Source organism: Streptomyces spororaveus, assembly GCF_016755875.1.
Lineage (GTDB): Bacteria > Actinomycetota > Actinomycetes > Streptomycetales > Streptomycetaceae > Streptomyces > Streptomyces spororaveus.
Genome location: NZ_BNED01000005.1, coordinates 4,485,809 through 4,542,781 on the forward strand (window position 1 = coordinate 4,485,809; position 56,973 = coordinate 4,542,781).

48 protein-coding genes, 1 tRNA gene and 1 pseudogene (2 of these 50 only partly in view) are annotated in these 56,973 nt (G+C 71.2%); 22 read left to right on the forward strand and 28 right to left on the reverse strand.

All coding sequences use genetic code 11. The features are described from left to right. Window positions 1-873 carry the 3' portion of a histidinol-phosphate transaminase gene (hisC, locus tag Sspor_RS22540; RefSeq protein ID WP_202200753.1) on the forward strand. It extends 207 nt beyond the left edge of the window, so the window shows 873 of its 1,080 coding nt (coding positions 208-1,080); the start codon falls outside the window, past its left edge; the stop codon is at window positions 871-873. A 39-nt stretch (window positions 874-912) separates the two neighbouring features. Here hisC and Sspor_RS22545 read toward each other — a convergent pair whose 3' ends face one another. After that, a complete protein-coding gene (locus Sspor_RS22545) occupies window positions 913-1,281 on the reverse strand; it encodes a cyclophilin-like fold protein (RefSeq protein WP_202200754.1) in 369 nt (122 codons plus the stop codon). Between the two features lie 191 nt (window positions 1,282-1,472). Here Sspor_RS22545 and Sspor_RS22550 point away from each other — a divergent pair, with 191 nt between their 5' ends. The 4 genes from Sspor_RS22550 to Sspor_RS22565 are packed head-to-tail and all read left to right on the forward strand — an operon-like array spanning window position 1,473 to window position 9,481. Further along, window positions 1,473-2,978: a cytochrome ubiquinol oxidase subunit I gene (locus Sspor_RS22550; RefSeq protein WP_202200755.1), complete on the forward strand. Its 1,506-nt coding sequence runs from the start codon at window positions 1,473-1,475 to the stop codon at window positions 2,976-2,978. An 18-nt stretch (window positions 2,979-2,996) separates the two neighbouring features. Beyond that, the gene (cydB, locus tag Sspor_RS22555) at window positions 2,997-3,998 is read left to right on the forward strand and encodes a cytochrome d ubiquinol oxidase subunit II (RefSeq protein ID WP_202200756.1); all 1,002 of its coding nucleotides are present in this window, start codon (window positions 2,997-2,999) and stop codon (window positions 3,996-3,998) included. 59 nt (window positions 3,999-4,057) lie between these two features. Next, on the forward strand, window positions 4,058-7,651 hold the full coding sequence (gene cydD, locus Sspor_RS22560; RefSeq protein WP_202200757.1) for a thiol reductant ABC exporter subunit CydD: 3,594 nt from the start codon (window positions 4,058-4,060) through the stop codon (window positions 7,649-7,651). 21 nt (window positions 7,652-7,672) lie between these two features. Next, window positions 7,673-9,481, forward strand: coding sequence for a sensor histidine kinase (locus Sspor_RS22565; protein ID WP_308445548.1), 1,809 nt, complete (start codon window positions 7,673-7,675; stop codon window positions 9,479-9,481). On the opposite strand, the gene Sspor_RS22570 is transcribed toward Sspor_RS22565, so the two are convergent. Further along, entirely contained in the window at window positions 9,478-10,380 is a 903-nt protein-coding gene (locus Sspor_RS22570; protein WP_202200758.1) for a Cof-type HAD-IIB family hydrolase, read from the reverse strand. The genes Sspor_RS22565 and Sspor_RS22570 overlap by 4 nt on opposite strands. 107 nt (window positions 10,381-10,487) lie before the next feature. Here Sspor_RS22570 and Sspor_RS22575 point away from each other — a divergent pair, with 107 nt between their 5' ends. Beyond that, entirely contained in the window at window positions 10,488-11,393 is a 906-nt protein-coding gene (locus Sspor_RS22575) for an LLM class flavin-dependent oxidoreductase (protein ID WP_202200759.1), read from the forward strand. A gap of 56 nt (window positions 11,394-11,449) precedes the next feature. Here the strand turns inward: Sspor_RS22575 and Sspor_RS22580 are convergent, their stop codons facing one another. From Sspor_RS22580 to Sspor_RS22590, 3 genes are all read right to left on the reverse strand, one after another. Next, complete coding sequence (locus Sspor_RS22580; protein ID WP_202200760.1) at window positions 11,450-14,494, reverse strand: tetratricopeptide repeat protein; 3,045 nt, start codon at window positions 14,492-14,494, stop codon at window positions 11,450-11,452. Continuing rightward, on the reverse strand, window positions 14,491-16,386 hold the full coding sequence (locus tag Sspor_RS22585; protein ID WP_202200761.1) for an HSP90 family protein: 1,896 nt from the start codon (window positions 16,384-16,386) through the stop codon (window positions 14,491-14,493). Before Sspor_RS22585 ends, Sspor_RS22580 begins: the two co-directional genes overlap by 4 nt. Window positions 16,387-16,603: 217 nt before the next feature. Then, window positions 16,604-17,143: an RNA 2'-phosphotransferase gene (locus tag Sspor_RS22590; protein ID WP_202200762.1), complete on the reverse strand. Its 540-nt coding sequence runs from the start codon at window positions 17,141-17,143 to the stop codon at window positions 16,604-16,606. 143 nt (window positions 17,144-17,286) lie between these two features. Here Sspor_RS22590 and Sspor_RS22595 point away from each other — a divergent pair, with 143 nt between their 5' ends. Then, complete coding sequence (locus Sspor_RS22595; RefSeq protein WP_202200763.1) at window positions 17,287-18,084, forward strand: aquaporin; 798 nt, start codon at window positions 17,287-17,289, stop codon at window positions 18,082-18,084. Window positions 18,085-18,252: 168 nt separating this feature from the next. Here the strand turns inward: Sspor_RS22595 and Sspor_RS22600 are convergent, their stop codons facing one another. Genes Sspor_RS22600 through Sspor_RS22615 form a run of 4 tightly spaced genes read right to left on the reverse strand, consistent with a single transcriptional unit; the run spans window position 18,253 to window position 22,754 of the window. Continuing rightward, window positions 18,253-19,170: a MerR family transcriptional regulator gene (locus Sspor_RS22600; RefSeq protein ID WP_202200764.1), complete on the reverse strand. Its 918-nt coding sequence runs from the start codon at window positions 19,168-19,170 to the stop codon at window positions 18,253-18,255. A gap of 10 nt (window positions 19,171-19,180) precedes the next feature. After that, complete coding sequence (locus tag Sspor_RS22605; RefSeq protein WP_202200765.1) at window positions 19,181-20,101, reverse strand: metal-dependent hydrolase; 921 nt, start codon at window positions 20,099-20,101, stop codon at window positions 19,181-19,183. Continuing rightward, the gene (locus tag Sspor_RS22610; RefSeq protein ID WP_237403978.1) at window positions 20,098-21,888 is read right to left on the reverse strand and encodes an SDR family oxidoreductase; all 1,791 of its coding nucleotides are present in this window, start codon (window positions 21,886-21,888) and stop codon (window positions 20,098-20,100) included. The genes Sspor_RS22605 and Sspor_RS22610 overlap by 4 nt, the downstream gene beginning before the upstream one ends. Continuing rightward, window positions 21,885-22,754, reverse strand: coding sequence for a M24 family metallopeptidase (locus tag Sspor_RS22615; protein ID WP_202200766.1), 870 nt, complete (start codon window positions 22,752-22,754; stop codon window positions 21,885-21,887). The genes Sspor_RS22610 and Sspor_RS22615 overlap by 4 nt, the downstream gene beginning before the upstream one ends. Window positions 22,755-22,971: 217 nt before the next feature. Between Sspor_RS22615 and Sspor_RS22620 the strand changes: the two genes are divergently transcribed. From Sspor_RS22620 to Sspor_RS22640, 5 genes are all read left to right on the forward strand, one after another. Then, window positions 22,972-23,961, forward strand: a complete 990-nt coding sequence (locus Sspor_RS22620; protein WP_202200767.1) for an ABC transporter ATP-binding protein — start codon at window positions 22,972-22,974, stop codon at window positions 23,959-23,961. Continuing rightward, entirely contained in the window at window positions 23,951-24,838 is an 888-nt protein-coding gene (locus Sspor_RS22625) for an ABC transporter permease (RefSeq protein WP_202200768.1), read from the forward strand. Before Sspor_RS22620 ends, Sspor_RS22625 begins: the two co-directional genes overlap by 11 nt. Next, the gene (locus Sspor_RS22630; RefSeq protein WP_202200769.1) at window positions 24,835-25,746 is read left to right on the forward strand and encodes an ABC transporter ATP-binding protein; all 912 of its coding nucleotides are present in this window, start codon (window positions 24,835-24,837) and stop codon (window positions 25,744-25,746) included. Before Sspor_RS22625 ends, Sspor_RS22630 begins: the two co-directional genes overlap by 4 nt. 15 nt (window positions 25,747-25,761) lie before the next feature. Beyond that, complete coding sequence (locus tag Sspor_RS22635; protein WP_202200770.1) at window positions 25,762-26,481, forward strand: ABC transporter permease; 720 nt, start codon at window positions 25,762-25,764, stop codon at window positions 26,479-26,481. 86 nt (window positions 26,482-26,567) lie between these two features. Then, a complete protein-coding gene (locus Sspor_RS22640; protein WP_202200771.1) occupies window positions 26,568-27,203 on the forward strand; it encodes a rhomboid-like protein in 636 nt (211 codons plus the stop codon). Window positions 27,204-27,210: 7 nt separating this feature from the next. Here the strand turns inward: Sspor_RS22640 and Sspor_RS22645 are convergent, their stop codons facing one another. Beyond that, complete coding sequence (locus Sspor_RS22645; protein WP_202200772.1) at window positions 27,211-27,867, reverse strand: response regulator; 657 nt, start codon at window positions 27,865-27,867, stop codon at window positions 27,211-27,213. Between the two features lie 10 nt (window positions 27,868-27,877). Further along, window positions 27,878-28,876: a sensor histidine kinase gene (locus Sspor_RS22650; RefSeq protein WP_202200773.1), complete on the reverse strand. Its 999-nt coding sequence runs from the start codon at window positions 28,874-28,876 to the stop codon at window positions 27,878-27,880. 164 nt (window positions 28,877-29,040) lie between these two features. On the opposite strand from Sspor_RS22650, the gene Sspor_RS22655 reads away from it, so the two are divergent. Then, window positions 29,041-29,583: a hypothetical protein gene (locus Sspor_RS22655; RefSeq protein ID WP_202200774.1), complete on the forward strand. Its 543-nt coding sequence runs from the start codon at window positions 29,041-29,043 to the stop codon at window positions 29,581-29,583. 161 nt (window positions 29,584-29,744) lie between these two features. Here Sspor_RS22655 and Sspor_RS22660 read toward each other — a convergent pair whose 3' ends face one another. The 9 genes from Sspor_RS22660 to Sspor_RS22700 form a co-directional block, all read right to left on the reverse strand. Beyond that, window positions 29,745-30,557, reverse strand: a complete 813-nt coding sequence (locus Sspor_RS22660; RefSeq protein ID WP_202200775.1) for an HAD family hydrolase — start codon at window positions 30,555-30,557, stop codon at window positions 29,745-29,747. Continuing rightward, on the reverse strand, window positions 30,554-31,831 hold the full coding sequence (gene serS / locus Sspor_RS22665) for a serine--tRNA ligase (RefSeq protein WP_202200776.1): 1,278 nt from the start codon (window positions 31,829-31,831) through the stop codon (window positions 30,554-30,556). The genes Sspor_RS22660 and serS overlap by 4 nt, the downstream gene beginning before the upstream one ends. 526 nt (window positions 31,832-32,357) lie before the next feature. Continuing rightward, window positions 32,358-33,293: a prephenate dehydratase gene (gene pheA, locus Sspor_RS22670; RefSeq protein WP_030713748.1), complete on the reverse strand. Its 936-nt coding sequence runs from the start codon at window positions 33,291-33,293 to the stop codon at window positions 32,358-32,360. Between the two features lie 42 nt (window positions 33,294-33,335). Next, window positions 33,336-34,694 (reverse strand): iron uptake transporter deferrochelatase/peroxidase subunit, encoded by a 1,359-nt coding sequence (gene efeB, locus Sspor_RS22675; RefSeq protein ID WP_202200777.1) that lies wholly within the window; start codon window positions 34,692-34,694, stop codon window positions 33,336-33,338. Then, window positions 34,619-36,658 carry a copper resistance CopC/CopD family protein gene (locus Sspor_RS22680; protein ID WP_202200778.1) on the reverse strand — a complete coding sequence of 680 codons (2,040 nt, stop codon included), beginning with the start codon at window positions 36,656-36,658 and terminating at the stop codon, window positions 34,619-34,621. Before Sspor_RS22680 ends, efeB begins: the two co-directional genes overlap by 76 nt. Before the next feature lie 22 nt (window positions 36,659-36,680). Next, window positions 36,681-37,160, reverse strand: coding sequence for a copper chaperone PCu(A)C (locus Sspor_RS22685; protein WP_202200779.1), 480 nt, complete (start codon window positions 37,158-37,160; stop codon window positions 36,681-36,683). Beyond that, entirely contained in the window at window positions 37,157-37,810 is a 654-nt protein-coding gene (locus Sspor_RS22690; RefSeq protein WP_202200780.1) for an SCO family protein, read from the reverse strand. The genes Sspor_RS22685 and Sspor_RS22690 overlap by 4 nt, the downstream gene beginning before the upstream one ends. A 69-nt stretch (window positions 37,811-37,879) precedes the next feature. Further along, a complete protein-coding gene (locus tag Sspor_RS22695; RefSeq protein ID WP_202200781.1) occupies window positions 37,880-38,611 on the reverse strand; it encodes a YcnI family copper-binding membrane protein in 732 nt (243 codons plus the stop codon). Window positions 38,612-38,717: 106 nt separating this feature from the next. Continuing rightward, window positions 38,718-39,551: a hypothetical protein gene (locus tag Sspor_RS22700; protein WP_202200782.1), complete on the reverse strand. Its 834-nt coding sequence runs from the start codon at window positions 39,549-39,551 to the stop codon at window positions 38,718-38,720. Window positions 39,552-39,761: 210 nt separating this feature from the next. On the opposite strand from Sspor_RS22700, the gene Sspor_RS22705 reads away from it, so the two are divergent. Further along, the gene (locus Sspor_RS22705) at window positions 39,762-40,205 is read left to right on the forward strand and encodes an ATP-binding protein (RefSeq protein WP_202200783.1); all 444 of its coding nucleotides are present in this window, start codon (window positions 39,762-39,764) and stop codon (window positions 40,203-40,205) included. Between the two features lie 92 nt (window positions 40,206-40,297). Here Sspor_RS22705 and Sspor_RS22710 read toward each other — a convergent pair whose 3' ends face one another. Next, window positions 40,298-41,764, reverse strand: a complete 1,467-nt coding sequence (locus Sspor_RS22710) for an aminopeptidase P family protein (RefSeq protein WP_202200784.1) — start codon at window positions 41,762-41,764, stop codon at window positions 40,298-40,300. A gap of 120 nt (window positions 41,765-41,884) precedes the next feature. Beyond that, entirely contained in the window at window positions 41,885-43,435 is a 1,551-nt protein-coding gene (locus tag Sspor_RS22715; RefSeq protein ID WP_202200785.1) for a PP2C family protein-serine/threonine phosphatase, read from the reverse strand. Window positions 43,436-43,830: 395 nt separating this feature from the next. On the opposite strand from Sspor_RS22715, the gene Sspor_RS22720 reads away from it, so the two are divergent. Further along, window positions 43,831-44,592: a bifunctional DNA primase/polymerase gene (locus Sspor_RS22720; protein WP_202200786.1), complete on the forward strand. Its 762-nt coding sequence runs from the start codon at window positions 43,831-43,833 to the stop codon at window positions 44,590-44,592. Between the two features lie 155 nt (window positions 44,593-44,747). Then, complete coding sequence (locus tag Sspor_RS22725; RefSeq protein ID WP_202200787.1) at window positions 44,748-45,320, forward strand: hypothetical protein; 573 nt, start codon at window positions 44,748-44,750, stop codon at window positions 45,318-45,320. Window positions 45,321-45,501: 181 nt separating this feature from the next. Here Sspor_RS22725 and Sspor_RS22730 read toward each other — a convergent pair whose 3' ends face one another. The 3 genes and pseudogenes from Sspor_RS22730 to Sspor_RS22740 all read right to left on the reverse strand — a co-directional run bounded on the left by Sspor_RS22730 (window position 45,502) and on the right by Sspor_RS22740 (window position 48,140). Next, window positions 45,502-46,476, reverse strand: a complete 975-nt coding sequence (locus Sspor_RS22730; RefSeq protein ID WP_202200788.1) for a DUF5926 family protein — start codon at window positions 46,474-46,476, stop codon at window positions 45,502-45,504. A gap of 178 nt (window positions 46,477-46,654) precedes the next feature. Further along, window positions 46,655-47,292: pseudogene (locus tag Sspor_RS22735) on the reverse strand (ATP-binding protein). A gap of 59 nt (window positions 47,293-47,351) precedes the next feature. After that, the gene (locus Sspor_RS22740; RefSeq protein WP_202203800.1) at window positions 47,352-48,140 is read right to left on the reverse strand and encodes a glycerophosphodiester phosphodiesterase; all 789 of its coding nucleotides are present in this window, start codon (window positions 48,138-48,140) and stop codon (window positions 47,352-47,354) included. A 242-nt stretch (window positions 48,141-48,382) separates the two neighbouring features. On the opposite strand from Sspor_RS22740, the gene Sspor_RS22745 reads away from it, so the two are divergent. The 6 genes from Sspor_RS22745 to Sspor_RS22770 all read left to right on the forward strand — a co-directional run bounded on the left by Sspor_RS22745 (window position 48,383) and on the right by Sspor_RS22770 (window position 53,915). Beyond that, window positions 48,383-49,891, forward strand: a complete 1,509-nt coding sequence (locus Sspor_RS22745) for a S1C family serine protease (protein ID WP_202200789.1) — start codon at window positions 48,383-48,385, stop codon at window positions 49,889-49,891. Between the two features lie 100 nt (window positions 49,892-49,991). Next, window positions 49,992-50,897, forward strand: a complete 906-nt coding sequence (locus tag Sspor_RS22750) for a LysR family transcriptional regulator (protein WP_202200790.1) — start codon at window positions 49,992-49,994, stop codon at window positions 50,895-50,897. A gap of 79 nt (window positions 50,898-50,976) precedes the next feature. Next, the gene (locus Sspor_RS22755; RefSeq protein WP_202200791.1) at window positions 50,977-51,525 is read left to right on the forward strand and encodes a cysteine dioxygenase family protein; all 549 of its coding nucleotides are present in this window, start codon (window positions 50,977-50,979) and stop codon (window positions 51,523-51,525) included. Continuing rightward, window positions 51,525-52,571 (forward strand): YeiH family protein, encoded by a 1,047-nt coding sequence (locus tag Sspor_RS22760; RefSeq protein ID WP_202200792.1) that lies wholly within the window; start codon window positions 51,525-51,527, stop codon window positions 52,569-52,571. The genes Sspor_RS22755 and Sspor_RS22760 overlap by 1 nt, the downstream gene beginning before the upstream one ends. Window positions 52,572-52,818: 247 nt before the next feature. Continuing rightward, window positions 52,819-53,775 carry a trypsin-like serine peptidase gene (locus Sspor_RS22765; RefSeq protein WP_202200793.1) on the forward strand — a complete coding sequence of 319 codons (957 nt, stop codon included), beginning with the start codon at window positions 52,819-52,821 and terminating at the stop codon, window positions 53,773-53,775. A gap of 52 nt (window positions 53,776-53,827) precedes the next feature. Then, window positions 53,828-53,915: transfer RNA gene (locus tag Sspor_RS22770), tRNA-Ser, on the forward strand. Window positions 53,916-54,058: 143 nt separating this feature from the next. Here the strand turns inward: Sspor_RS22770 and Sspor_RS22775 are convergent. The 3 genes from Sspor_RS22775 to Sspor_RS22785 all read right to left on the reverse strand — a co-directional run. Then, a complete protein-coding gene (locus Sspor_RS22775) occupies window positions 54,059-55,438 on the reverse strand; it encodes a tyrosine-type recombinase/integrase (RefSeq protein ID WP_202200794.1) in 1,380 nt (459 codons plus the stop codon). Between the two features lie 64 nt (window positions 55,439-55,502). Next, window positions 55,503-55,688 carry a helix-turn-helix transcriptional regulator gene (locus Sspor_RS22780; protein WP_191870298.1) on the reverse strand — a complete coding sequence of 62 codons (186 nt, stop codon included), beginning with the start codon at window positions 55,686-55,688 and terminating at the stop codon, window positions 55,503-55,505. Between the two features lie 236 nt (window positions 55,689-55,924). Further along, window positions 55,925-56,973, reverse strand: partial view of a DNA primase family protein gene (locus Sspor_RS22785; RefSeq protein WP_237403980.1) — the 3' portion only. Its footprint extends 337 nt past the window's final position; only the last 1,049 of its 1,386 coding nucleotides appear in the window; its start codon lies beyond the right edge, outside the window; it ends in the stop codon at window positions 55,925-55,927.

The following is a 56,973-nucleotide window of genomic DNA, read 5'->3' on the forward strand; positions in this document are numbered from 1 at the left end:
GTGAACGAGCTCGCCGAGCGCTTCGGCGTGCCGGTCGAGCACATCGCCACGGGCACCGGCTCCGTCGGCGTGGCCCAGTCGCTGATCCAGTCGACCGCCGGCCCGGGCGACGAGGTGATGTACGCCTGGCGCTCCTTCGAGGCGTACCCGATCATCACGCAGATCTCGGGCGCGACCTCGGTGCGGGTCCCGCTGACCGACGGGGACGTGCACGACCTGGACGCCATGGCCGCGGCGATCACCGAGCGGACCCGGCTGATCTTCGTCTGCAACCCGAACAACCCCACCGGCACGGCCGTGCGCCGCGCCGAGCTGGAGCGCTTCCTGGACCAGGTGCCCTCGGACATCCTGGTGGTCCTCGACGAGGCGTACCGCGAGTTCGTACGGGACGCGGACGTTCCGGACGGCATCGAGCTCTACCGCGACCGCCCGAACGTCGCCGTGCTGCGTACGTTCTCCAAGGCGTACGGGCTGGCGGGCCTGCGCGTCGGCTTCGCGGTCGCGCACGAGCCGGTGGCGGCGGCGCTGCGCAAGACGGCGGTGCCCTTCGGCGTCAGCCAGCTCGCGCAGGACGCGGCGGTGGCTTCGCTGCGCGCCGAGGACGAGCTGATGGGCCGCGTCGGGGCGCTGGTGGGCGAGCGCACGCGGGTGCGCGAGACGCTGGTCGCCCAGGGCTGGACCGTGCCGGACACGCAGGCGAACTTCGTGTGGATGCGGCTGGGGGAGCGGACCGCCGAGTTCGCGGAGGCCTGCGAGAAGGCCGGTGTGGTGGTCCGGCCCTTCGCGGGCGAGGGCCTGCGGGTCACGATCGGTGAGACCGAGGCGAACGATCTCTTCCTGCACACGGCGGAGGCCTTCCGCAAGGAGCTCTAGCCGGTGAGGCGCCCCTGGCGGTGAGGGGCCCGGTACGGCTCAGGCGAGCTCCACGCGGACGGGATCACCCTCGCGCACGGTGGACAGCAGGCGGGGGTCGCCGTCGAAGGAGCCGAGCACGTTGCACGGGCTCGCCAGGCGGCTCTCGCCTCCGCGGGAGATGGGCGTGGGGCCGTAGGGCAGCGCGAGAGCGTCGCCCTCGGTCCAGAAGGCGACCGTGCCGGGGGCGACGACCTGCTGTGCGTCGTGCTCCAGGGCGACGGAGACTCCGGTGTCGAAGTAGACCTCCTCGCCCCAGGTGTTGGCGGAGGCGGAAATCGGAAGGGCCTCGGCCAGCGCCTTGCTGGTCGGGGTCTCGTCGAGGGTTGCGGTGAGCTGGCCCGCGGGCCAGGAGATTCGTATCTGCATGCGCCGCATTCAACAATCTGTTGAATCGATTGGCTAGAGGGGTACCCCGCTCGAAGGTGGCTGAGGGCGGTGCGACATAATGCTTGTGAATGTGAACGCGTTCACAAGCGTGTCCTGCTTCCTCCCGGTATGGAAGGAACCCGCCAGGCAGACTGCGGCTGTGACCACGGCGACGACAAGGAGAAGACGACGTGGACCTAGCTTTGGCGCCGGAGACATTGGCGCGATGGCAGTTCGGCATTACGACCGTCTACCACTTCCTCTTCGTACCCCTGACGATCTCGCTCGCCGCCCTTACGGCGGGCTTGCAGACGGCGTGGGTGCGCACCGAGAAGCAGAAGTACCTCAGAGCCACAAAGTTCTGGGGAAAGCTCTTCTTGATCAATATCGCGATGGGTGTCGTCACCGGCATCGTCCAGGAGTTCCAGTTCGGCATGAACTGGTCCGACTACTCGCGATTCGTCGGCGACATCTTCGGGGCTCCCCTGGCCTTCGAGGCGCTGATCGCCTTCTTCTTCGAGTCGACCTTCATAGGTCTGTGGATCTTCGGCTGGGACAAGCTGCCCAAGAAGATCCACCTCGCCTGCATCTGGATGGTGTCCATGGGCACCATCCTGTCCGCCTATTTCATCCTGGCGGCCAATTCCTGGATGCAGCACCCGGTCGGGTACCGCATCAACGAGGAGCGGGGCCGGGCGGAGCTGACCGACTTCTGGCTCGTGCTGACCCAGAACACCGCGCTCACCCAGTTCTTCCACACCATCACGGCCGCCTTCCTGGTCGGCGGCGCGTTCATGGCCGGAATCGCGGCCTTCCACCTGGCGCGCAAGAAGCACATCCCCGTCATGCGGAGCTCGCTGCGCCTCGGCCTGATCGTCATGATCATCGCCGGTATGGGCACGGCGATCAGCGGTGACCTGCTCGGCAAGGTCATGTACAAGCAGCAGCCCATGAAGATGGCCGCCGCGGAAGCGCTGTGGGACGGCGAGGCGCCCGCGCCCTTCTCCGTCTTCGCCTACGGAGACGTGGACAAGGGCCACAACAAGGTGGCGATAGAGGTCCCCGGCCTGCTGTCCTTCCTGGCCAACGACGACTTCACCTCCTTCGTCCCGGGCATCAACGACGTCAACAAGGCGGAGCAGGAGAAGTTCGGTTCCGGCGACTACCGGCCCAACATTCCCGTCGCCTACTGGGGCTTCCGCTGGATGATCGGCTTCGGAATGGCCTCCCTCGGTGTCGGGGTGCTGGGCCTGTGGCTGACCCGCAAGCGCTTCATGCTGCCGGCGGGCCTGCGTACCGGGGAGGACGAGGTCCCCCACCTGGTGCTCTTCAAGAAGCCGCTGAGCCCGAAGTTCGCCAACCTGTACTGGATCGTCGCGCTCTGGACGATGGGCTTCCCGCTCATCGCCAACTCCTGGGGCTGGATCTTCACCGAGATGGGCCGCCAGCCCTGGGTGGTCTACGGGGTCCTGCGCACCAGGGACGCGGTCTCGCCGAACGTGTCCCAGGCCGAGGTGCTCACCTCGATGATCGGCTTCACGCTCCTCTACGCCGTGCTGGCCGTGATCGAGGTCAGGCTCATGGTCAAGTACGTCAAGGCCGGACCGCCCGAACTCACCGAGGCAGACCTCAATCCGCCCACCAAGATCGGCGGGGACGACAAGAACCCCGACCGGCCGATGGCCTTCTCGTACTGAGGCCGAGGAGCGCACACCATGGAACTCCACGATGTCTGGTTCGTACTCATCGCCGTCCTGTGGACCGGCTACTTCTTCCTGGAGGGCTTCGACTTCGGCGTCGGGGTCCTGACCAAGCTGCTCGCCCGTGACCGCACGGAGAAGAGGGTCCTGATCAACACGATCGGGCCCGTGTGGGACGGGAACGAGGTCTGGCTGCTCACCGCGGGCGGTGCCACCTTCGCCGCCTTCCCCGACTGGTACGCCACCCTCTTCTCGGGCTTCTACCTGCCGCTGCTGCTCATCCTGATCTGCCTCATCATCCGTGGCGTCGCCTTCGAGTACCGGCACAAGCGCCCCGAGGAGCGGTGGCAGACCAACTGGGAACACGCGATCTTCTGGACCTCGCTGATCCCCGCGTTCCTGTGGGGCGTCGCCTTCGCCAACATCGTGCGCGGCGTCAAGATCGACGAGAACAAGGAGTACGTCGGCAGCCTCCTCGATCTGCTGAACGTCTACTCGATCCTCGGCGGACTGGTCACCCTCACCCTGTTCACCTTCCACGGCACGGTCTTCACCTCGCTCAAGACCGTCGGTGAGATCCGCGACCGCTCGCGGAAGCTGGCCACCCGGCTGGGTGTCGTCACCGCCGTCCTGGCGCTGGTCTTCCTGATCTGGACCCAGGTCTCGCGCGGCGACGGTACGAGCCTGATCGCCATGATCGTCGCGGTGCTGGCGCTGGTCGGGGCCCTCGGCCTCAACCTGGCCGGCCGCGAGGGCTGGTCGTTCGCGCTCTCCGGGGTCACCATCGCGGCGGCCGTCGCGATGCTCTTCCTCACGCTCTTCCCGAACGTCATGCCGTCCTCGCTGAACGAGGCCTGGAGCCTCACGGTCACCAACTCCTCGTCCAGCGCCTACACCTTGAAGATCATGACCTGGTGTGCGGCCGTGGCCACCCCGCTCGTGCTGCTCTACCAGGGCTGGACGTACTGGGTGTTCCGCAAGCGGATCGGGACGCAGCACATCGTCGATGTGCACTGAGTTCCCGCGACGCATGACCTGCCCGTCCGGCTGACGACCTCCCCGAGGGGATGTTTCACGTGAAACCGATCGACCCGCGCCTGCTCCGGTACGCCCGTTCCACCCGCCTCTTCCTGGGGGCGATGGTGGCCCTGGGCCTTGCCGGGGCGGGGCTGGTCGTCGGTCAGGCGATGCTGATCGCCGAGATCGTGGTCGGAGCCTTCCAGGAGGGGCTCGACGGCCAGGCGCTCCGGACGCCGCTGCTGCTGCTCGCGGCGGTGGCGCTCGGGCGCGGGCTGATCGCCTGGCTCACGGAGCTGGCCGCGCACCGGGCCGGCGCGGCGGTCAAGTCGGAGCTGCGGGGCAGGCTGCTGGACCGGGCCGCGGAGCTCGGGCCCGGCTGGCTGGCCGGGCAGCGGACCGGCTCCCTGGTGTCACTGGCCACCCGGGGTGTGGACGCGCTCGACGACTACTTCTCCCGCTACCTGCCCCAGCTGGGGCTCGCGGTGGTCGTGCCGGTGGCGGTGCTCGCCCGTATCGTCACCGAGGACTGGGTGTCGGCGGCCATCATCGTGGTGACGCTGCCCCTGATACCCGTGTTCATGATCCTCATCGGTATGGCCACCCAGTCCCGGATGGACCGCCAGTGGCAGGTCCTCTCCCGGCTCTCGGGGCACTTCCTCGACGTGGTGGCGGGGCTTCCCACCCTGAAGGTCTTCGGCCGGGCCAAGGCGCAGGCGGAGTCGATCCGCAGGATCACCGATGACTACCGGCGCGCGACGATGCGGACCCTGCGCATCGCCTTTCTCTCCTCCTTCGCCCTGGAACTGTTGGCGACCCTGTCGGTGGCCCTGGTGGCCGTCACCATCGGCATGCGGCTGGTCCACGGCGAACTGGACCTCTACACCGGGCTGGTCATCCTGATCCTCGCGCCCGAGGCGTACCTGCCGCTGCGGCAGGTGGGAGCCCAGTACCACGCGGCCGCCGAAGGGCTGGCGGCCGCCGAGGAGATCTTCCGGGTACTGGAGACCCCCACCACCGGTACGGCCGGTACGGCCGAGCTGCCGGTCGGCGCTCCCCTGCGGATCGAGATCGAGGGGATCGCCGTCCGCCACGAGGGCCGGGGCGAGGACTCGCCCCGGCCGGTCTCGCTGACGGTGGGGCCCGGGGAGTGCGTGGCCCTGACCGGCCCGAGCGGAGCGGGGAAGTCCACCCTGTTCCAGGTGCTGCTGGGGTTCGTGACGCCCACCGCGGGGCGGGTCCGGGTCGCGGGCGTGGACCTGGCCGAGCTGTCGCCGGCCCACTGGCACCAGCAGATCGCCTGGGTGCCGCAGCGGCCGCACCTGTTCGCCGGGACGATCGGCGAGAACGTACGGCTGGCCCGCGCGGGGGCCTCCGACGCCGATGTGGCCGAGGCACTGCAGAATGCCGGCGCCTGGGAGTTCGTGACCGCGCTGCCGCGCGGGGTGGAGACACCGCTGGGCGAGGGCGGCGTCGGACTGTCCGCCGGACAGCGGCAGCGGCTGGCCCTGGCGCGCGCGTTCCTGGCGGACCGGCCCGTACTGCTGCTGGACGAGCCGACGGCGGCGCTGGACGGCGAGACCGAGGCGGGCATCGTGGACGCGGTCCGGCGGCTCTCCGCCGGGCGGACCGTCCTGCTGGTCGTGCACCGGCCGGCGCTGCTCGCCGTCGCGGACCGGGTGGTGGAGATGGCGGCGGGCGCCGGCCTGGAGGGGCAGCCCGCCGAGGGGACGCCCGCCCACCGCGCCGCTTCCCCGGCCGGCGCCGGGTCTCCCATCCCGGCTGCGGCCGGTGACCGAGGTGCGCACGTCCCGGACGCCGGGGAGTGGATCCTCGGTGCGGCGCACGACCGGGCGCCGCTGCCCGCCGGTGGCGGGACCGGATCGAATGCGGCCGGTGGTCCGCTGCGCCGGGTACGGGGGGTCGCCAGGGCGTGGCAAGGACGGTTCAGGCTCGGGCTGTTGCTCGGGGCGCTGGCCGTCGGATGCAGCGTCGGCCTGATGGCCGTGTCGGGCTGGCTGATCTCCCGGGCCTCGGAACAGCCGCCCGTGCTCTATCTGATGGTGGCCGTCACGGCCACCCGGGCCTTCGGAATGGGCCGCGCCGTCTTCCGGTACGCCGAGCGGCTCGTCTCGCACGATGCCGTGCTGCGGATGCTCGCGGACCTGCGGGTCTCCGTGTACCGCCGACTGGAACGCATCGCGCCCGCCGGACTGCGCGAGCACCGGCGCGGGGACCTGCTGGCGCGGCTCGTGGCCGACGCCGACGCACTGCAGGACTACTGGCTGCGCTGGCTGCTGCCCGCCGGCACCGCCGTGCTCGTCGGAACGGGCTCGGTCGCCTTCACCGCGTGGCTGCTGCCCGAGGCCGGAGCCGTGCTCGCCGCCGGACTGCTCACCGCCGGTATCGCGGTACCGCTGGTCAGTGGGGCCTGCGCCCGCCGTGCGGAGCGAAGGCTCGCTCCCGCCCGGGGCGAACTCGCCACCCGGGTGGCCGACCTGCTCACCGGGACCGCGGAGCTGACCGTGGCCGGAGCGCTGGAGGACCGCAAGGGCCGGGCACGGGAGAGCGACGGCCTGCTGACGCGCATCGCCGCACGCGGCTCGGCCGCGGCCGGGCTGGGCGGCGGCCTGTCGGCCCTGGTGTGCGGGCTCACCGTCGTGGCCGCCGCGGCCGTCGCCGCGAACGCCGTCCACGACGGACGGCTGTCCGGGGTGGCCATGGCCGTCGCCGTCCTGACACCTCTGGCCGCCTTCGAGGCGGTGAACGGCCTTCCGCTCGCCGTCCAGTACCGCCAGCGGGTGCGCCGTAGCGCCGAGCGGGTCTACGAGGTCATCGACGCGCCGGTTCCGGTCACCGAGCCCGAGCAGCCCGCCGCCGCTCCCGCTTCGCCGTTCCCGCTGCGGCTGACGGGCCTGTCCGCCCGCCACCCCGGACAGGAGCGCACCGCGCTGCGGGACCTGGACCTGACCCTGGAGGCCGGCCAGCGCATCGCCGTCGTCGGTCCCTCGGGATCCGGCAAGACCACCCTGGCCCAGGTCCTCCTCCGGTTCCTCGACCCGGCCGAAGGCGCGTACAGCCTGGGCGGGAGCGACGCGCGCACGCTCGACGGCGACGACGTACGCGCCCTCGTGGGCCTGTGCGCCCAGGACGCGCACATCTTCGACAGCTCGGTCCGGGAGAACCTGCGCCTGGCCCGGACCGGGGCCGACGAGGAGCAGCTGCGGCAGGCGCTGGCCGCGGCCCGGCTGCTGGAGTGGGCCGACGGCCTCCCGGACGGGCTGGACACGCTGGTCGGCGAGCACGGCGAGCGGATCTCGGGTGGTCAGCGCCAGAGGCTGGCCCTGGCCCGGGCGCTGCTCGCGGACTTCCCCGTACTGGTCCTGGACGAGCCGGCCGAGCATCTGGACCTGGCCACGGCGGACGCCCTGACGGCGGATCTGCTGGCCGCGACCGAGGGCCGGACCACCGTACTGATCACGCACCGGCTGGCGGGCCTGGAAGCGGTCGACGAGGTGCTCGTGCTGGACCGTGGCGAGGTCGTACAGCGCGGCCCGTACGCGGAGCTGGCCGCCGCCGAGGGACCGTTGCGGCGGCTGCTGGAGCGCGAAAGGGCAACGGACGGGACTTTGGCCAACTTTCCCCGCCAATAGGGACTAACTACTCTCAGGACCATGTCAGCGCAGGAGTCACCGGATCCCTCACCGGATCCCTCACCAGATCCGTTGCCGGGGCCGCCTGTATTTCCGGGACCGGCTGGAATCCCGGGAAGCGCGGGGGCTTCGGACCCGCTGGTGGCCGCCACCCGGGCCGCCAGGAGTCTGCACGGTCTGTCCACCGAGCTCACGGCCCGTGTGCCGCAACTGCTGGAGGCCATGAGGTCGGTCGGGACCGGGCTTGAGCTGCACTCCACGCTGGACCGCATCTGCGAGACCGCCGCCGAGCTCGCGGACGCCCGCTACGCGGCGATCGGTGTCGTCGACACGGAGGGCCGCGGGCTCTCGGACTTCGTCACCCACGGGATCAGCGCCGACCAGGCCCGGCAGATCGGGCACCGTCCCGACGGGAAGCGGGGCCTGCTCGGAGCGCTGATCTCGCACTCCGACACGGTGCGGCTCGCCGATCTGACGAAGGACCCGCGCTCGGCGGGCTTCCCGCCGCACCACCCGCCCATGAAGACCTTCCTCGGAGTGCCGATCCGGGTGCAAGGAGAGATCTTCGGCAATCTCTACCTCGCCGAGAAGAACGGCGGCGGCGAGTTCAGCGACTACGACGTCCACATGGTCCGGGTCCTGGCCACCGAGGCGGGCATCGCGATCGGCAACGCCCGGCTGTACGAGGCCGCCACCCAGCGCGAGCGCTGGATCGACGGCTCGGTGGCCGTCACCACCGCCCTCCTGTCCGGCGGGGACGCGGACGACGCCCTCGCGGTCGTCGCCGAACAGGCCCGCAGGCTGGCCGACTCCGCCGCCGGGATCGTCATGCTGCCGGCCGAGGAGGGCGGGATGGAGATCGTCGCGGTCTCGTCCGAGAACCCGGCCACCTCGCTCGGTCTGGTGATCCCGGCCGGGAGCCCGGTGGTGGACAGGCTGCTGGAGGGCGAACCGGTCTTCGTGGACGACGCCGCGTCCGACCCCCGCATGGTGAGTGAGCTCACCAGCCGGTACGGCCCGTGCATGCTGCTGCCGCTGCAGAGCGGCGGGCGGGTGCTGGGTGCGCTGGTCACCCCCCGGGCCCGCGGCGCCGGCCCCTTCACCGAAGCCGAGCGGACACTGGCCACCCAGTTCGCCTCGCAGGCGGCGCTCGCCCTGATGATGGCCGAGGCACAGCGCGACCGCGAGCGGCTGGCGGTGTTCGAGGACCGTGACCGGATCGCCCGCGACCTGCACGACCTGGTCATCCAGCGGCTCTTCGCCACCGGGATGATGCTGGAGGTCGCCCAGCGCCGGTCCATGGTCCCCGAGGTGCGCGACGGCGTGGGCAAGGCCGTGGACGAACTGGACGTGACGATCCAGGAGATCCGCACCGCGATCTTCGCTCTCCAACAGGGCCCGGCGGAGGCCCCGTCCGGGTTGCGCACCCGGGTGCTGCGGGAGATCAACATGGCCGCGGTGCCCCTGGGCTTCAAACCCGCGCACCGCTTCCTCGGCCCGATCGACACGATGGTCGGCGAGCTGGTGGGCAAGAACCTGATCGCCGCGCTGCGCGAGGCCCTGTCCAACGCCTTCCGCCACGCCGAGGCGACCCGGATCGACGTGGTGATCGACTCCACCGTCACGCTCGCCGACGGCCGGGCCGGGGTCCGGCTGGAGGTCGCCGACGACGGGGTCGGGATCCCGGAGGGCGGGCGCCGCAGCGGGCTGCGGAACCTGCGCCGCCGGGCCGAGTCGCTGGGTGGCGCGAGCTCGTACGGCCCGGGTATCGGCGAGGACGGCGGCGGGACCACCCTTGTCTGGGAGGCCCCGCTCCAGCCGACTTCCTAGGGGGCGTCCGCCTGGGCCTGCTGCCGTGCGGCCCGTTCGGCCAGGATGCGCTCGATGACGAGGGCGACCCCGTCCTCGTTGTTGGCGACCGTGCAGCCGGACGCGGCCGCGATCACATCGGGGTGGGCGTTGCCCATGGCGTACGAGGTGCCCGCCCAGCTGAGCATCTCCACATCGTTCGGCATGTCCCCGAAGGCGACGACCTCGGCGGGTGAAATGCCCCGCTCGGCGCAGCACAGCGCCAGGGTGCTCGCCTTGGACACGCCGGGCCCGCTGACCTCCAGCAGGGCGGTGGGACTGGACCGGGTGATCGACGCGTACTCACCGGCGGCGGACCGTGCCAGCGTCAGGAACTCGTCCGGGGCCAGCTCGCCGTGGTGCGCCAACAGCTTGAGCACGGGTGCGGCGCTTTCGTCCGTGTCCTCGTGCAGCAGCTTCTCGGCGGTGGCGACCCGGGCGCCCGGGTCCTTGAAGAAGGGCGGGTACGCCGGCTCGTAGTTGATGCCCGTGGTCAGTTCCACGGCGAAGGAGGTGCCGGGTGCCGCCGCCCGCAGGGCATCGACGACAGCAAGGGCAGCCTCCCGTGGAAGGGCTCTGACCTGCACGAACTCTCGTCCGGCGTGCAGGTCGACCACTGCCGCGCCATTGGCGCAGATCGCCAGGCCGTGGCCGTGGACATGGTCGCTGACCACATCCATCCAGCGGGCCGGGCGGCCGGTGACGAAGAAGACCTCGATGCCGGCCTCCTCGGCGGCGGCGAGCGCGGCGACCGTGCGTGGCGAGACGGACTTGTCGTCGCGCAGCAAGGTGCCGTCGAGGTCGGTGGCGATCAGCCGGGGCGTGGGGGTTGGCCCGTCCGGGCACTGGGGAGCCGAGGTCACGGCTCCATCTTCGCCCATGGCCGAAGGGGCCCTGACCATGGGCCGGGGGCTGCCGACCTCGGGCGATGTTTCACGTGAAACGCCGCCGTTTCACGTGAAACATCGGCTCGCCGTAGGCTCGAAGCATGAGTCTGCGTCTGAGCACGGTGATCCTTCCGGTACGTCGATGGCACGAGGGGGGACGCGATCAGTGGCTCCGGGCCGAGCAGCTCGGATTCCACACCGCCTACACCTACGACCACCTGTCCTGGCGGACGTTCCGCGACGGCCCGTGGTTCGGTGCCGTGCCCACTTTGACCGCGGCGGCCACCGCCACCGAGCGGCTGCGCCTGGGCACGCTCGTCACCTCGCCGAACTTCCGGCACCCGGTGACCCTCGCCAAGGACCTGATGAGCCTGGACGACATCTCCGGCGGGCGCATCACCCTGGGCATCGGCGCGGGCGGCAACGGCTTCGACGCGACCGCGCTGGGCCAGGAGCCGTGGTCCCCGCGCGAGCGCGCCGACCGGTTCGCCGAGTTCGTGCCGCTGCTCGACCAGTTGCTGACCGAGGGCTCGGTGAGTCACGAAGGGACCTTCTACTCGGCCGAGGAGGCCCGCAACATCCCCGGCTGTGTGCAGCGGCCGCGGCTGCCGTTCGCGGTCGCCGCGAACGGGCCGCGCGGCATGCGGCTCGCGGCCCGGCACGGCCAGGCCTGGGTGACCACGGGAGACCCGAAGCTCTTCGAGGAAGGCACGCCCGAGCAGTCGCGTGAGGCCCTGCGCGGACAGCTCGAACGGCTCGGCGCGGCCTTCGGGGAGATCGGGCGGGACCTTGAGCCCGTGGAGAAGATCCTCCTGACCGGCTTCACGCCGGAGGCCAACACCGTGCTGCAGTCCCTGGACGCGTTCGTCGACTTCGCCGGTCGGCACCGCGATCTCGGGTTCACCGAGGTGGTCATCCACGCCCCTATCCCGGACTCCGAGTTCGCCGCCGACGAGGCCGTGTTCGAGAAGATCGCCACCGAGGCCCTGGCCCAGCTCGACAGCTGACCGGCCGGTCGTCGCCGCTCGCGGGCGCGGGCGGCGACGACCGGGACACCGACGGTCTAGGTGTCCTTGTCGTTCAGCTGGGCGAGCAGGCGCTCCGCGGACGGCAGGAGCCAGTCCGGCACGTCGCTCTCGGGCAGCGCCCGGGCCTCGTCGATCAGTGCGGAGACGCGCGCGGCGCCCGCGTCCGCGTCGCCCCGCTCCTGCTCGGTCCAGGCCGCGTTGTTCAGGCACTGGAACCGGTCCCGCAGATGGTCGGGGCCGAGCTCGGCGTAGACCCGGGCGGCCCGGTCCCACAGCTCGATCTCCTCCACCCGCAGCACGTCGACCTCCGCGGGGCTCAGCCGGGCCGCCGGATCGGACCCCGCACCGGCGAGGTCCTGGCCCCGGTCCGCGTCGTCCTCCCGGTCCTCCCGGTCCTCGTCGTCGTCCTCGTAGGACTGCTCGTTCGTGTTGACGTACCGGTCGAGCACCTGCGCCAGCTGGTGCCAGGTCTGGGCGAGTTCGGACCGCAGCTCAGGGGCTCCGGGATCGGCGGCCAGGGCCGCCTCCAGCACCTCGGCGGCCTCCTCCATCCGCTTCCGGGCCCCCGTCACCGCCGTGGCGGTGACCTCCTCACGCAGGCCCAGCCAGGCCAGGGAACGCAGGATCCGCACCTCGGCCACCGGGACCTCTCCCGTCAGCCGGTGCAGCTCCAGGGCCCGCTCGTAGGCGGCTGCCGCCTCCACGGCCAGGTTCGCGTCGCTCAGGGTATCGGCGGCCGAGTGGGCGAGACCCGCCTGCGGACGCGGATCCTCCCAGCCCCGGGTGACCTCCGCGGCCAGCAGGTACTGCTCCGCCGCCGGACGGGGCTCGTTCAGCCGGCGCAGCAGGTCGCCCAGGAACTCCCGGGCGGACACCGCCTGCTGATCGCCGTGCTCCAGCAGGTCCGCCAGCGCTGACTGCAGGACCTCCGCCGCCTCGGCGCTCCGGCCGTCCGCCGCGTACGCCCGGGCCAGCAGCAGCCGCGCGTGCGCACCGCCGTCGGCGGTGAGCCCGGCCTGGTCGAACCAGTGGGCTCCGGCCAGCGCGTGCTCCGCGCTCTCCGCGGCCGCGTCGCCCCGCCGCAGCAGGATGTCCGCGAGGGTGAGCCGTACGACGCCCTGAGTCTCGGCATCGGTCACCTCGGCGGCGTGCTCCAGCGCGGAGCGCGCCGCGTCCTCCGCCTCCTCGGGACGCTCCAGCGTCATCAGTACCCCGGCCCGCAGCACCAGCGGGTCCACGGCCTGCCACGGGCGGCCCGACCGGGCCGCCCGCGCGGCGGACGCCGCGAGCAGAGGCACGGCCCGATCCGGGTCACCCTGTGCCAGGGCCACCCGGCCCAGCATTTCCTCGGCCTCCGCCACCAGGTCCGCCGGACCGCCCTCATGAGTGGCGATGAAGTCGGTCAGCTCGGCGGCCAGCTCGGTGTGGTGGTCGTGGTGGTCGTCCGCGTCGGGCGTCTCCACCGAGCGCAGGTACGACTCCATCCGGATCGCCGACAGTTCCGCGAGCGCGATGCGCCGGGCCCGCAGGGGCTCGGCGGCGTCCAGTGCCCCGGCGGACCGCAGGGCGACGGCCAGCAGTGCCCGGACCTCCGCGGGCGCGGCTCCGGACTGCGCCGCCACACTGGCCAGACGCAGCTCCGCGAGCGCCGCACGCTCGGCGAGGCCGAGCGCCCGGTAGCCGTCCCGGACCGCGCCCAGCAGCTCCGGCGCCTCCTCGGCGCCGCGCCGTCCGGCGGCGAGGGCCTGGTGGTCCGCGAGGTCGGCGCGGACCAGCGGATCGACCTCCGGCCGCGCGTCCACGCGTACCGCCACCTCTGCCCACAGTGCGTCCGTACCCGGATGGCCCAGGTCGCGGGCGCTGCGGGCCCGCTCCACCAGCTCGGTGAAGGCGTCGGCCGTCAAGGCAGGCCCCGGCCCGCCGGGGGCGGCGGCGGGGAGGGAAGCGGCCGGGGGAGCCTGCGGCAGTGCCGTACTGCGCACCCCCAGCGGGAGCCCGGCCGTCAGCGGTTCCCGGTCCACCTGCGCGTGGAAACGGTCCGAGACCCGGGTCGTGCCGTTACGCGCGTCGAACTGCCGGGCGATGTCCAGGCAGCCCGCGTACAGCACCTCGTACAGCTCGTCGACCGTTCGAGGGCTTCCCTCGTAGGGCACGGCCGGGGTCCGCCCGTGCCCCAGTTCCCGCAGGCGGCGCAGCAGCACGAGGATGCCGCTGTGGAAGGCAAGCCGGTCGTCGAGGTTGGCGAGCGGAGCCACATGGGCGGCGTGTTCGGCCAGGATCTCCAGGCCACGCGATTCGTTGCCGGTGAGCGCGCAGAACTCGATGTGCTTGCCGACCGAGGGCAGCAGGCTCTCGTTGCCGCGGGCCAGGCGGTAGCCGCGCAGGTGGTGGGAGCGCGCCTCGTCGGTCCGGCCGAGCCGCAGCAGCGGGAGCAGCGAGGTGGCGAGCAGCCGGTGGGGCTCCTCGGCGCAGGTCAGGTCACCGTCGAGCACCGGCTTCCACAGGTCCAGGGCTTCGGCGTCGTCGCCGTTGAGGACGGCGTACTGGCCCTGGCCGTTGAGTTCGCAGGCCAGGCAGTCGCTCATGTCGTCGCGCTCGGCGGCCAGCCAGCGCCGGAAGGCCCGCTCGGCGCGCTCGTCCTGGCCGATCGCGTCGGCGAGCCACAGCTCGGCCTCGCGCACGGGCCGTTCGCTGTAGCCCGCGATCCGGTAGCGGCGTTCCATCTCCTCCAGCCAGCCGGTGGCCGACTCCAGCGGGACTCCGGGGGAGTCGGAGATGGCCGTGGCCACCCACTTGAACTGCCAGAACAGCGAGTGCGCCTCCCAGTGGGAGAAGGCTCCCGGGTCCTTGTCGTACTCCTGGAGCAGCCGGGCGAAGGGGACCAGCATCCTGGACGACTCGGAGCTGTAGAGGTAGGCGTTGATCAGGTTGTCCAGTGCCTCGCGGAAGAGGGCCTGGTCACCGCTCGTCTCGGCCGCGCCGGCCAGGGCCTCGGCGTGCGCGTTGCGCGCGGCGCCGTTCGGCGATTCGCGGTTCTCCGCCAGGCCCCGCACGATCTCCTCGCGCGTCAGCGTCGTCACTTCTGGTCCTCCTGGGTGTCGCGGGCGCCGGTGGAGTGGGTCGCCCATTCCAGGAGTCCGAGGAAGGCCCGGTTGAGCAGGGTGGAGTCGGCGGGGCGCAGCGGGCGCTGGGACATCAGCAGGGCCTGCCCGTAGAGCGATTCGACGGCGGTGCCGGTCAGTGCCTCGTCGGGCAGCGCGGCGATCCGGCGGACGAGCGGGTTGTTGTGGTTGAGGACCAGGCGGGCGCGCGGCGCGGAGCCGCGCAGCGCGCCGAGGATGCCGCTCCACAGGGAGTCGGCGCTCTCCAGCGCGGCGGTGCGGTCGCGCTCCTGGCGGGCCTGGCGGTCGTCGAGGTACAGCGCGGGCACGGCGACGGGCTGGAAGGCGCGCAGCACCACGTCGCAGCCCTGGGCCTCCAGGCGGGTGCGGGCGGTGGCCAGGAAGGGGGCGAGCGAGAGTTCGGCGGCGGTCGGCACCGGGTCCAGCCGTTCGGTGACCGCCCCGGCGTCGAGCTCGGTGACCTTGAGCTCCGGGCGTACGGCGGGCAGCAGGGCGAGCAGGTCCGCGTCGTAGGTGTATCCGGCGTTGATGACGCCGAGCCCGTGGGCCGCGGCGATCGGTGCGATCTGCCGGAACTCCTCGACGGTGCGGGTGAAGTGGATGTCCGTGTGGGCGGCCGCGAACTCCTGGAGGCTCATCGAGCCGTCGCTGGTCTCGAACGGCAGCCACGGCAGCATCAGCCCGAGCAGCTCGGGGTCGTGCCGGGCCATGGACTTCACGCCGAGGTGGTGGACCTGGAGGAAGGCCGACAGGCGGTCCGGATCGCTCGCCGCGAGCTCGGCGAGCCAGCCGCGGACGCGGGCGCCGAGGGCCTCCCGTACGGCGGCGAGGGTCTCGTCGTCGTACAGGTTCTCGCGGGAGGCGGTGGGCCGCAGGGTGTCCGTGTCGAGGACGGCGCGGACGAAGAACGCCCAGTCGGGCAGCAGGTTGTCGGCCCGGTCGGTCAGCAGCATGCCCTTGAGGTGGACGCGGTGTCCGGCCCGGTGGGCGGGGCTGGTCGGTTCGGGCAGGACGTACGCGACTCCGCGTACGCCGGCGACCGGCAGATCGAGGTCGATGCTGTCGAGCGGGGTGAAACCGAAGAGCTGCGCACAGTGCCCGGCGAGGGCGACGCGACGGGCGGCCGGGGTGGGGTGGGGCCGGTCCCACACGGCGGGCCGGTCGGTGACGGGGCGCGGCTCGCCGCCCTCGCCGTCGTCGAAGGTGATGTCGTACGGCAGCAGGGAACCGTAGTCGCGGGCCAGTTCCTCGACCTTGGCCGGGACGGCCCATTCCGCGGCGCCCGGGCGGGCCTCCAGGACGACGGTGGTACCGGGTTCGGGCCTTTCCTCGTGGGGCAGTTCGCGGACGGTGTACGAGCCGTCGTCCGTGGCCAGCCATTCGACGGGCGCGGCCTCGGGGTCGCGGGCGGAGCGGGTGACGACGCGGATCTGGCGGGCCACGACGAAGCACGCGAGCAGGCCGATGCCGAACTGGCCGAGGAACTCCTGGCGGGTCGCCTCCAGGCCGTGCTCGTTGAGGTCGGCGCCGTCGTCGCCACGCTTCGAGCTGCGGCCGATGGTGGCGAGGAGGGAGTGGGCCTCGGCGGCGGTCAGGCCGATGCCGCTGTCCTCGATGCTCACCCGGCCGCCGGACGCCGAGAGCCGGATGCGGACCTCCGCCGCCGGGTCCAGGGCGTGGCGCGCGGTGATCGCGTCCACCGCGTTCTGCAGGAGTTCGCGGACGTAGACGCGCGGGCTGGAGTAGAGGTGGTGGGAGAGGAGGTCCACCAGGCCGCGCAGATCGACCTGGAAGCTGTGGGGTGTCGACGGGGGCGCGGACGGGGGCGTTGACGGGGACGTGGACGTCATGGGGCGTCACCTCGCGTGCGTACGGGGATGGTTCGGTGATCGCGAGGTCCCCCCCTCACAGATCCCGGAGTGGTTCACAGATTAGGGGGATGGTCGGACAATCTCCGTGTGAATTCCGGCGCCCCGGATGGCTGCGCTGCCGGCTGCCCATATGCCTGCCGGGACGCCTGCCGCGGGATGCCTGCCGGGCGCGCGGCCCCGGACGCCCGGCCCGGTGCTACGGAAAGCGCAGGAACTGCGGCGGTACGGCGTCCACCAGCCACACCCCGTTGGCGCTGATCCGGAAGACGTGCCCGGCCGCTCGCATCGCCCCGGCGTCCACGCTGAGCACGACGGGCCGGCCGCGCCGCGCGCCGACCCGGGTGGCGGTCTCCCGGTCCGGGGACAGGTGCACGTGGTGGCGGGCCATCGGGCGCAGGCCCTCGGCGCGGATCGGCTCCAGGGCCGCGGCGACAGTGCCGTGGTAGAGGTACGCGGGCGGTTCGGCCTCCGGAAGGTCCAGGTCCACGGCGACGGTGTGTCCCTGGCTGGCCCGGATCCGGGTGCCGTCGACGGCGAACCGCTGCTTGTCGTTGGCGGCGACGACATGGTCGAGCTCGGCCCGGCTGACGTGGAAGCCGTGCGCGGCGGCCGCGCGCAGCAGGTCGTCGATCTCCACCCAGCCGTGGGGATCGAGCACCAGTCCGATCCGTTCCGGCTGGTGTCGCAGGTGTTTCGAGACGTACTTCGACACCTTCACGGTGCGTCTTTCATCCATGGCCCCAGCGTGCCCGGTCGAGCGGGCCCGGGGCAGGGATTTTCCGGGGGCGGCCGATGGTGACAGGTGGTGGACACCCTCTATCGCTCTTCCAAGATGCGGAATATATTTTCCGCTGCCACTTCTGTTCAGGGGGAGAAACCATGACAGCCCAACCCTCACTGTCACGCCGCGCCGCTGCTGAGCTGATCGGTACCGCCGGCCTGCTCGTGGTCGTGATCGGCTCCGGGCTCAAGGCCGCCGAGCTCAGCCGCGACACCGGTGTCGCCCTCATCGCCAACTCGTTCGCCTCGGCCATCGGCCTCGGGCTGATCATCACGATCTTCGGCCCGCTGTCCGGCGCCCACCTCAACCCGGTGGTCACCCTCACCTCCTGGTGGTCCCGGCGGACCGGCGGCGACGGTCTGGGCGGCCGCGAGGCGCTCGTCTACGCCGTTGCCCAGAGCGCCGGGGCCATCGGCGGCGCCCTCGTCGCGGACGTCATGTTCGGCCGGACCCCGGGCACCCTCGCCACCCAGGTGCGCGACGGCGGTCACCTGCTCATCGGCGAGGTGGTCGCCACTGCAGGCCTCGTCCTCCTGATCCAGGGCCTCGGCCGGACCGGGCGCCCCAGGCTCATCCCGGCGGCGGTCGCCGCGTACATCGCGGCCGCGATCTGGTTCACCTCCTCCGGCTCCTTCGCCAATCCGGCGGGCACCATAGGGCGCAGTTTCAGCGACTCCTTCACCGGCATAGCGCCGCAGTCGCTGCCCGGATTCGTCGGCGCCCAGCTGGTCGGCGGGATCCTCGGGCTGGCCCTGGCCGCCCTTCTCTACGGACCGGGGACGGGCTCCGGGACCGGGGCGCGGACCGGGTCCCGGTTCAGGTCCGCCCGGAGCGCGGAGCCGGCGCCGGTGGACGGAACGAGTCCCGCCACAGCGGCGTACGAGACCGTAGGGTGAGACGCCGTCTCGGTTGCCCACAGGAGAAGGGGACTTGTCCACAGCCGTTTGGGCGGGTTTTGACGGCAAACGCGTGATCCGCCCTGTGGAACCTGTGGAACCTGTGGAATCCGAGGACCCGGACCCGGTCGGGCATGACCGGGCCCGGTGCCGCGACCGGATGTCCTGCTAGGCCCGCTCGCCCCTGCGCGCCAGATCGTTCATCGTCCGGGCCTGGAGCTCCCGCTCCGTCGCGGCCCGTACGAACTCCGCCACATGGTCGGCGCCCACCAGCTCCTGCACCGCCTGTACTGTTTCGGCCGGCAGCGCCACCGGCGAGGGCCCCGTCGGCCCCGGTGCGCCGGCCGACCCCAGGTGCCGCTGGAGGTGCCGGGTCGCGAACAGGCGCATCGCCCGCGCCAGCTCCGCGTCCACGGTCTGCTGGGCCAGCGGCCGCAGCCGCCGCACCATCGTCGCGGCCTCCGCCGCGTCCGCGTCGGTGGGCGGCACCTGCCCGAGGTAGCGCGCGAAGACGTGCTCGGTGGTGAACTCCAGGAACCGCGAGGCGATGTGCTCCACCTGTCCCCGCAGTTCCCGCAGGTGCCCGGTGATCGCCGACAGCGGCACCCCGGCCGCGTACAGCTCGGCGGCCACCGCCAGCTCCTGCGGGGACGGCACCAGGAACTGGTCCGGGCGCCCCGGGATCCGCTCCAGGACCCCGAGCTCGCACGCCTCGTCCACGGCGTCGTCGTCCGGCCGGCCGCCGAACCGCTCGTTCAGCTCCTCCCGGCTGATGCGGGCCGCCTCCTCGTCGGTCCACGGCCCGTGCACCTCGGCGACCAGCCCGAGTACGCCGCCCAGGCCGCGTCCCGCGTCCCAGGCCTCCAGCAGTTCCTTGATGGAGGCCAGGGTGTAGCCGCGGTCCAGCAGGTCGGCGATCTGGCGCAGCCGAGCCAGATGCGTGTCCCGGTAGACGTTGGAACGGCCCCGCCGCTCCGGTTTCGGCAGCAGGCCGCGGTCCTGGTACGCCCGGATCGTGCGCACCGTCGCCCCGCTGTGGTGTGCCAGATCCTCGATCCGGTATTCGGCTACCGCCTGATCGGACAATCCCGGCTCCCTACGACATCGCGGCTCGGCCGACCGCGCCCGCCGCGGTCCGGGCGGCAGGTGAGGCCGCAAGGTACTCGACCGCCCTGCGCAGCGAGCCCTCCTGCGAGGGATGGTACGACCGCCGGAAGTAGCGGGGTATGGCCATGCCGAGCTCTCTCCACGGGGGCAGCAGGCCCTTGGCCACCGCGCGGTTGTGCGCGCCGAGCGAGTAGCGCAGCCGGCCGCCCAGTTCCGGGTCGTTGCGTATGAGGTACGAGGCCCCCCACATCCACAGCCACGCCAGCACGGGCGCGACCACGACCATCCCTTCGACGCGCCGCGCGTAGCGGGGCAGAGCCGCTCCCCCGCAGTGCTGGTACATGTCGAAGGCGACGGAGCGGTGCTCCACCTCCTCCGCGCCGTGCCAGCGCAGCAGGTCCAGCATGATCGCGTCCGCCCCGGCCCGGTCGAGCCCCTCGGCGCGCAGCACCCAGTCGCCGAGGACCGCCGTGAACTGCTCGATCGCGGCGACCACGGCCAGCCGGAAGCGCAGCCACTCCCGCGCCGTGACGGGCGCCCCGAACGGCGGGGCCTCCCCCAGCAGTTTCTCGAAGAGGAAGTCCACGTGCCGGGTGTACGCCTGGGTCGGCAGGCGCTGCTCGGCGAGGTGGTCCAGGACGTAGGAGTGCTGCACGCTGTGCGTGGCCTCCTGGCCCATGAACCCCTTGACGTCACTGCGCAGCTCGGGGTCGGTGACCAGGGGCAGGCCCTCCTTGAGGACCCGCACGAACCACCGCTCCCCGGCGGGCAGCAGCAGGTGCAGCACGTTGATGACGTGGGTGGCGGTGGGCTCGCCCGGTATCCAGTGCAGCGGGGTGGTCTTCCAGTCGAACGCCACCCGGCGCGGGCCGATCGGATACGGGCCGATCGGGTCCGCGGTCCCGCTCACAGCTTCGGTTCCATCCTCGCGATGCGCCGCAGCGCGCGCGGGGCGAAGCGGGACATCCACAGGGCGCCCTTGGACTCCGGGGTCACGGGTACGACGGCCTCGTTGCGCACCACCGCGCGCAGGATCGCGTCGGCCACCTTCTCCGGCGGGAAGTTGCGCAGCCCGTACAGCCGCGAGGAGCGTTCCTGGCGGCGCTTCTCCTCGGCCTCGTCCACCCCGGCGAAGCGCGAGGTGGCGGTGATGTTGGTGTTGACGATGCCCGGGCAGATCGCGGAGACGCCGATCGACTTCGAGGCCAGTTCCGCGCGCAGGCACTCCGACAGCATCAGCACCGCGGCCTTCGAGGTGCTGTAGGCGGGCAGGGTCCTGGACGGCAGGTAGGCGGCGGCGGAGGCGGTGTTGACGATGTGCCCGCCCTGGCCGCGCTCGGCCATCTGCTTCCCGAAGATCCGGCAGCCGTGGATGACGCCCCAGAGGTTGACGTCCAGGACCTTCTTCCAGTCCTCGGCGCTGGTGTCGAGGAAGGCGCCGGACAGGCCGATCCCGGCATTGTTGACCAGGACGTCGACCACTCCGTACTCGGCGGCGACCTTCGCCGCGAGCTTCTCCATCGCCTGCTCGTCACTGACGTCCACGCACTCCGCCCAGGCCTCGGCGGCGCCGACGAGACGGGCCATGCCGGCCGTGCGCGCCGCGCCTTCCGCGTCGCGGTCCACGGCGACCACCCGGGCCCCGGCCTCGGCGAAGGCGAAGGCGGTGGCCCGGCCGATGCCGCTGGCCGCGCCGGTGACCAGGACCAGCTGGCCCGCGAAGCGGTCGGCGTACCTGCCCGGGGCCTTCTGCTCCGGTGCCCTCGTCGCGGGCTCCTCCCGGTCGGTGACGAACTCCGTGATCCAGGCGGCCAACTGGTCGGGCCGGGTCCGCGGCACCCAGTGCTTGGCGGGCAGGGTCCGCCGCAGCAGGTCCGGGGCCCAGCGCTCCAGACCGTCGTAGAGCCGCTCCGACAGGAAGGCGTCCCCGGTCGGGGTGATCAGCTGTACGGGCACGTGGGCGTACGCGTCGGGGCGCGGCCGGCGCAGTCGCGGCCGTACGTTGTCGCGGTAGAGCCAGGCGCCGTGCGCCGCGTCCGAAGGCAGTGAGGCCGTCGGATAGGAGCCGGCCGGCACCTTCTCGATGCGCTGGAGCATCGCGGGCCACCGCTTGCCGAGCGGTCCGCGCCAGGCGAGCTCCGGCAGCACCGGGGTGTGCAGCATGTAGACGTACCAGGACTTGGCGCCCTGGCCGAGGAGTTGTGCCGCACCCCGCGGGGTGGGCCGCGTCATCCGCTTCTTGATCCAGTGGCCGAAGTGGTCGAGGGAGGGCCCCGACAGCGAGGTGAAGGAGGCGATCCTGCCCTCGGTGCGGGCGACCGTGGCGAACTCCCAGCCCTGTACGGAGCCCCAGTCGTGGCCGACCAGGTGGACGGGCCGGTCCGGGCTGACCGCGTCCGCCACCGCCAGGAAGTCGTCGGTCAGCTTCTCCAGGGTGAAGCCGCCGCGCAGCGGCTGCGGCGCGGTGGAGCGTCCGTGGCCGCGTACGTCGTAGAGCACCACGTGGAAGCGGGTCGCGAGCCGCTCGGCGACCTCCGACCAGACCTCCTTGCTGTCCGGGTAGCCGTGCACCAGCAGTACCGTCGGCCGGCCCGTCTCGCCGAGCTCGACCACGCACAGCTCGATCCCACCGGTGCTCACCCGGCGCTCGCGCGCACCCGCCAGACCCACCGCTTCCGCTCCGCCCATGTCGCTCATGCTGCCTTCTCCTCGGCCCAGCGCCGCACGTGCGGCAGATCGTCGTCCAGCCAGAACGCGCTCTCCTCGGGGTCCCGGGAGTCGGTGACGACCAGGATCTCCTCGAACTTCGCGCCGGTGCCCCGGAATCCGAGGTGCGGTTCCACCGCCCACAGGCCGGGCTGCGGCGGATGGTCGGAGAAGTGGTACGGGCTCCACAGCGGGGACCAGCCCTCGCGGTGCCCGTGCAGGGCGTCGCTGACCAGTCCCTTGAGGGACTGGGTGCCGAATCCGAAGGCGGTCGGCGACCAGCGTCGCTCCTTCACCCGGTCGATCTTGTGCGCGATCACGCCGAAGGGATAGGCCCGGTGCCGGTTGGCGTACCCCTGCCGGGTCATCAGCCGTTCGACGTTCTCGTAGATCTCGCGCAGGGAGCGCCGCTCGCGCACCTGCTCCAGGATCAGCTCGCGGTGCGCCTGGAGGTCGGACATGAGCCGGTCCTGCACCGGATTGAGCCCGAGGCCGCCCGAGTAGCCGATGTCGGCCGCGTAGCCCTTGTAGACCGGTGCCATGTCGAGGATGAACGGCATCCCCGGCTCCAGCTTCCGGTTGGTCGGGAAGAACTGCAGCGGGATCCTGAAGTTCGCGAAGGCGGTGCGGTCCCCGAACCAGGCGAAGGGCAGGTGGAACCAGTCCCGCACCCCGCGCTCCCGCAGCCACTCGCGCTGCATCCGCGCGGCCTCGCGCTCGGTCACCCCGGGCCGCAGCTGGGCCGCGACGGCCTCGGCGCACTCGTAGGAGAGGCGCTGCACCTCTCTGAAGCCGCTCAGTTCGGCGGAGCGTCGCCCGGAGAGTCGCGCGGTGCGTTGCTTGGTGTCCCCAGCCATCTCAGCCCGTCCATCCGTGTAGCCGTACGCGCCCGTAAGTTGACACTGATGAATGTGACAATGACTGGAGATCACGTCAAGAGTCGTGCACGTACCTGTGGACAAACTTGTCGGGTCCGCATCAGCCTCCAGTACGGGTATGTACGCCTGAAGGCTGAGACGGGATCCAGCTCCAGGTCTGACGTCTCGCGCGAGACGCGCCACTAACGTCGAACCCGTGACTGTCATCGCGACCGAAAGCCTGAGCAAGCGGTACCCCCGAGTGACCGCCCTCGACCGGCTCTCCCTGGACATCGGGCCTGGTGTGACCGGCCTCGTTGGTGCCAACGGAGCCGGCAAGTCCACGCTGATCAAAATTCTGCTGGGACTGTCCCCCGCCACCGAGGGCAGCGCCGCCGTGCTCGGCCTCGACGTCCGCACGCATGGCAGCGCCATCCGTGAACGCGTCGGCTACATGCCCGAGCACGACTGCCTGCCGCCCGACGTCTCGGCCACCGAGTTCGTCGTCCACATGGCGCGCATGTCCGGGCTGCCGCCGACCGCGGCCCGCGAGCGCACCGCCGACACCCTGCGCCACGTCGGACTGTACGAGGAGCGCTACCGTCCCATCGGCGGCTACTCCACCGGCATGAAGCAGCGCGTCAAGCTCGCCCAGGCCCTCGTCCACGACCCCCAGCTGGTGCTCCTCGACGAGCCGACCAACGGTCTGGACCCGGTCGGCCGCGACGAGATGCTCGGCCTGATCCGCCGGATCCACACCGACTTCGGCATCTCCGTCCTGGTCACCTCTCACCTCCTCGGCGAGCTGGAGCGGACCTGCGACCACGTGGTCGTCGTCGACGGCGGCAAGCTGCTGCGCTCCAGCTCCACCAGCGACTTCACCCAGATCACCACGACCCTCGCGGTCGAGGTCACCGACTCCGACACCCACCCGGACGGCACCGCCGCCCTGCGCAAGGCGCTCACCGAGGCCGGCGTCACCCTGCACGCGGGCGAGGAGCAGGGCCTGCCCGGAGCTGGCCACATCCTCCTCGTCGAGGCGACCGGCGAGGAGACGTACGACACCGTCCGCGACACCGTCGCCGACCTGGGCATCGGCCTGGTCCGCATGGAGCAGCGCCGTCACCACATCGCGGAGGTCTTCCGCGACAACGACCAGCCCTCGCCCACCGTCCAGCAGAAGGGAGCCGGTTCCGATGGCGCCTGACACCTCGACCCAGATCCACAACATCGGCTACCGGTCCTACGACGGACCCCGGCTCGGCCGCGCCTACGCCCGCACGTCACTGTTCTCGCAGTCCCTGCGCGGCGCCTACGGACTCGGCCGCTCCGCCAAGTCCAAGGTCCTCCCGATGATCCTCTTCGCGGTGATGTGCGTGCCCGCGCTGATCATCGTCGCGGTCGCCATCGCGGTGCCCGGCTACACCGACCTGCCGATCAAGTACACGACGTACGCCGTGACCACCCAGGTGATCGTCTACCTCTACTTGGCGTCCCAGGCCCCGCAGTCCGTCTCGCGGGACCTGCGCTTCAAGACGGTGCCGCTCTACTTCTCGCGGCCCATCGAGCGCGTCGACTACGTCGTGGCCAAGTACGCGGCCATGGCCTCGGCCCTGTTCATCCTCACCGCCACCCCGCTGCTGATCATGTGGATCGGCTCGATGCTGGCGAAGTTCGACTTCTCCCACCAGATCAAGGGATTCGGGCAGGGACTCGTGTCGGTTCTGCTGCTGTCGCTGCTCTTCTCGGGCCTCGGCCTGGTGATGGCGGCCCTCACCCCGCGCCGCGGGTTCGGTGTCGCCGCCATCATCGCGGTGCTGCTGATCCCCTTCGGCGCGGTGACCGCGGTCCAGGGCATCGCCTACAGCACCGGCAACACCGGAGCCATCGAGTGGATGGGCCTGTTCTCCCCGATCACCCTCATCGACGGCGTACAGACCGCGTTCCTGAACGCGGACTCCGCCTTCCCCGGCGGCGAGGGCCCCTCGGCCGGTGTCGGAGTCGTCTACCTGCTCGTCGTCCTCGGCCTCATCGTCGGCTCCTACGCCGCCCTGATGGCCCGCTACCGGAAGGCCGGGCTGTGACCATCATCGACATCGACCACACTTCCCGCTGGTTCGGGAACGTCGTCGCCGTCAACGACGTGACCATGCGCATCGGCCCGGGTGTCACCGGGCTGCTGGGCCCCAACGGCGCGGGCAAGTCCACGCTCATCAACATGATGGGCGGCTTCCTCGCCCCCTCCACGGGCACCGTCACCCTCGACGGCGCACCGATCTGGCAGAACGAGCAGGTCTACAAGCAGGTCGGCGTCGTACCCGAGCGCGAGGCCATGTACGACTTCCTCACCGGCCGGGAGTTCGTCGTCGCCAACGCCGAACTCCACGGCCTCGACGACGCGGCAGCCCAGCGGGCGCTCGCCACCGTCGAGATGGAGTACGCCCAGGACCGCAAGATCTCCACCTACTCCAAGGGCATGCGCCAGCGCGTGAAGATGGCCTCGGCCCTCGTCCACGAGCCGTCCGTACTGCTCCTCGACGAGCCGTTCAACGGCATGGACCCGCGTCAGCGCATGCAGCTCATGGACCTGCTGCGGCGCATGGGCGACGAGGGGCGCACCGTCCTGTTCTCCTCCCACATCCTGGAGGAGGTCGAGCAGCTCGCCTCGCACATCGAGGTGGTCGTGGCCGGCCGGCACGCCGCGTCCGGCGACTTCCGCAAGATCCGCCGCCTGATGACGGACCGCCCGCACCGCTACCTCATCCGCTCCTCCGACGACCGGGTCCTCGCCGCGGCCCTGATCGCCGACCCCTCCACCGCCGGCATCGAGGTCGACCTGAAGGAAGGCGCGCTGCGCATCCAGGCCGTCGACTTCGGCCGCTTCACCGAGCTGCTGCCCCGCGTGGCCCGGGAACACGGCATCCGGCTGCTGACGGTCTCGCCCTCCGACGAGTCCCTCGAGTCGGTCTTCTCCTACCTCGTCGCGGCCTGAAAGGAGCTGGCACCCATGTACGAACCCACCGTTGCCCGGCTCACCTACCGGGCCCTGCTCGGCCGGCGCCGCGCGCTGATCCTCTTCGCGCTGCCCGCCCTGCTGATCGTCATCGCCCTCGTCGTCCGTGGCTTCGTCGGCGTGGACGACAAGGTCGCGGCCGACCTCCTCGGGGGCTTCGCCCTCGCCACCATGGTTCCGCTGATCGGCGTCATCGCCGGTACCGGGGCCATCGGGCCCGAGATCGACGACGGCTCCATCGTCTACCTGCTCGCCAAGCCGGTGAAGCGTCCGACGATCATCATGACCAAGCTGACCGTGGCGATCGCCGTCACCATGGTCTTCTCCGCGGTCCCCACCCTGATCGCCGGATTCATCCTCAACGGGAACGGCCAGCAGATCGCCGTCGCCTACACGATCGCCGCCCTCGTGGCCTCGATCGCCTACAGCGCGCTGTTCCTGCTGCTCGGCACCGTCAGCCGGCACGCGGTCGTCTTCGGCCTGGTCTACGCGCTGATCTGGGAGTCGCTTTTCGGCAGCCTGGTCTCCGGAGCCAAGACCCTCAGCGTCCAGCAGTGGGCCCTGTCCGTCGCGGAGAAGGTCGCCGGGAACGGGTACGTCGACGCCACCGTCGGCCTGCCCACCGCCGTGATCCTGCTCTGCGCGGTCACCGTCGGCGCCACCGTCTACGCGGGCCAGAAGCTCCGCCGCCTCACCCTGGCGGGCGAGGAGTAGGGTCTCCCGCCGCAGCACCCGCGAACCTGTGCCCCGCCCGGCCCACCGGCCAGGCGGGGCACAGGTTCGCGCGGCATCATCGGTGCATGGTCGCGCACACCGAGCCGGAGCCTTCCAGGCCCTTGCGGTCCTGGATACGCTCCTCGCCCGGAACGCACGTCTGGCTGCTGATCATCGCCGTCACCAGCATCATCGTCGCGATCGCCCCCGACCGGGTCGACAGCGTCCTGCTCCACCGCAACAGCAGCAACATCAACCAGCTCGTCAAATACCCCGTCCGGGCACTCGTCAGCAGTGCGTTCTGGATCGCGAACCCGGCCTCGCTCGCCCTCTACGTGGTGCTCTTCGAGCTGTTCCACGCCCCCGTCGAACGCTGGCTCGGCACCCTGCGCTGGCTCCTGATCGTCGCGACCGCCCACATCGTCGCCACCTTGATCAGCCAGAAGATCCTGCTGACGGCCATCCAGGACCACCGGGCCCCGCACAGCATGACCCACGTGGTCGACATCGGCGTCAGCTACGGGCTCGCGGCCTCCATCGGTGTCCTCACCTACCGGCTCCCCGGCCCCTGGAAATGGTTCTACCTGGCGGGAGCGGTCGCCTTCTTCGGGATCCCCCTGGTCACCGGCGGTACCTTCACCGACCTCGGACACGCCATCGCGCTCTCCGTCGGCCTGCTCGCCTGGCCGCTCACCCGCAACGTCGTTTCACGTGAAACATGACGGGGATCTAGGGGGTGTCCGCCTCCGGCTCCGCTGTGGCGAGACCGTGCTCCCAGGCCCAGGCGGCGATTCCCACCCGGTTGCGGGCCCCCAGCTTGGCCTGGACGTTCGCGATGTGGGTCTTGGCCGTCCCCGCGGTGATGTACAGCTCCGCGCCGATCTCGGCGTTGGTGAGCCCTCGCGCCACCAGGCGCACGATGTCCACCTCCCGCTCCGTCAGCGGATGCGCCGCGGGCCGGGCGACCGGACCCGACTGCGTCAGCCGGCTGAGCAGCCGCACCGTGATCTGGGGGCTGATCAGGGTGTCACCCGCCATCGCCGCCCGCACCCCTTCGATCAGCAGCGCCGGCCCGGACCGCTTCAGCAGGAAGCCGCAGGCGCCGTTGCGCAACGCGGTGTGCACGTACTCGTCCAGGTCGAAGGTGGTCACCACCACCACGCGCGTCGTCGGCGCCAGCAGCCGCGTCACCTCCAGCCCGTCGAGCCGCGGCATCCGGATGTCCGCCAGCACCACATCGGGCCGCAGTTCCCGGGCCAGGGCCACCGCGCTCTCGCCGTCCGCGGCCTCCCCCACCACGGTCATGTCCGGCTGCGAATCGAGGATCAGCCGGAAACCGCTGCGGATGTCCTCTTGGTCATCGGCTATCAGGATGCGTGTGGTCACGCCGCAATGATCACCCGAGGGCGTCCTCCCGCGCCGGGAAGACGGCGCAAACCCGCCACCCGCCGTCGGCACTCGCGCCGGCCCCCAGTGTCCCGCCCGCTGCCTCCACCCGGCCGCGCAGACCGGCCAGCCCGGTTCCGCCCCGTCGCCGCAGCCCCAGCCCCAGCCGTCCGCCCGCGCCGCCCCGGGGCGGCGCGGAGTTGGCCACGCTCAGCTCGATCCCCTCAGCGACCCGCCGCAGGCCCACCCGTACGAGCGCCGCCCCGGGCGCGTGCCGGCGTACGTTCGTCAAGGCCTCCACGGCCACCCGGTAGGCGGTGGTGTCCGCCTCCCGCGACAACTCCCGGACCGCCGCCCAATCGGCCTCCAGCACTCCGCCCTCGAACCGCTCCACGAGCCCCGGCAACTCCGAGGTCCCCGGGATCGGGGCGGACCGCGCGCCGGCCGCCTCCCGCAGCGCGTGCACCGTCCGGTCCATCGAGGCGAGCGCGCCGAGCCCCGCCGCCTCGATCCGCTCCAGTGCGCGGACCGCCTGCTCGGGGTCCTTGTCCGCCACGAACCTGGCCGCTTGTGCCTGCACCACGATGGCGCTCACGTCGTGCGCCACGAAGTCGTGCAGATCCCGGGCAAGTTCCAGCTGCTGGTCGCGCCGGCTGTCCCGGACGGCCTGGCGCATCCGGCTCGCCTGACGGCGCAGATACCCCCCGGCCGCCAGCGCGCCGAGCGCGGGCGCCGCCCAGAACGCCACCGCCCCGCAGATCTCCAGCCACGACGCCGTTCCCCACATCAGCGGTACGGGCCACACCGCGACGGCCGCCACGCCCAGAGAGGCCGCGACGGCCCCCGGATGCACCGGGGACCAGCGGGCAACCAGCACCAGCAGCGGCAGCAGGAGACCCACCCAGATCAGCGACCACGCCGGGGACGCACCCAGGAACGCCGCGAGGAGGCCGACGACGCCGGCCAGGGCCAGTAACGGGGCATACGCGGCACGGAGGTTGGCGGTCATGCCCCGACCCTACGAGCGCACCCCGGAGTCCGGCCATCTGCCGATCGGCAGAGCCGTACGGGCCGCCGTGGACCCGTCGGCCTGCTGATCGGCGGATGGCTGCGAAGGCCCCGGCCGACCAGGCTTGAGTCATCAACCAGCCCCTCCTGAAATGGACTTGGAAGATGACCTCCGACAACGCCGTCCGCACCTCGCACACCGTGCCCGGAGTCTCTCCGGGGATGCGCAGGCTCGCCCGGCTCACCTCGCTGACCGTGCTCCCCAGCTGTGTGTGGCGGCTCGCGATCGCGGTCGGCATTCCCATGGGCTGGGGCCCGGGCAGCGATCTGCACCACTCGTACTACCCCGGCTCCGCGTCCCTGGTCCTCGCCTTCGTCACCGTCCTGCAGGAGTGCCTGGGCCTGTTGAGCCTCGGTCTGGTCCAGCGCTGGGGCGAGGTGCTGCCCCGCTGGGTCCCGGTGCTGGGCGGGCGCCGCATCCACCCCCTGACGGCGGTGGTTCCCGCCGCGTTCGGTGCGGCCGCGCTGACCGCCATCACGACGCTCGGCGCCTGGACCTGGAGCGAGGTCAACGTCGCGAATCCCGACGCGCCCACCGGGCTCGCCCTCCGGATCTTCGACCTGTCTTATGCGCCCCTGCTGCTCTGGGGGCCGCTGCTGGGCATCCTCACCGTCGCCTACTGGCGGCGCCGCCGGATCCACGGCTGACGCACGGCTGATGCACGGAAATTCGCTGGTAAGAGACCTGCACCCGGTGCAGAGTGAGGGGTGCGGGGAGCAACAAAAGGTCCGGGGCAGCCACTTCGAGCGCGCCTGCGGCGCGGGCTGTCCCGGACCTCTCCTGCGTCCTATGTCCTACGTCCTGCGCGCTACGCGGCGCCCAGCAGACGCTCCAGCACCACCGCGATGCCGTCCTCGTCGTTGGAGGTCGTCACCTCGTCGGCCACGGCCTTGAGCTCGGCATGGGCGTTGGCCATCGCCACCCCGTGCGCGGCCCAGCCGAACATCGGGATGTCGTTGGGCATGTCACCGAAGGCGATCGTCTCCGCCGCCTTCACCTTCAGCCGGCGCGCGGCCAGCGACAGGCCCGTGGCCTTGGTCAGGCCCAGCGGCAGGATCTCGACGATGCCGGGGCCCGCCATCACGATGTCGACCAGGCTGCCGACGGTCGCCCGGGCCATCTTGACGAGCGTGTCGTCGTCCAGCTCCGGGTGCTGGATGTAGAGCTTGTTCAGCGGAGCGGTCCAGAGCGCCTTGGTGTCGTCCAGGTATACGGCCGGAAGGCCTTCCTGCACCTGGTACCCGGGCCCGAACAGCACCTCGCCGTCCACCCCGTCCCGGCTGGCCGCGAGGGCCAGCGGGCCGACCTCGGCCTCCAGCTTCGACAGCGCCAGACCGGCCAGCTGCCGGTCCAGCGTCACCGAGGTCAGCAGCCGGTGCGCGCCCGCGTCGTAGACCTGGGCGCCCTGCCCGCAGACGGCGATCCCCTTGTAGCCGAGATCGTCCAGCACGTGCCGGGTCCAGGGCACGGCCCGGCCGGTGACGACGATGTGCGCCGCGCCCGCCGCGGTGGCCGCGACGAGCGCTTCACGGGTGCGTTCCGAGACGGTGTCGTCGCCACGCAGCAGTGTGCCGTCGAGATCGGTCGCGACGAGCTTGTACGGGAACGGGGCCGGGCTCACTTGGTGATCGGCTCCAGGACCTCGCGGCCGCCGAGGTAGGGACGGAGCACCGGGGGCACCCGTACCGAACCATCGGCCTGCTGGTGGTTCTCGAGGATCGCGACGATCGTGCGCGGTACGGCGCACAGCGTGCCGTTCAGCGTGGACAGCGGCTGGGTCTTCTTGCCGTCGCGGTAGCGGATCGACAGGCGGCGGGCCTGGAAGCTGTTGCAGTTCGAGGCCGAGGTCAGCTCGCGGTACTTGCCCTGGGTGGGGATCCACGCCTCGCAGTCGAACTTGCGGGAGGCGGAGGAGCCCAGGTCACCGGTGGCGACGTCGATCACCTGGAACGGCAGCTCCAGGCTGGTCAGCCACTGCTTCTCCCATTCCAGGAGCCGCTGGTGCTCGGCCTCGGCGTCCTCCGGCGCGACGTACGAGAACATCTCGACCTTGTCGAACTGGTGGACGCGGAAGATGCCGCGGGTGTCCTTGCCGTACGTGCCGGCCTCGCGGCGGAAGCACGGGGAGAAGCCGGCGTACCGCAGCGGCAGCTTCTCGGCGTCGATGATCTCGTCCATGTGGTACGCGGCGAGGGGGACCTCGGAGGTGCCGACCAGGTAGAAGTCGTCCTTCTCCAGGTGGTACACGTTCTCCGCGGCCTGGCCGAGGAAGCCGGTGCCCTCCATGGCGCGCGGGCGGACCAGCGCCGGGGTCAGCATCGGGATGAAGCCGGCCTCGGTGGCCTGGGCGATGGCCGCGTTGACCAGCGCCAGCTCCAGCAGGGCGCCCACACCGGTCAGGTAGTAGAAGCGCGAGCCGGAGACCTTGGCGCCGCGCTCGACGTCGATGGCGCCCAGCAGTTCGCCGAGTTCCAGGTGGTCCTTGGGCTCGAAGCCCTCGGTGGCGAAGTCGCGGATGGTGCCGAGCGTCTCCAGGACGGTGAAGTCCTCTTCGCCGCCGACCGGGACGTCCTCGTGGACGATGTTGCCGAGCTGGAGGAGAAGCTGCTTGGCGGCTTCGTCGGCCTCGTTCTGCTCGGCCTCGGCGGCCTTGACGTCCTGCTTGAGCTGCTCGGCCTTCTTGAGCAGCTCGGCCCGCTCCTCGGGGGAGGCCTTGGGGATGAGCTTGCCGAGGGACTTCTGCTCATTGCGCAGTTCGTCGAAGCGCATGCCGGAGGACCTGCGGCGCTCGTCGGCGGAGAGCAGCGCGTCGACGAGTTCGACGTCCTCTCCACGGGCGCGCTGCGAGGCGCGGACACGGTCAGGGTCTTCACGGAGCAGCCGGAGGTCAATCACCCCTCCAGGCTACCGGGCTGGGGTTCCTGGGATCACACCGATATCACGCTGCGTGTCGCTATGTCCCAATTGCAACGAATGGATAAGTCTTGATGGCTGACCGGAAGTGGTCCGTCTCGGGGCGTCAATAAAAGCGGTCCCATTCCCCGAAAAGGGGCAGAATGCCGACGGCCGGGTGGGCCCTGAGCAGGGCTGGAGGGACTTCTTGTCCACAGGAATTGCTGGGGCCCGGATCTTATCCACAGGCTGTGTGCCGACTCTGTGGACACAGGAATAGATCATTCCTGATCGATGGGCGGCCGGGACGAATCAGGGTTCAAACCACCCCCACACACTCATTCGGGTGGGAATGACTCGCCCCAAAGAGTTGATCGGCGATGCGGGGGTGACACCGTTCACCTTCCGCTCCCCAGAGCGAAACCTGAGCTCCCCGGGTGATTTGTCGACCTTGTCGCGCCGTACTGTCGACTTGTCCCCAGGTTCCCATCTCCGCCTGTGGATAACTCTGTGGACAGTGGACGACGTCCTACGCCCGCCCGTCGAGGCAACGCCCCAGCCAGTCGGAGGCGGCCGTGAAGTCACCGTCGGAGGTTCCGGGCCGAGGAGCCCGGACATCACTCTGAGCGACACCGGCGCGCGGGTAGGACCCGAGGAAGCGGACCTGGGGACAGGTCCGCTTGAGGCCCATGAGCGCCTCGCTGACCCGCCGGTCGGAGATGTGCCCCTCGGCGTCGACGGCGAAGCAGTAGTTGCCGATGCCCTGGCCGGTCGGACGGGACTGGATCAGCATCAGGTTCACCCCGCGCACCGCGAATTCCTGCAGGAGCTCCAGCAGCGCACCAGGGTGGTCGTCGCCGAGCCACAGCACGACGGAGGTCTTGTCCGCGCCGGTCGGCGCGGCCGGCCGGGCCGGGCGCCCCACCAGCACGAACCGGGTCTCGGCGTTCTCCGCGTCGTGGATCTCGGTCACCAGCGGGACGAGCCCGTAGGTGGCGGCGGCGAACTCGCCCGCGAAGGCGGCGTCGAAGCGGCCCTCCTGGACCAGCCGGGCGCCGTCGGCGTTCGAGGCGGCCGACTCCCACACCGCGTCGGGCAGGTTCGCGCGCAGCCAGTTGCGCACCTGCGGCTGGGCGACCGGGTGCCCGGTGACGGTCTTGACGTCCGACAGGGCGGTCCCGGGGCGCACGAGCAGCGCGAAGGTGATGGGGAGCAGCACCTCGCGGTAGATCATCAGCGGCTCGCCCGAGGCCAGCTCGTCGAGGGTGGCGGTGACCCCGCCCTCCACCGAGTTCTCGATCGGGACGAGGGCGGCGGCCGCCTCGCCGTTGCGCACGGCGTCCAGGGCGGCCGGGACCGACACCATCGGGACGAGTTCCCGGGTCGCGGCTTCCGGCAGGGTGCGCAGAGCGGCCTCGGTGAAGGTGCCCTCGGGACCGAGATACGTGAAGCGGGTGGCTGACATGCGATCAGCCTAATGCCGGGGTGCCGCCTGCCGGATTGCTGTTCATCCTTCGAGCAGCCGCTGCCCCACGTACTCGCCGCTGCGGGGGCCGGGCGGGACCGCGTACAGGCCGCTGGACTCGTGCCGGATGAATTGCGACAGCGCGTCGCCGCGGTCGAGCTTGCGCTGTACGGGTACGAATCCGCGCAGCGGATCGGCCTGCCAGCAGATGAAGAGGAGCCCCGCGTCGGGAGCGCCGTCGGGGCCGATCCCGTCGTGGAAGGAGAAGGGCCGCCGCAGCATCGCCGCCCCGCCGTTCTGCTCGGGGGCGGAGATCCGGGCGTGGGCGTTGGACGGGATGACGGGCTTCCCGTCGGGGCCGATTTTGTCGAGCGCCATCTCGGTGGTCTCGCCACCGCCGGTCAGGGGGGCACCGGTGGCCTTCGTACGGCCGATGACCTGCTCCTGCTGGGCGGTGGACTGCTTGTCCCAGTCGTCGAGGAGCATGCGGATGCGCCGGACGACGGCGTACGAGCCCCCGGCCATCCAGGCGTGCTCGGCGGGTCCGGGGCCCGCGCCGGGTACGAAGATCCGCTTGTCGAAGTCGGGCTCCGAGGGCTTCGGATTGCCGGTTCCGTCGATCTGGCCCATCAGGTTGCGTGCGGTCATCGGCGTGCCGGTGGCGCCGGGAGACCGGTTGAAGCCGTTCATCTGCCAGCGGACGCGAGCGGCCTCTCCGGCGTCCTTCTGCAGAGCCCGCAGGGCGTGGAAGGCGACGAGACCGTCGTCGGCGCCGATCTGGACCCACAGGTCGCCGTTGCTGCGCTGGGCGTCCAGCCGGTCGGAGGAGAAGTCCGGCAGCGGGTCGAGCGCGGCGGGGCGGCGCGCGGTGAGGCCGGTGCGCTCGAAGAAGGAGTGGCCGAAGCCGAAGGTGACGGTGAGGGAGGACGGACCGGCGTCCAGGGCGATCCCGCTGTCGGAGGAGGCTGCCGGCTCGCCCGCCATCAGCCGTCGGGCGGTGTCGGACCAGCGCCGCAGCAGCGCGGCGGCCTCCGTACGCCCCGCTCCGGCGGCGAGGTCGAAGGCGACGAGGTGCCCCTTGGCCTGCAGCGGGGTGGTGATGCCGGCCTGGTGGTCCCCGTGGAAGGCCACCTGGGTGGCGCCGAGGGAGGCCAGGCCGCCTGCCGAGCCGGGCGCGGAGCCGCTTCCGGAGTCGGCGAGCACGGAGTGCGCCAGGGCGCCGCCTGTTGCTCCGAGGCCGATCCCGACGGCGCCTGCGGCGCCGACGGTACCCAGCAGCCTGCGCCGGGAGATCTCGATGTCGGGGTTGCTCTCGGTCACGCTGATCAGCCGATCTTCACGGTCTTCTGGACGGTGGTCTGGTCGATGTCCGAGGTGCGGACGGTCACGTCGATACGCCATTCACCGGCGAGCGGCAGCTGGACACCGGATGCGGTCCAGTGTCCGGGGGCCGCTTGCTCGGGGACGAGCGGCAGGGGGCCGATGTCCTTGGCGGGAAGGGTGAACGCCACCTTGATCTCGGGGAGGTCGAAGGGGGTGCCGTCGACGGACTCGGACCAGAGGTGCAGGGTGTTCGCGCCCACCCGCCCCGGGTCGAGTTCGAGCCGGACGGAGCCCTTGCCGTTCGGACCGCCGGTGTCGAAGGGCAGGGTGATCTTGACGGCCCGGTCGGGGACGGCGGTGGAGGTGGAGCCGCGGCCCGTCTCCTTCTCCACGGTCCGCCCGGGCTCGGTGCTGGTGAGCACCGTGGTGACGGCGAGCAGGATCACGGCGATGGCCGCCTCGGCGAGGACGGAGCGGCGCAGGCCGGTACGGTCCGGGTCGGCGTCCCGTACGCGCTTCTCGCGCGCGCTCTCGCGGGCGGCCCGCTGCCGGGCGAGCTGGGCGGCGCGCTCCGGGTCCGCGGGGACGGGCGCGGGCTCTGTTTCACGTGAAACACCGGAGCCTTCGGAGACGGTGCCAGGGCCTGTTTCACGTGAAACATCGTCCGAGGTGTGCCCGGCGGCGACGGATACCCCCGTGGAGTCCGCGGGAGTGTCGGCGAGCCTCGCGGTCCACCTGCGGGACACGTAGGCGATGCCGAGGAGGACGGCCACCAGACCGACCTTCAGGAGCAGCAGCTGCCCGTAGTCGGTGCCGGTGAGGGCGGACCAGCTGCCGAGCTGGCGCCAGGCCTGGTAGACACCCGTGACGGCGAGCACCAGGACACTGACGAAGGCGACCTTGGAGAAGCTCCTGACGGCCGCGCGCTCGATCCCGGGGACCTTGTGGAGGGCGACGAGCAGCGCGGCGAGACCGCCGAGCCATGTGGCGACGGCCATCAGGTGCAGGATGTCGGCGGGCATGGCGATACCGGGCTGGATTCCGGTGGAGGCGTGCTCCGAGAGGGCCCAGGTGGCGGCGATACCGCCGGACACGACGGCGCCTCCGATGGCGAGCCCGAAGGTGAGGTCGCTGGTGTCGTCCGGCATCTCGGCCTCGTCGGCCCGGTCGGCACCGGCGGTTTCCTCCCCGCCCCGGCCGGCCTCGTCGGGTCCGATGTCCGCCACACGGCGCGCGTAGACGCCGAAGAGGACCGCGAGGAAGAGGGCGGCCGCACCCAGCAGGAGCAGCCGGGAGACGAGCGAGGCCCCGGCCTTGGTCTCCAGGACGGCCCGGAGCCCGTCGAGGTCGAACGCGTCGGAGAAATCGCCGGACCCCGTGTACGGGGTCCGCAGCACCAGCATGGCGAGGGTGGCCGCGGTCAGGGTGACCCAGGCGCGCACGACGAGTTTCTGGAGCGGCCGTTCGGCGGCGCCCCGGCGCCAGCACAGCAGGATGAAGGCGGCGCCGCCGACGAGGACGGTGAAGCCGGCGTAGGCGGCGTAGCGGGCGATCCCGTACGCGATACCGACGGGTCCGCCACCCGCCTGCGCGGTGGGCAGGGTGACATCGGTGGCGGAGGGCGCGCCGATGGAGAACGTGAGGGCGCCGGAGATCGGATGGCTGTCGGCCGAGACGGCCTGCCAGGCGACGGTGTAGGTGCCGTTTGGCAGTCCGGTGTGCAGCGCGGTGCCGTAGCGGACGGTGTTCCCGCTGCACATGTCGCGCAGCTCACCGGTGTCCACGCGTCTGCCCTGGGGGTCGAGGACGCGGAGGGAGTCGTCGCCCATGGCCACCTGCTCCGAGAAGGAGAGCGTGACCTGGGCGGGGGCCGTGGCGACCACCGCCCCGTCCGCGGGGTCGCTCGCGGTGAGTGCGGCGTGCGCCGTGGCCGGTGAGGCCGCGGTGAACAGGGTCGCCAGCAGCGCTGCGAGGACCAGCGCGAGCCGCGGCAGGAGCGCCGCGGCACGGGCATGGGCCGTGGAGGGGGCGGTGGCCGTCATGGCGTGTCAGCTCCTCGATCCGTCAGTGGGCGTGGCCGGACGCAGTGCTCGGAGCCTGGGCGTTGTACGTCCGGTCCTTCACGTCCAGTTCGACCTTGACCGGACCGGCCTTCTCGAAACGGAGCTCGACGGTGACCTTGTCGCCGATCTTGGGCGTGCTCTTGAGCCCCATGAACATGATGTGGCTGCCACCGCGCTCCAGCCGGAGCTCGCCGTTCGCAGGGACGTCCATCGACTGGACCTGCTGCATCTTCTGGTCCTTGGTCTCGTGGATCTGGAGATCGTCGGAGAGCGAGGAGGTGGCGCCGGTGAGCTTGTCGGCGGTCCCGGAACCGTTCTTGATGACCAGGAACCCGCCGGCCATCTTGTCGTTCACCGGCTGGGGCATGAAGGCGCCGCTGACGGTCATCTTCGGCTCGGCCTCGCCGGAGCAGCCGGATATGGCGAGTGCTGCCGTCAGGGAGAGGGCGGCGGCGAAGGTGCGGGTGGTGCGGGCGTTCACGGGTTCTCCCCCTTGATGAGCTTCGGCAGGTCCCTGGTGTAGTCGTCGACGGTGGTGCCCTCGCCGTAGAGGACATAGCCCTCGTCGGTCTTGGGCGAGAACGCGATGACCTGGGCGCCGTGCATGGAGACGACGTCGCCGTTGGCGTCCTTCGTCGCGGGATCGATGCCGATGCCGAGCGTGCGCGCGGCGGCCTGGATGGTCGCGAAGTCCCCGGTGAGTCCGACGAAGGACGGGTCCTGCGACTTGAGCCACGCGGCGAGGGACTCGGGAGTGTCCCTCTCGGGGTCGGTCGTGACGAACACGACCCGGAGGTTGTCCTGCTCGGCCTTGGGGAGTGCCTTCTTGGCGACGGCGATGTTGCTCATCGTCAGCGGGCACACGTCGGGGCAGTTGGTGTAGCCGAAGTAGATGAGGGTCGGCTTGCCCTTGGTCTGCTCGCGCAGGTTCCACGGGTTGCCGGTGGTGTCCGTGAGGACGAGCTCCGGCTTGTTGAAGGGGCGGTCCAGGACCGTCGCGGCCTTGGCGTTGCTCTGCCCGCCGGAGATCTGGGTGACCCCGCTCGGCTTGACGGGCTCACCGCCGCAGGCGGTGAGGGTGAGTGCGGCCGCCGCGAGCAGCGCGGCGACCGTCACACGTGTGGTGCGCATGAAGAAATGTCCCTGGGATCGGGGATGTTACGGACGTAGCGGAACGGCAGCGCCCATGGGCGCGACGGATCAGGCGGACCGGCGGCGCGAGGCGATGCCGAAGGCGACCCCACCGAGTCCGACGACGATGCCGGCGATGCCGAGGACGCGCGCGGTGGTGTCGGTGCCGTGTTCGGCTGCGGCCTTGTCGTGGCCGTGCTCGGCGTCCTTGTCGGCGTTCTTCGGCTCGTCCGCCTTGGCACCGCTGTCGTGGTGGTCGTCGCCCTTGGGAGCGGTCAGCTTCAGGACGGGGGCGGGGTTCTGAGGCTCCGCCGCGCCCTCCTTGGCTTCCTCGATCCAGCGGACGACCTCGCCGTTGTCGTAGGTCTGGATGGACTTGAAGACCATCTGCTCGGCGTTCTCGGGCAGCTTGCCGACGGAGACCGGGAACTGCTGGAACTTCCCGGCCTCGATCTTGCCGCCGGTCCAGGTCACCTTGGTGACGACCTCGTTGACCTGCTTGCCGTGCACGGTCAGCGGCTTGTCGAGCTTGGTCTTCTCGACGGTGGACGTCCAGCCGGGGATGTCCTGCGGCATGACGGACGTGAGCGGCTGGTCGACCGGGAAGTTGACCTCCAGCTGCGTGGTCGACGCGTTGTCGCGCTCGTTGGGGACCTTGAAGTTGAGCGTCGCGTAGCCACCCTTGGCGGCCTCTCCGACAGGCTGCACACCGACGTGGGCGAAGGCCGGGCCGGAGAGGAGGAGGACGGAACCGGCGGCGACGGCGGCGGCGGCGGCGAAGGAGACGCGAGAGGTCTTCATGGCGGGAACACTCCAGGGAAGCGGTGGTGGCGATGGCTCCGGGCACGGGCGCGCGCGGAGTTCGCGGCACCGGTATCCCGCTCTGCGTCCGGGAAGAGGTGCCGCGTCAGGCTGCGAGGGCGAGTGCCACGGGTGGGCCGCGCCGGATCACCGTGTGCTGGAGTGCTTCCCGGCCCGTGCAGAGGGCGGGGTCGGACCCGGTCCGGGGGCCCTGAGGAGTACGTGCGGCCGAGCCCGCGAGCCCGGCGCCGAGGGCGCGTACGAAGGCCAGTGCGGCGCGCAGCGGACGCGTCGGGGCGGCTTCGGCGGAGCGCCGGGACAGCTCGACCAGCCGGAAGAGCGCGGCGTCGCCGCGGCCGAGCAGCCAGCCCGCCGCGAGCGCGGCCAGCAGGTGGCTGACCAGCATGGCCGGGCTGAACAGGCCGGTCGCGGGCGCCGTGGCAACGGCCTGGGCCACATGCGCGTGCGCGCCGTGAGCCTGCGTCGCGACCTGCCCGGCCTGTGCCGTCTGCTCGGCCAGGGCGGCCGGGTCCAGGCCCGCGGCTTCCAGGATCTGCCGGGCGTCGGCCGGGCTGAGCGGTACGGAGTTGCCCCCGCACACCAGCCGTGCGGCGAGCTCGGCGAGCGACGCGTCGGCGGTGCCGGCCGGTGCCTGCGCGGCCGCGGCGCTGTGCTGGCCGAGGCCGAACATCGCGTGCAGGCCGAGTTGTCCGGCGGTGAGCCCGGCTGCGATGCCGGGCAGCGTCCGCCGGCGGCCCGCGAGCAGGGCGGCGGCCGCGAAGACGGCGAGGAAGCCGAGAGAGAGGGACCACCAGGGCACGGTGGCGCAGGACGCCAGGGCGTGCCCGGTCGCGGACAGCACGACACAGACCGCGGTGAACACCGCGGCCCGGATCAGCCGGAGGCCGGCTCCGGCGTGCGTCGCGTGGGGGTCAGACATGGCCGGGCCATCATCGCACTGCGTTCACGCACTTCATACGGCAGGTCCGGAAGGTCCGCATGAGTCCGCTCCGCGGAGACGGTCCGGTCCCGCTGGGGACCGCCGCATACACCGCTCCCCCGGAGAGCCGCGTCGGCCGAACGGGCGTATTGAGGTCTCGGACGGCCGCGGGGCGCTTACGCCCCCTCGCGGGCGGCAATAGGTAACCGTATGAGCATCTGGTGGTCTCTCCACTTGAGGCGCGAAGCCGCGAGCGTGCCGCTCGCCAGGCGACTGCTGCTGGGGACCATGGAGACCGCGGGGGTGGACCCGGACATCTCCTTCGATCTCTCGGTGGCGCTGAGCGAGGCGTGTGCGAACGCGGTGGAGCACGGCGGCGGTGGCGAAATCCCGGACGATGCCGAGGCGTACCACGTCACGGCCTATCTGGACGGAGATTGCTGCCGCATCGAGGTGACCGATTCCGGTCCGGGTTTCCCGCCCGCGACGGTGGCCCGCCGCAGACCCTCCCTGGCCGAACACGGCCGGGGTCTGCACCTGATCGCCGAGCTCTCCGACCACGTCCGCTTCCGCAACCGGCCGGGCCGCGGCGCGGTGGTGAGCTTCGACAAGATGCTGAAGTGGCGCGACGACGCGCTGCTGAAGGTGTCGTAGGCGCCGTAGGCGCCGTGGGCGTCCCGGGAAGGGAACGCCGATGGGCGAGACCCGTACAGGAATCCCGCCCACCGACACGCGACGCGCGGACGTCAGCCCTTCAGGCGTGCCATCCAGGCCTCGACCTCGGTGGAGGTGCGGGGCAGGGCGGCGGAGAGGTTCCGGTTGCCGTCCTCGGTGACGAGGATGTCGTCCTCGATCCGGACGCCGATGCCGCGGTACTCCTCGGGCACGGTCAGGTCGTCGGCCTGGAAGTAGAGACCCGGCTCGACGGTCAGGCACATGCCCGGCTCCAGGGTGCCCTCGACGTACGCCTCGGTGCGCGCGGCGGCGCAGTCGTGGACGTCCATGCCGAGCATGTGGCCGGTGCCGTGGAGGGTCCAGCGGCGCTGCAGGCCCAGCTCCAGGACGCGCTCGACCGGGCCCTCCAGCAGACCCCATTCGACGAGCTTCTCGGCCAGCACGTGCTGGGAGGCGTCGTGGAAGTCGCGGAACTTCGCACCCGGCTTGACCGCGGCGATGCCGGCTTCCTGGGACTCGTAGACGGCGTCGTAGATCTTGCGCTGGATGTCGGTGTACGTGCCGTTGATCGGCAGCGTGCGCGTGACGTCGGCGGTGTAGAGGGAGTGGGTCTCGACTCCGGCGTCGAGGAGCAGCAGGTCGCCGGAGCGGACGTCGCCGTCGTTGCGGACCCAGTGCAGGGTGGTGGCGTGCGGGCCGGCGGCGCAGATGGAGCCGTAGCCGACGTCGTTGCCCTCGACCCGGGCGCGCAGGAAGAAGGTGCCCTCGATGTAGCGCTCGGAGGTGGCCTCGGCCTTGTCCAGGACCTTCACGACGTCCTCGAAGCCGCGGACGGTGGAGTCGACCGCCTTCTGCAGCTCACCGACCTCGAACGTGTCCTTCACGGCGCGGGCCTCGGAGAGGTAGACGCGCAGTTCCTCGTCGCGCTCCTTGGTCACCTTGTCGGTGAGAGCGGCCTCGATCACCGAGTCGTGGCCGCGCACCGCGCGGACCGGGCCGTCGGCCTCGGTGAGAGCCTCGGCGAGCTTGCGGACGTCCTTCGCGGGGATGCCCAGGAGCTGCTCGGCCTCGGTGAGGGAGTGACGGCGGCCGACCCACAGCTCGCCCTGGCCGGACAGCCAGAACTCGCCGTTCTCCCGGTCGGAGCGCGGCAGCAGGTACACGGTCGCGGTGTGGCCGGTCGGCCCGGTGGGCTCCAGGACCAGGACGCCGTTCTCGGTCTGGTCACCGGTGAGGTACGCGTACTCGGTCGAGGCCCGGAAGGGGTACTCGGTGTCGTTCGAGCGGGTCTTCAGGCGGCCGGCGGGAACGACGAGGCGCTCGCCCGGGAAGCGCCGGGACAGCGCGTCACGGCGGGCGAGGGTGTGGGCGGCCTGAGCGATGGGCTCCAGCCCGTGCAGCTCGGTGTCGGCCCAGCCGCTGCGCATGTTCTCCGCGAGTTCGTCGCTGACGCCCGGGTACAGACCGTTCTTGCGCTGCTTGTGCGTCTTCTTGGGCTGCTCTTCTTCCGGGGTCTCCGGGGTGAGCTCGTCAGCCACGTCTTCTCCTCAGCTACGACGGTACGGACCTGGGTGTGGACCGCATCCATCGTATGCGTGTACGGAGAGAGCAGGTTCCGAATCGTGCCGTCCGTCACGATTCGGAACCTGCTCCGGGCCTCATTCGAACCGGGCCGCGAGCAGCACGATGTCCTCGGGGGCGTCGGACGGCCGCCCGCCGGGCAGCACGGTCTTCAGGATGTGCTCGCACAGGGCCGCCGGGTCCTCGCGGACGCTGCGGGGGACCCCCGCGGCGGCGGCGTGCAGCCGGGCGTAGGCGCGGTCCATCGGGTCGCCCGTGTGGTGCAGCAGCCCGTCGGTGTAGAGAAGCACCGTTTCTCCGGGTGCGGGTTCGATCTCCACGCTCGGCGCCTCCCAGCAGGACAGCATGCCCAGGGGGGCGGAGAGCGAGGTCTCCACGTACTCGGTGCGGTGCTCGCCGATCAGCAGCGGCGGGGTGTGCCCGGCGCCGGCCAGGATGATCTTGTTGCCCTGGCCCTGAGCCCCTCCGGCGGGTTCGCAGTAGGCGAAGAGCGCGGTGGCGGAGCGGGCGGGCTCGGTGAGGCGCAGCAGCAGCTCCAGGTCGGACAGGACCGCCACGGGGTCCTCTCCCTCCATGACGGCGTAGGCGCGCAGCGATGCGCGCAGCCGCCCCATCGCGGCGACGGCGCTCGGTCCGGAGCCGGTGACGGAGCCGACGGCCAGCCCCAGAGCACCCTCCGGCAGCGGCAGGGCGTCGTACCAGTCGCCCCCGCCGAGCGGCCCCGTGTGGTGGCGGGCGGCGAGCTGTACCCCGGGGATCCGGGGGAGCCGGCTCGGCAGCAGCTCCTCGGAGACGGTGGCCAGGTGCGAGCGGGAGCGCTCCACCTCCAGCATCCGGGCCAGGTGTTCGGCGGCGTGGCGCACGTACAGCCCGGCGAGGTCGCGCTGGCGGTCGCTCGGCTCCGCCTGCTCGTCGTAGAGCCAGACGGCCGCGCCGAGCCGGCCGGTGGCCTCGGCGGTGAGGGGGAGCGAGTAGCTCGCGGCGTAGCCGAGACGGGCGGCGACCTCGCGGTGGCGGGGGTCCACGGGGGCGTCGAAACCCCCGGATCCGGGGGGCGCGCCCGGTTCGGGGAGGAACTCGGAGCCGCCCTGGGCGTCGGGCAGCCCGTCGAGGATCCGCCCGTAGGAGGTGGCGCTGCGCGGCACGGTCTCGATGTGGCCGAGCTCCGCGTGGCCCAGCCCGAGGCCGATCGTGCTGGACGGGCCGAGTCCGTCGGAGGGCTCCAGGACGACCAGGCCGCGGCGGGCGCCGACGAGCGCGGCGCCGGCGCGGAGGAACTCGCGGAGCGAGGAGTCGAGGTCACTGGTGCGCGCGAGGCGCTCGGTGAGCTCGTGCAAGGTGGTGAGGTCCGAGACCATGCCCGCCAGCCGGTCCTGGATGACACTGCCCGGGCCGCCGGGCGCAGGGGCCGGTGCGGGGGTGGTCCGGGCGGGCGTGGGCGCCGCAGTGTGAGGTGGCGTGGTTACCACCGGATCGATTCCAGCCACTTTCGGCAGATGCGGGGCGCTCATGGCGTCCGCCTTTCCACCTGGTGCGATTCGCCAAATAGCATCGCAAACCCCCAGATCGTGCTGCGCCGCCATCAAGGAATCCACATCTACACGCACACGTGGATGCATGTCCAGCATTGTCCAGGTGGGAATCCTGGTGTCCGTGGGACGGCAACTCACCGTCGAGCCAAGGCTAGAACTTGGCCGGAAAAAGCTGGAAGCAGTAGGTTTTTGCGATCGACTGAGCGGGCTCCGCAGGGGCCTCGGGTACGTACTCGGTGGTGGGCGAGGCCAGTTGGCCGCCGGGAACCGCCCGGCACGGACCGTCGTCCTTAGCGGCGGCCGCCGGTCTCGGTGGCCGGCGCGGGTCGTGCTCCACCCCCGCGGGACGTTTGATGGACCTGTAAGAAGACTGCACGAACCGTGTGAACCTGCTTCTGGCGGACAGTGACGCGAAACCTGTACGTGTGGTGAGACACCGGTTACATGGTGTGATGTGGCCCTCGGCGTTCAACGGAAAGGAACGAGCGCACATGCGCGAGATCCTCGGAAGGCGTCTCCAGCGGCTCCGCGATCGCTTTCAATCCCTGCGCCCCGACCCGGGACGGAGCGGCGACACGTCGACTCTCCTCGATGCGGCGCTCGTCTGCGCCACCACCTGGCAGTGGCCCGTCGTGCCCGGCGTGGGCCGGTCCGGCGCCGACGGCAGGCGATGCGCCTGCCCCGACCCCGACTGCGCCGTCCCCGGCGCGCACCCCTTCGACCCCGGACTGCTCGCCGCCACCACCGACCCCCGGATGGTGGCCTGGTGGTGGACCAACCGGCCCGCCGCCCCCGTCCTCATGGCCACCGGCGGGACCGCCCCGTGCGCGGTGAGCCTGCCGGCCGGCGCGGCCGCGCGTGCCCTCGTACGACTGGACGCGCAAGGCATGCGGCTCGGTCCGGTCGTGGCCACACCCACCCGCTGGGCGCTGCTGGTGGCGCCCTACTCGCTGGAGCGGCTCGGCGAACTCCTGTACGCGAAGGACCACGTGCCCTCCTCGCTGCGGTTCCACGGCGAGGGCGGCTACCTGTTGCTGCCGCCCTCCGCCGCGTCCAGCGGTGGCGGCCAGGTGCGGTGGGAACGTGAGCCTCGGGCGCAGACGGCGCAGGCGCAGCAGCTGCGGGGGCGGTCGGCGCGGTCGCCGCAGGCGCCGGCGGGAAGCCTCTGGCTGCCCGAGATCGAGGCGGTCGTGGACGCGCTGGTCGAGGCCAGCAGCGGTGCTTCCGGCGGCGGCAGCAGGCTCGCGTACTGACCTGCCGGGCCCTGCGGGGGACCCGCGGGCAGCTTGCCCGCGGGGAGGTGCGGGGCTCGGGAGGATCACTCGTACGGGTGTCAGCGGGACGAGTTTCCAAGGGAATTGGGCGCGGGGATCTCCGAGCCCCATTCCCTCCTCGCTATCTTCGGCGAATGAATCTCCGCCTGATCGGTATCGGCGCCGGTGTGTTGATCATCTTGTCGCTCCCGCTCGCCGGCGCGATCGCCGGGCCGGATTTTGCCGGTCAGGATGACGGAAAGGGCGGCGGCCTGTTCTCGGCGCTCGGGCTTTCGGACTCCTCCCGCACATCCCCCGCGGATCCCGCGCGCTCGTCGCCGACGGCCGGACCGCAGCAGCCCGGCCCGGCCGAGCAGCCGCGTACGGATTCCCGATGCGGACCCGAACTGTCCTCGCCGCACGGGGTGGAGGCGCAGACCTGCGTGCTGGTCGGTGAAGGCCAGACGTGGGGCCGGAGTTACTACCGGAACACAAGTGGTCGCGCGCTGGACGCGGTGCTGACGGTGATGGGTCCGGCCGGGCGCACGGTCCAGATCCGGTGCGCGGTGGGCGCGGGCGACGAACCGGGCCTGTGCGAGACGCCGAGGGAGGCTTCGGCCGGGAATCCGGAGAGCTACTCGGCCGTAGCGGAATTTGCAGTTCCGGATGATGAAGGGGAACTGCTCCTGAGGTCCGGGAGCAACTCACCGGCCTCGGGTGACGGTTGATCGCACCCTGAAAATCAAGGGCCCGGTCGCTGGCGACGGGGGATGCACCAGCGACCGGGCTACAAGAACGGTAACAAGAGATCGCCTGTTCGCAAATTCGATCTCCGATATTCAGACACCGATTTGCAGACGATTAGCGGGAGTTGTGACTCCGGTCACCGGCTCCGCGCGAGCCGCCCGGTCAGCTGAGCGTCACCTGGCGGTTGGTCAGTCCGCCGCGCGCCCGGCGCTCGTCCGTGGTCAGCGGGGCGTCCGTGGCCAGGGCCCCGGCCAGCCGCTCCGCGAACTCCGCCGCGGGCTTCTCGACGTCGTCGGCCGTGACCCCGGTGGGCAGGTCCCAGACGGGGACCATCAGGCCGTGGGCGCGGAAGGAGCCGACGAGCTTCGTGCCCTCGCCGAGGGAGGACGTGCCGGCCGCGTGCAGCCGCGCGAGGGCGTCGAGCAGCTTCTCCTCGGGGTACGGCATGACCCAGCGCAGGTGGTTCTTGTCCGGCGTCTCGCACCAGTACGCGGCGTCCACGCCGGTCAGCTTGACGGTGGGAATGGCAGCCGCGTTGGCGCGCTCCAGCGAGGCGGCGATCTCCGGCGAGGCGTTCTGGGCGTTCTCGGATTCCGGAATCCAGAATTCGAACCCAGTGTGGACAACCGGCTCGAAACCGCCGTCGGTGTCCAGGAGATCCTGAAGTCGGGGACCGTCAGCGGGAACCCGGCGGGCGGCGACCGGGGTACCGGGCTCGGCCACGAGGGCGCGCTCCAGGGTGTCGGCCATGTCGCGGGCGAGGTCACCGGAGGGCGAGTCGTTCTGCAGGCCGAGGAGGACGGACCCGTCCTCGCGGCGCAGCGCCGGCCACGCCATCGGCAGTACGGTCACCAGCGTGACGGAGGGGACTCCCTCGGGCAGACCGCCCTTGAGCGAGAGCGGGATGGTGGCGGCGGGCACCAGCTCGCGCAGCGCGACCCAGTCGCACTCGCCCGGCAGTCCCTCGAAGGGGCGCCGCACGTGCTCGGCGACGGCGTGCGCGGCCGCTGCGCCGTGGCAGGCCTTGTAGCGGCGGCCGGATCCGCAGGGACAGGGCTCGCGGGCGCCCACGACGGGGATTTCACCGTTGTTGAGCTGCGGCTTTGCAGTCTTGGCTGCGGGGCGCTTCTTGGCCATCGTGCGTGTCTCCCGGTTGCGGCGGTACGGCGTCGTGTCTGGGCGCGAGCCTAGCCGTTCGTACCGCCGGAACCGGTTGGGTGCGGCCGGGAGCACGGTCGGCGTGCGCTCCCGGTCGGCCGCCTGTGCGGATGACCGGTACTGCTGTCGTGCTGTCGTGCGGTCGCGGATCCCGGGTTCAGGGATCGAGGTCGTCGAACGCCCTGCTGAAGTCGATCGCCGGGGGCGCAACGCGCGTAGCGAAATCCTCGTGCCGGGGCCCACAGGCAACGATCACCCACACGGTGACCTCACCCGCCGCTCCGTCCCGGACACCCCAGTCCTGGGCCAGGGCGCTGATGATGTTCAGCCCCCGGCCGCCCCGTGCGGTGACCGAGGGCGTGGCAGGGACCGGGCGGGTGGGCCCGCCTCCGTCCGTGACCTCGACCGTCAGTCGTCCCGCTCTGTCGACGCGCCATGCGGCGCGTATCTCCCCGTCCCCGACTTCCCGAGAGCCGAGCGGCCTGCCGTGTCGGCAGGCGTTGCTGAGCAGTTCGGAAAGGATCAGTACGGCATCGTCCACGACCGATTCGGACACTCCGCTCATGCGCAATTGACCGCGCATCCGGCGTCTCGCCTCGCCCACGCCCGCAGGACCATGCCGTACGTCCATGCACGACGACGTGGGCACTTCCTGTGCCACCACCAACGCCACCCCCGGAACCTCCTTAGCCCCACGCATGGTCTGGATGCCCCAATGGCCTGGACCGGAAACCGTCGAAGCGGCCCGAAGCGGGCCCCTCGGACGCATTCACACCGACCGAATGCGGAGCGGATGCGCCGGGGCACACCCTGTAACGAACGGGTCGAGGGTGGCGGGTGTGCAAAAGGGGACTTCAGCGCCCGAGTTGGGACAGAACCTGGCGGGGTCTGTTCGTGATGATGGCTTCCACGCCCAGATCAGCGCAGAGCTGAACGTCTTCTGGTTCATTCACTGTCCATACGTGCACGGAGTGGCCCGCGCCCTGGAGCTTGTGGATGAAGGCGGGATGGTTGCGCACGATCCGCATCCCGGGGCCGGCGATCGTCACCCCGGCCGGCAGCCGCCCGTCCCGCATCCGGGGCGAGATGAACTGCATGAGGTACACGGTCGGAATCGTCGGCGCCGACGCGCGGATCCGGTGCAGGGAGCGCGCGGAGAAACTCATGACCCGCACCGGGTGGGGGCCCTCGGAGGGAGGGGCGTCCAGGCCGAAGCGCTTGAGGAGGACGAGGAGGCGCTCTTCCACCTGTCCGGCCCAGCGGGTCGGATGCTTCGTCTCGATCGCGAGCTGGACCGGTCGTCCGGCGTCGGACACCAGCTCCAGCAGGCGCTCCAGGGTGAGGACGGAGGTGCGCTCGGGGTCGGCGTCCCAGTCGGGGGACTCCTCGCGGTCCTTCCAGGAGCCGAAGTCGAGGGCGGCGAGATCGGCCAGCTCCAGGGCGGAGACGGCGCCGCGGCCGTTCGAGGTGCGGTTCACACGGCGGTCGTGGACCAGCACCAGATGGCCGTCCGCGGTGAGCCGGACATCGCATTCGAGGCCGTCGGCGCCGTCCTCGATGGCCTTGCGGTAGGCGGCCAGGGTGTGCTCGGGGGCATCCTCCGAGGCGCCGCGGTGGGCGACGACCTGGATGGTGCGCGGCATTGCGTGGGTCACCGGGTCATGGTGCCACCGAGAGGTGCCCGGGCGTCGGGGGTCTGCCCCGGGAGTACATGCGAAATGTCGGATATAAAGAATGGGGAGAGACGCACAGGTCCGGCTTACAGTGCTCTGACGGGTCATGGGAAAGGCTTTGCCCAGGAACTTGTGCGGCACGTCGAACGTTCAGTCGGACCGATAATCGCCAGAGAATTTTCCGAAGCCGTGTGTGACGAGGAGAGAGCGCTGTGAGCACCGAGAACGAGGGCACTGCGGCCCCGACACCTCCCGCGGCCCCGTCCGTACCCCCTGCTCCGGCCTCCGAGACGCAGGATGCGGCCCCCGCGCCCGCCGTCGGCGAGCCGGTGACCCAGCAGCTGCCGCCGACCCCTGCGCCGACCCCTGCGCCGACCCCTGCGCCGGGCACCGAGCCCACCCAGCAGATCCCGCCCGCACAGGCGCCCCCGGCCTACGGCCAGGAACCGGCCCAGGCCTACGGCCAGGCCCCTGCCCCGGCCGCGCACGGAGCCGAGGGCTGGCCGCCCCCGCCGCCCACGGTGCCGGCGTACGGAGCCGGGGGCCACGGCGGCGGCGCCTGGGGCGCCCCCCTGGCCACCGACGGCGCACCCGCGCCCAAGCCGAAGGGCAAGGGCGGCCTGATCGCGGCAGTGCTCGTGGCGGCCCTCCTCGCGGGCGGCATCGGCGGCGGCGTCGGCTACTGGGCCGCCGAGCGCAGCAACAACGGCACCGGCTCCACCACGATCAGCGCCGCGAGCACCCCGAAGGACCTCAAGCGCGAGGCCGGCTCCATCGCCGGTCTGGCCGCGGGCGCCCTGCCCAGCGTGGTCACCATCGAGGCCTCGGCCGGCGACGGCGAGGGCGGCACGGGCACCGGGTTCGTGTACGACCAGCAGGGCCACATCCTCACCAACAACCACGTCGTGGCCTCCGCGGCGAACGGCGGGAAGCTCTTCGCGACGTTCTCCGACGGCAAGCGTTACGACGCCGAGGTCGTGGGCCGCGCCCAGGGCTACGACGTCGCCGTCCTCAAGCTGAAGACCCCGCCGGCCGGCCTCAAGCCGCTGCCGCTCGGCGACTCCGACAAGGTCGCGGTCGGCGACTCGACCATCGCGATCGGCGCCCCCTTCGGCCTGTCCAACACGGTCACCACCGGCATCGTGAGTGCCAAGAACCGCCCGGTCGCCTCCGGGGACGGCTCCGGCAGCAAGAACTCGTACATGAGCGCCCTCCAGACGGACGCCTCGATCAACCCGGGCAACTCGGGCGGCCCGCTGCTCGACGGGCGCGGCGCGGTCATCGGTATCAACTCGGCGATCCAGTCGGCGGGCAACGGCGGCTTCGGCGGCGGCCAGGCCGGCTCCATCGGCCTCGGCTTCGCCATCCCGGTCAACCAGGCGAAGAACGTCGCCGAATCGCTGATCAAGACGGGCAAGCCGGTCTACCCGGTGATCTCGGTCTCCGTCGACCTCCAGGCCAAGTCCGAGGGCGCCAAGATCTCCGAGCAGGGTGGGGCCGCCAACGAGCTGGTCGACCCGAACGGCCCTGCCGGCAAGGCGGGCCTCAAGCCGGGCGACGTCATCACCGAGTTCGGCGGCAAGCCGGTCGACAGCGGTCCGACCCTGATCAGCATGATCTGGACGTACAAGCCCGGCGACACCGTGAAGCTGACCTACCTGCGCGGCGGCAAGCCGACCACGGTCGACATCACGCTCGGCTCGCGGATCGGCGACAAGTAACGGCACCCGAGCACCACCGGTCGCGGCGGCGGCCCGATGTGGAGGGGCCGTAGGCGGGATTTCGCCTACGGCCCCTCCAACGTCCGCTTATGCTTCGCTCGTGTTCGATTCTCGGCACATACGGACCTTTCACGCGGTGGTCGCCTCCGGGTCGTACTCGGCCGCGGCCCGACGGCTGGGGTATACCCAGCCCGCCATCACACAGCAGATGAAGGCGCTCGAACGCGCCGTCGGGACCCCGCTGTTCACCCGCGTGGGCCGCAAGATGCAGCTCACCGAGGCCGGGGAGTCCCTCTCCCGGCACGCCGAGACCATCCTCGGCAACCTCTCCGCCGCCGAGGCCCAGCTGAGGGCGTACGCCCGGCTGCGTACCGGCCGGGTCAGGCTGTGCGGCTTTCCCAGCGCCAATGTCACCCTCGTCCCCGAGGCCCTGAGCGGCCTGGCCAAGGACCATCCGGGCATACAGGTGGAACTGCTGGAAGGGGAGCCTCCCGAGTCGCTGCGCCGGCTGGAACGCGGGGAGTGCGATATCACCCTGGCCTTCACCTATCCCGGCCTCCACGAGGAGATCCCGGAGGAGGTCTCCGAGGTCAGGCTGCTGGAGGACCAGCTGACGGTGCTGCTCCCGACCGGGCATCCACTGGCTCGCCGCCGCGCCGTGCACCTGGCCGACCTCGCCGAGGAACGGTGGATCGCGGGCTGCCCGCGCTGCCGCGCCAACCTGCTGCACGAGTGCGCGGAGCTGGGGTTCGTGCCCGACATCCGCTTCTCCACCGATGACAACCTGGTGGTGCAGAGCCTGGTCGCTCAAGGACTGGGCGTGGCGATGATGCCCGCGCTGGTGCTGCCCTCCCTCTCGCTGAGCAAGGTCTGCGGGCGGGCCCTCCAGCCCACCGCCCGCCGGCACATCGCCGCGTACGTCTACCGCGACCATCTGCGGATCCCCGCGACGGCCGTGGTGCTCGGGGCGCTGAAACAGGTGGCGGCGAACCGCGTCGGCTGCTGACCAACCCATAAGCAGTGCTTGGGATTTCAGGTCATAACTGTCGTTGGACGTGATGGAAGGTCGGCAGCACGCTGCCGATATGACCACCACCACGCCGGCCCGTACCACCACGAGGATGGCCGCCCTCGTCAGTGAGATCCGCACGGTCGTGGAGCGGGGGCTGGCTCCCGATCTCACCGCCTACCTGGTGGGCGAACGGCTCGCCCCGCACCTAGGCGCGCCCGACCTGCTGACCCCGGCCCAGCAGGAAGGAGACCCGGAGCGGTACCGGCAGCACATCCTGCACGCCGAATCCGACGGCAGCTTCTCCGTGGTCGCGCTCGTATGGCTGCCCGGGCAGGAGACCTGCATCCACGACCACGTGTCGTGGTGCGTGGCCGGAGTCCATCAGGGTGAGGAGAGCGAACGCCGCTTCCGGCTCGCGCCGGGCGCCGGTCCCGCCCGGCTGGTGGCCACCGAGGACGTGGTCAACGCCCAGGGCGACGTCTGCGGGTTCGCCCCGCCCGGTGACATCCACAAGGTGCGCAACTCCTGTACCGGCAAGGCGATATCGGTGCACGTGTACGGCGCCGACGTCTCCCGGCTGGGCACCAGCATCCGTCGTGTCTACACGCTCCCCGTCGACTGATGGCCCTCCTTCACCGCCCACAGAGCACGGCGGTTCGGCATGTTTCACGTGAAACACCAAGTCCCTGGCCCGGGTTGGCGATGGCGGCGGGTGGTGCGCTGACGGCCTGGTGCATTCACCGTCTCGTGCCCGCCGTGCCGATGCTGACCGCGTCGGTGGTGCTGGGCATCGCGGTGGCGCACCTGCCGGGCCTGCGGACGTTCGTACGCGCGGCCGCCCGCCCGGGACTCTCCCTGGCCGGGCGTCGGCTCATGCGGATGGGCATCGTCCTGCTCGGTCTCGGCCTGGGGCTGGACCAAGTGCTCCGGCTGGGCTGGGCCACGGTGGCCATGGTGGTCGGCGTGGTCGCGGCGACCTTCCTCGGCACTCTCTGGCTGGGCCGCCGACTGGGACTTCCCGGCGATCAGCCGCTGTTGATCGCCACCGGGTACTCGATCTGCGGAGCCTCGGCGATCGGCGCCGTGAGCGAGGTGTCCGGCAGTGACGAGGAGGATGTGGCCGCCTCGGTGGCACTGGTCACCCTCTGCGGGACGCTCGCCATAGCGATACTCCCGCTTCTCCAGGGGCCGTTGGGACTCTCCGACCCTGCCTTCGGGCGCTGGGTCGGCGCCGGGGTCCACGACGTCGGCCAGGTCGTGGCCACCGCGCAGACCGCGGGCCCCGCAGCCCTGGGTGAGGCGGTACTGGTCAAGCTGATGCGGGTGGCGCTGCTCGCCCCGCTGGTGGCGGCCGTGGCCTTCTCGGTACGGGCCCGGCGCCGCGGGGTGCGTACCGCCTCGGGCCGCAGGCCGGCGCCGGTGCCGCTGTTCGTACTCGGGTTCCTGGCGGCGGCCGCGCTCCGCGCCACCGGCGTGCTGCCCGACGTAGCGCTGGAGTGGGCGCACACCGCCCAGGAGGCTCTGCTGGCGGCGGCCCTGTTCGGCCTGGGGAGCGCGGTGCACCTGCCGACGCTGGCCCGGACCGGCGGGCGGGCCGCGGCACTGGGACTCGGGGCGTGGGTGGTGGTGGCCGGGGTTTCGTACGCGGGCGTGATGCTCACCGTATGAGGCGGCAACGGCGGCGAGTTGGCCATTTCCTGGCCGGAACCGACCGAACGGTCCGACTGCCCGCTGACATTGCGACGCGCCCGTGCCACTCTGCCCCCGGCAATCCGTACCGCGCACGACGCACGACGCACGACGCAGCAAGTACGACGCACCACGAACCGCGCACAGCCGATCCGCACCGACCGCTCTTCACCCCCACCCTGCCCGGCTTCGCCACCCGGCCCGGGCACGGCAGAAGGAGTCATGCGTGAATCGTCATCGCACGGCCTTGTCCGTCCTGCTCGCGGCCGGCGCCCTGGTCGCGGGCGCCCTGACGGCGGCCACCCCCTCGATCGCAGCGGATGCCCCAGCGGCCCCCGCGTCCTTCCGGCAGCAGCACACCCAGGGCTTCTGGACCGCGGAGCGGATGCGTGGCGCCACCCCGCTCGACGTGACGGCGGCCCCCGGCACGGCCCGCACCCGGGTCGCCGCCTCGGAGGCCCCCACGACCGTCGCGCCGACGGAGGCAGCGTCCCCCACGGCGTTCCCGCAGGCGGGCGGCGCCTGGACGGGTGGCGGCGCCATCGTGAAGACCTCGGGCCGGGTCTTCTTCACGATGGGCGACCGGACCGCCTCCTGCTCCGGCGACTCGGTCACCAGCGCCAACGGCAGCACGGTCATCACGGCCGGCCACTGCGTGAAGTACCAGGGGGCCTGGCACACGAACTGGGTCTTCGTCCCGGCCTACAACAACGGCTCCGCGCCCTATGGGCAGTGGTCGGCCACCAAGACCTTCGCCACCGACCAGTGGGCCGCGAGCGAGGACATGAACATGGACGTCGGCCTCGCCGTCGTCGCCCCGCTGAACGGGCAGACCCTCAGCCAGGCCGTCGGGGCCCAGGGCATCGCCTTCAACGGCGGCTACAACAAGAAGATGTACTCCTTCGGCTTCCCCGCGGCGGCCCCGTACGACGGCACCAAGCTGGTCTACTGCAGCGGCAACAGCGGCAAGGACTTCCTGCTGACCAAGGACCACGGCCTGGGCTGCAACATGACCGGCGGTTCCAGCGGCGGCCCCTGGTTCCAGGACTTCAACGAGGCCACGGGCCTTGGCACCCAGGTCTCGGTGAACAGCTTCGGCTACACCTTCCTGCCGAACCGTATGTACGGCCCGTACTTCGGCAACGAGGCGAAGGCGGCCTACGACAAGGCCCAGGCGTCCTGACCTCTCAGGCCGCTCCCGCCACCCCCACCTGGCCGGTACTCTGTACCGGCCAGGTGGGTTGCCCGAGCGGCCTAAGGGAACGGTCTTGAAAACCGTCGTGGCGCGAGTCACCGTGGGTTCAAATCCCACACCCACCGCCACCAGGTCAGAGAACATCCTGATCAGAAGGGGTGCCCCTCACGGAGGGGCACCCCTTCGGCGTTCCGCCTGTCTCACCCTGTCTCGCCTGTATCCCAGTGTTGACCAGTGCGTATGGCCAACCTGCGGCCAGGTTTCCGTCCCATCAGAGCGTCGACTGATCGCCCTTCGCCTGGTCCGCGAACCCTTGGTCGATCAGCTCGTTCATGCGCTCCTCCTCGCCGTCCAGCACCTTGGCGTAGTAGCGCTGAAGAACTGCGATGCTCTGTCCCGCCCTGCGGGCCGTCTCAGCCAAGCTGACCCCGGACCGCAGCCAGAAGGACACGCAGGCGTGACGCAGGTCGTACGGGATGAACGCGAGCGGGGATGCCGCCTGCGCCGGAGTGAGGGCCCGACGTCGAGCTTCTTTCCACACCGCCCCGTACTCCTGGGACCGGATCGGGCCTCCCCGGACAGCCTGGAACAATCGGCCGTCGGTGCCAGCACCGAACTGCTCGATGTGCTCGCGCAGGAGGACGACCAGGGCGGGCGGGATCGGCACACGACGGACGGTCCGCCGGGCACGGTGCTTGAGCCCTCGTTCCTCGTACGGCATCCCATCATCTGTCCACCCGGATCCGACCTGCGGACGAGCCCCGGAGAGGTCTACCCGCCCCCATCCGGTCTCGGGGAGACTGCACTGATCCAGGCTGAGCACCGAGACCTCTTCGGGTCGCATGGCCGCGTAGTACATGCACCCGAAGAACGCCACAAGATGCTCACCTCGGAGGCCCTGCCCGCGTACGCCGTCGAGCAGCAGCCGGGCTTGTGCCGGCGTGGCGACGCTTCGTTCGTCCAGCTCTTCGACGGCCTTCGGGGTCTCCCAGTGCACACGGTGTAGGGGATTGCTGGGGAGTAGCTCCTTCTCGACTGCCAGGCGCAGACAGTTGCTCAGCACGGCCCGGCGGCGTCGGATGGTGTTCGGCGCCGCCGACTTTCCGTCCTTCCGCCTTGCCAGTCCATCCAGAACCGCGCGCATCTTGCTCGCGCTGTCGAGATCCACCATCGCGGGAGAGTTCTTCTCGACCCACGCCAGGGCCCGAGCCTCATCCTCGGGCGGATCCTGCCCGTGCCGGCCAGCATTGAACGCCCACTGATAGAGCGCACGCCGCAGCAGCTCGTCGTCCGGCCGGCCCCTGCCGTGCGGGCAGAGCGTCATCGTGGCGATGCTCAGGCTCTCGGCGATGCTCGCGCGATGCTTTGCGGCAGCCTGTGGCCACTTCATTGCGACGTGACCCCGTGCGTGCTCGTACCAGGACGTGCGGTTGAGCTGGCGGAGTTCCGAGACCGGTAGCCCGGTTTCAGTGTCGAAGGCCTCGCCCCGTCCGGCGGCGGTCACGAGCTGGGCCCTGCGAGCATCCGCGAGCGTCTTGGTCAGGAACGGTTCCTGATGAACCTTGCCGTCAACGATCCAACGAAGCTGAAAGGGCGCGCTCTTGCTGGCGCGCCGTCGGATGTTCCAGACGCGCACGTCATAGGTCTGCATGCAGCTCTCCTGAAAGGCCGAAGGGGCCCACTGACGCGTGGGCCCCTTCGTAGTCGTATGGCGGTTAGGCAGCGCTGGTGCAGGTCTCCCACCAGGCATCGAGGTCCGCGCGCCGAACGCGGATCTGTCCGTTGGGCAGCTTCTGCAACCGGGGAGCCTGTCCCCGGGCGCGCATTCGGTAGAAGGCAGCTCGGCTCATCCCGATCTCGTCCAGCACCTCGGGGAGTCTGAGCATCTGCGGGCGGGCCATCGTCCACTCCTCGCTGTCTGACGTCTTGAAGAAGTTGCTTTCACAATGTCGTGGGTCGCGGACCATCGCGGACCACCCGGTCTGACCTGCGGGTTTCCGGGGATGGTGCGCGGACCATCGCGGACCGCCCGTGAAGGGTGCGGTCCGCGATGGGCGCGTTTCGGGGGCCGGTGAACGTGCAGGTCAGAGGGTGTGGTCCGCGTTGGTCCGCGACCCGGCGGAATGTAGGCCGAGTGCTATGCCGGGGAGGGGCGCAGGGTGATTCCGGTGTAGGTGCGGACGCGGATGCCGCCGTCGCGGGGTCGGGTGGTGGTGAGTTGGGGGACGACGGATTGGAGGTTGCGGCCGAAGATCTGTTTGGTGCCGGCGCGTACGCCGTTGTCTTCGGCCCACTCGCGCCAGACGTTCCACAGGGCGTCCACCTGTACTTCGCAGGCGGGGCCGGTGGTGCAGCGTTCGCGGACGAACGCGCTGGTGGGTGACGCGGTGTCCTGCATGATCATGACTGCGTCCTGTGAGGACTCCGGCTGGGTGATGCGGCCGGTGCGTTCCAGGCGGGCCAGGCCTTCGAGGGCCCAGTTGAGGATGCCGGGCATTTCGGCGGCGAGCTTTGCGTCCAGGCCGGTGTCCTCGCGGCCGAGCCAGGACACGGTCAGGTTCAGCACGATGAATCGGCGGGCGATGACTCCGGAGGAGTCCCCGAAGGAGGGCAGTTCGTTGGTGAGGACCATCAGCCGGGTGGGGAGCTTGCCCGTCCAGGCCTCGCGGAATTTGCGGTCGATGTCGATGGTGTCCTCGCCGGAGATGGTCAGCAGCCGCTCCACCACGCCGCTGTCGTTCCCGGACAGGCGCGCGTCGGCGATGACGGCGAGCGGCTTGCCGATCAGGGAGGCGAGTCCGAAGTTCGTGCCCAGGGCCGAGAGGGGCGGTCCGGCGATGTTCTCCTCGCCGACCAGTTCCTTCATGACCCGGGCGATGGTGCCCTTCCCGGAACGGGTCGGACCCTTCAGGAGCAGGATCTTCTGCTGGTCGGTCCGCCCGGACAGGACGTAGCCGAACCACTCCTGCAAGGCTGCGATCGAGGCGGGGTCGTCGGGCCACAGCTCGTGCAGGAAGCTGTCCCAGTTCGGGGCGACGGCTTGCCGGTCGTACTCGAAGGGGACAGAGACGATGTTGAAGAACCCGGGGGTGTGGGGCAGTAGCGCCCGGTCCCGGATCCGCAGGAGCCCGTTCTGACACGCGACGATCGGACTGCGGTCAGCTGCGGCCTTCTCCCGGTCGATCC

Excerpts from the sequence above, each read along its gene's own strand:
- Sspor_RS22545 (WP_202200754.1), bottom strand. The coding sequence starts at position 1,281 with ATGCAGATACGAATCTCCTGGCCCGCGGGCCAGCTCACCGCAACCCTC.
- cydB (WP_202200756.1), top strand. The coding sequence starts at position 2,997 with ATGGAACTCCACGATGTCTGGTTCGTACTCATCGCCGTCCTGTGGACC.
- Sspor_RS22565 (WP_308445548.1), top strand. The coding sequence starts at position 7,673 with ATGTCAGCGCAGGAGTCACCGGATCCCTCACCGGATCCCTCACCAGAT.
- Sspor_RS22570 (WP_202200758.1), bottom strand. The coding sequence starts at position 10,380 with ATGGGCGAAGATGGAGCCGTGACCTCGGCTCCCCAGTGCCCGGACGGG.
- Sspor_RS22575 (WP_202200759.1), top strand. The coding sequence starts at position 10,488 with ATGAGTCTGCGTCTGAGCACGGTGATCCTTCCGGTACGTCGATGGCAC.
- Sspor_RS22585 (WP_202200761.1), bottom strand. The coding sequence starts at position 16,386 with ATGACGTCCACGTCCCCGTCAACGCCCCCGTCCGCGCCCCCGTCGACA.
- Sspor_RS22590 (WP_202200762.1), bottom strand. The coding sequence starts at position 17,143 with ATGGATGAAAGACGCACCGTGAAGGTGTCGAAGTACGTCTCGAAACAC.
- Sspor_RS22595 (WP_202200763.1), top strand. The coding sequence starts at position 17,287 with ATGACAGCCCAACCCTCACTGTCACGCCGCGCCGCTGCTGAGCTGATC.
- Sspor_RS22610 (WP_237403978.1), bottom strand. The coding sequence starts at position 21,888 with ATGAGCGACATGGGCGGAGCGGAAGCGGTGGGTCTGGCGGGTGCGCGC.
- Sspor_RS22615 (WP_202200766.1), bottom strand. The coding sequence starts at position 22,754 with ATGGCTGGGGACACCAAGCAACGCACCGCGCGACTCTCCGGGCGACGC.
- Sspor_RS22625 (WP_202200768.1), top strand. The coding sequence starts at position 23,951 with ATGGCGCCTGACACCTCGACCCAGATCCACAACATCGGCTACCGGTCC.
- Sspor_RS22635 (WP_202200770.1), top strand. The coding sequence starts at position 25,762 with ATGTACGAACCCACCGTTGCCCGGCTCACCTACCGGGCCCTGCTCGGC.
- Sspor_RS22640 (WP_202200771.1), top strand. The coding sequence starts at position 26,568 with ATGGTCGCGCACACCGAGCCGGAGCCTTCCAGGCCCTTGCGGTCCTGG.
- Sspor_RS22650 (WP_202200773.1), bottom strand. The coding sequence starts at position 28,876 with ATGACCGCCAACCTCCGTGCCGCGTATGCCCCGTTACTGGCCCTGGCC.
- Sspor_RS22655 (WP_202200774.1), top strand. The coding sequence starts at position 29,041 with ATGACCTCCGACAACGCCGTCCGCACCTCGCACACCGTGCCCGGAGTC.
- pheA (WP_030713748.1), bottom strand. The coding sequence starts at position 33,293 with ATGTCAGCCACCCGCTTCACGTATCTCGGTCCCGAGGGCACCTTCACC.
- efeB (WP_202200777.1), bottom strand. The coding sequence starts at position 34,694 with ATGGCGTATCGACGTGACCGTCCGCACCTCGGACATCGACCAGACCAC.
- Sspor_RS22680 (WP_202200778.1), bottom strand. The coding sequence starts at position 36,658 with ATGACGGCCACCGCCCCCTCCACGGCCCATGCCCGTGCCGCGGCGCTC.
- Sspor_RS22690 (WP_202200780.1), bottom strand. The coding sequence starts at position 37,810 with ATGCGCACCACACGTGTGACGGTCGCCGCGCTGCTCGCGGCGGCCGCA.
- Sspor_RS22695 (WP_202200781.1), bottom strand. The coding sequence starts at position 38,611 with ATGAAGACCTCTCGCGTCTCCTTCGCCGCCGCCGCCGCCGTCGCCGCC.
- Sspor_RS22700 (WP_202200782.1), bottom strand. The coding sequence starts at position 39,551 with ATGTCTGACCCCCACGCGACGCACGCCGGAGCCGGCCTCCGGCTGATC.
- Sspor_RS22705 (WP_202200783.1), top strand. The coding sequence starts at position 39,762 with ATGAGCATCTGGTGGTCTCTCCACTTGAGGCGCGAAGCCGCGAGCGTG.
- Sspor_RS22715 (WP_202200785.1), bottom strand. The coding sequence starts at position 43,435 with ATGCTGGACATGCATCCACGTGTGCGTGTAGATGTGGATTCCTTGATG.
- Sspor_RS22720 (WP_202200786.1), top strand. The coding sequence starts at position 43,831 with ATGCGCGAGATCCTCGGAAGGCGTCTCCAGCGGCTCCGCGATCGCTTT.
- Sspor_RS22725 (WP_202200787.1), top strand. The coding sequence starts at position 44,748 with ATGAATCTCCGCCTGATCGGTATCGGCGCCGGTGTGTTGATCATCTTG.
- Sspor_RS22730 (WP_202200788.1), bottom strand. The coding sequence starts at position 46,476 with ATGGCCAAGAAGCGCCCCGCAGCCAAGACTGCAAAGCCGCAGCTCAAC.
- Sspor_RS22740 (WP_202203800.1), bottom strand. The coding sequence starts at position 48,140 with ATGCCGCGCACCATCCAGGTCGTCGCCCACCGCGGCGCCTCGGAGGAT.
- Sspor_RS22755 (WP_202200791.1), top strand. The coding sequence starts at position 50,977 with ATGACCACCACCACGCCGGCCCGTACCACCACGAGGATGGCCGCCCTC.
- Sspor_RS22760 (WP_202200792.1), top strand. The coding sequence starts at position 51,525 with ATGGCCCTCCTTCACCGCCCACAGAGCACGGCGGTTCGGCATGTTTCA.
- Sspor_RS22775 (WP_202200794.1), bottom strand. The coding sequence starts at position 55,438 with ATGCAGACCTATGACGTGCGCGTCTGGAACATCCGACGGCGCGCCAGC.
- Sspor_RS22780 (WP_191870298.1), bottom strand. The coding sequence starts at position 55,688 with ATGGCCCGCCCGCAGATGCTCAGACTCCCCGAGGTGCTGGACGAGATC.